This window comes from Methylocystis silviterrae, assembly GCF_013350005.1.
Lineage (GTDB): Bacteria > Pseudomonadota > Alphaproteobacteria > Rhizobiales > Beijerinckiaceae > Methylocystis > Methylocystis silviterrae.
Window position 1 is genome coordinate 1 of record NZ_JABVWW010000007.1, and the last position, 55,976, is coordinate 55,976.

Below are 55,976 nucleotides of genomic sequence, written 5' to 3' on the forward strand. Positions count from 1 at the left end.
CATGGCCGCCACGCGAAGCGAAACGCGATTTCGACCATCACACCTAGACGACCCCCGGACCCCCGAAGCACCCGTATTGCCCCAGTCTCTGGGAGGACCCGCGAAGGGCATGGCTCGGGGAATGGTCATGCCCTCGCCCTCTCTGCTTCGATCGATGCAACGAGGCGGGTGACGCGCGTTCATGCCGTGGCCTCGCATGTGCTCCACCTGAAAATCGCTCCACCTCCTGCTCTGCTCCACCCCTCCACCCCTATAGGGTGGTGGTGGAGCAGGTTTTGTGCTCCACTTGCTCAACCTTGCTCCGCTCCACTTGGACAGGTTGAGCGCCTTAAGCTAATCATTGGCCGGCGTCCCAACTTCGACGTATGTTTTGGTCCGGCGCGCTTCGTCCTTACCGTCGACTTCGACGAGGGTGCCGGTCGACTTCCAGACTTTCAGAAGCCCGATGATTTTTGCGCGGTGACGCTTGTCGCTGGCGTCCATCTTCATCGCCTTGGCGACGGCCTTGCCGACCCAGTCGGCCGCTTGAACGTTTGCGCGCCACCTGCCGTTAGCGACTTCGGTTTGAACGGCGCGAAGGTCGTGGACGGAAACCTGGTCTAACGGGTCTGGCCATTTCCATTTCGTCGCGACGCCAACATGGTCGTCAGGCCCGCCGCCGCCATTGCCGAGCGAAACGGAAACGAGATTGAACCATTCGGAGCTGTCCGAAGCTGGGGCCAAATTAGCCTTCCCGTCATCGGCGCGGAAATAAAGCTTCCTGTTCTCGACGCCGGCGGCGGCCGCTTCATCCTTCGTCATGACGTTGAGCACGCGCATATGTCGAACAGCGCCGTGAAGCGCCGAAGCGCCGCGGGCGTCTTCGGCTGTGACTTCTGCGCCGCCGTTCTTGCGCACGTGATGCACAAGGTCGATTGCGCAGCCGGTCACGTCGGCGATTTTCGCCCACTGTTTGACGACGGCGTCGATGGCGTTGTTGTCGTTTTCCGTGACGCGATGCGATGAAACGAACGGGTCGATGCGCATTACATCAATCCGCCTTTCGCGGATGGCGGCGATCACAGCGTCGACGGTAGGAACGGCGATTGTAAACCCGGCGCGCTCTATCTGCGCGATGACGATGGGCTGTTCGCGGCCGCTGTCGAGATACAGACGATCGCCAATATCTTCCGGCTTGACGCCGTAGAAGATGCAGGTCGCCGCGATGCGCCGTTCGAGCTCCTCGCGCGGGTCCTCGCCATTCCACACCCACACGCGCAGCGCGGCGTCGATGGCGACGCCGAGCAGGGGTCTCCCCGTCGTCATCGCCACGGCCTCGGCGTCTCCAAGCGTCGACTTGCCGACGCCGCCCGGCGCGACGGTTGCGCTGACAAATTTTCTGATCAGGCGGCGTCCGTAGAGCCATTGGCGTGTCGGGATCGTCGAAGGATCGCGCCAAACGAAGGGCGACGGAGCGATAATCAAAGCATTGTCCCGCTGGCCGCTGCCGTTCAATTCATGCCGGCGAAAGCGCGAGACGATCGAACCGTGAGGGGAAGCGTGCTCATTCATGCGGCGCGCTCCTTCCGCGCGCTCGCGAGCACGATGTCGTTTGCGTCTTTCAGCCCAGGCAGCGGCGCCCACACGTCGACGTCATGGCCCGCGGCAGCCCAGCGCGGCCCAGCGTCTCGCCAAGCGGACTGCGACGCGCCGGCGTCATTCTCGCCGCTGATGATGATTTGCCCCCAGTGAAATGGCGGCTCGAAAGTCCGGAACCGGCCGGCGCCGGCGAGCGCGACGCAGCCCTGAAACCCGAGCTTGCGCATGGCGAGCGCCGTTTCCACGCCTTCGGCGATCGTCGCGCTTCCGGCGTAAAAGCTCTCGAAAATCGAGCTGCAGAAAACGACGGCGTTTTGCATCGCGCCGAGCGACCGGCGCTCGACCTTGCGGCCGTGATGGTCGAGACGGATTCGCTGAACCGCGACGATCAATTCGGGATCGCGCAGAATTTGCGTCTCGACTTCGTCGAGTTCTCCAAGCCGCCCGCAGGCGCCCATGACGGCGCGCGCGTCGCGTAAGGCGCAGATCAGCGCCGGCGACCGGACAAGCTTGCCATCGTCGCGAAACGGGCAAGAAGAATGGAAGCGGAGCGTCAGTGCGAGCGCATCGTCGAGCACGTCCGACAATCCGCGCTCGTTCGCGAGATAATCCTCGCCAAGTGTGCCGCGGGGGTCTGTCGCCTCGAAAAACAGCGCGCGCGCCATGTCGCGCGTCCGCGTGTCTGGATCGTGCTGAATTGCCGGCGCTTGTCGCGAAGCGCGGTCGACGGGATCGCGGGCCAGGCCCAGCCGGCCGCGCACGTAATCTGCACAGTCGCGCCAGTCGTCGCCAGCGTGAGAGAATACGATAAAGCCGTCAGGCGCTTGCCAGGACAGACGCACGGCGAGACTGCGGTCGCGTCTGCTATGCCCTGGTCCGGGCGCCAAGACTTGTCCGTTGCTGACTTCGCCGCCAAGGGCGCGCGCGAGTTGATGAAGGTTCAAGACCGCACCTCCCGCATCATGCCGGCGAGTCCGATCAATGCCGCTTCCGCCCGTCCATCGTCTTTGACGCGCGCAAACAACTCAGCGTGGCCCGGCCATCGTCTAATGGCTTCCGAGCGGGCCGCGTCCTTCGCGCCATCCTTGCCCGGTGGGATGCCCGCGGCGCGTTTCCACACTGGCGGCGTCAGGAACGCCACAGGAAGCTCAATAGCGGCGCAAACGCCTTCGATGACGCCTTTGGACCGCCCGAAGGCAAAAGCCCCTGCAGGGCCTTCCTTGGGCCGCGCGCCGACGTATTCGACGAATGCCTGCGACGCCTGCCAACGGCGCACGATGTTTGCCAGTAGCGGCGCGTTCACGTTCGGACGATTGGCAGGGCCGTCGCGCAGGATCGGCATGTCGGCGACGTAGAGCAGCTCGCCAGCCGGCGAGAGCAGCGCCAGCGCGCCGCGCGCGCCTATGTCGATTCCGATGACGTTCATTGGCCGCCACCTTCGATAAGATCAAGAACTGCCCCCGCAATGCCTACGGGCGTTCCGTCGGCCTCGCGGGTAAATGCTGCGCGGATGGCCTCCGCAGGCGTCCCGAATTGCAGGGCGAGCGACAAAGCGACAGCAACGTCCTTGGCGTCGCAATCGAGCGGCGTAGCCCCCTTGGCTTGGCAATCGATGAAGATTTCAGCCAGTTTGCCATCGTGGAAGCGTGAGAAAGTCGTCACATAAGCCGCGCCGCGAAATTCAAAGCCGATGGTTTCGCCCGCTCGGCGGTTGGGGAGACGGCGGCGAGTCATTGGCCAGCCTCCGCAAAGAGCTTGCGCGCCTTGTCGATGACGCCGAGCATCAGGGCCTTATCGCCGCTCAACGAAGCATGTGGATGCTCTGCGTAGACCTCGCAGGTGTCCAACAGCGCTAGGATTTTCTCCGGCTTGTGATAGAGCCCGCCGTCATTCGGTCGCCGCGCGAGCAGCTCCTTTACCGGGAATTCAGGATCGGCGAGCGCCAGTCGCAGTGCGACAGGCAGCGATTGGAGGGCATGACGAGCCGCGTTCAACGCCTCAAGCGCTTGTTCGGTATCCTTGCGTTTGTCGATCGCTGTCATCGCCTGCCACCTCCCTCACTGAGGAGGAAGGCGAGCAACGACTCGATGTTGTCGCCCCTGGCGCCGGTCGCGTCGTCGACCCAGCGACCCGTTAGTCGATTGACGCGGAGCCCCGGCCATCTGCGAGCGAGCGCCGCCTTTGGTGGGAGTGATTTCCCTTGATTTTCGGGAGCGGATTTGGTTTTCTCAGAAGCGATCGCCTTGCCAGACTGCTCACTATTCCGAGCCCGGACGCCGCCCGCGTCCGGGTTCTTTGCTGTGTGGGCCATGCGTCATGCAGTCTGCGCGCCGGAGCTGCTAGTCTGCGGCTCGCCGAGCTTGCTCTGTGCCCAACGGTCGAGGTCTTCCATCTTGTAGACGACCACACGACCTGCGCGCTGGTAGACCGGGCCGAAGCCCGTTACGGCACCCTTGCATAACGTCTGATAGGCCCCGAAGCCGTATCGCGTCTGTAGATATTTCGCCGCCGCGCGTCGGCGAAGATAGCGCACGTCCATGCTCATTTGCGGAACATCCTTCGCTAGAAGGTTGCGGGTATTCCCGCAATCCGCCGTCCAATATGAGCAAATCTCAGCGCCTGTCGAAATGGGAATTTGGCGCGCCAATTTTATTTTGCGCCAATTACGCCGTTCGATTTTTTCTAGGCCCTTTTGGGCCTCTCTTCTCGTTTCCAGTCAACGCTTTGACCAATTCTATGGCGCGCTGGTATTTGACCTCGGGAAATTCATTGCGCACGGCGGCCGCTCCAATTTTTTGAGCAATGAAGCCGCCGTTCTTTTCCATCAAATCTCGAATCACAGCGAGCGCATCGTCATCGGTGGCGGGCTTTGACGTGGTGACGATAGACGGTGCTCCAAATTCTTCCGCTTCCGCGCTCGGTGGCGCGCGGAGCACGATTGAGCGCCACTCCGTCTCACCCGTTTCGATGTTGACAAGGTCGCCATTACGAAGATCGATATGCATGTCTGATCTTGCCCAACATTGTTGATCGATCGGCCGCCGCCCGCGCATGTCTCCATGGTAAATGCCGTCCGATGCAATGCGGCCATTCAACAGATGATATTTCAATTCGATTGCGTTAACTGAAGTGCGCGTCAAAAATTCTGGCGCGATCGCAACCCTGTCTCGCAATTTACTTATCAAAGACAAAATATAATGATCGAACGGCCCGCCGCCGCCAGGCGGCAATATTGGCGAGTCTGCGAACAAGTGAAGCATACCAACCGCATCTGCTAGAACGCCGTCATCCTGAGAGACATGGTATTGACGAATTAATCTCAGATTGCGCGGCTCATGCATCACGAACCGGCCAAATGCCTCTTTAAGCGCAACGCGGTCGACAATTTCGCCGACATTCGGCGCATAGAGCGTCGGGACGACTCGAACTTCCAACCATCGTTCGTTTGTGCCGGTATCGAGCAGTTCCGACGCTTCGAAGTCGGTCACCGTCAATCGATGAGACTTACCGATTGGCGCGAAAACCTTTTCGCCATTTCGCCGACCCCAAAGAGCGCAGTCCTGGTAGATCGCGGCGTCGTCATTCGAGCCGGTCGTCAATTCGATCCATCTGGCGATCGAATAGCTGGTCGTTTCGTTAAAGGGATAGTCGTCTAAATCTTCAAACCATGCTCTTCCAGAGAACACTCCCAGCGCCTTCGCCTTCAGATCTTCGACGTTTCGATCATCCATCCGCGTGCATCTCGCGAGCATCGAAATTGAGCGAAGGGAAAGCGAGCGATGCATTCTCGCCTTGTTGGGCCGTCGCCCTATCCCTGCGCAGCTCGTTACTTGGCGTTTCCTCGCGGTTTCTTCAACGGCACAACGTCGCCGCTCGCCTTCCCGTCCATCGCCGCGCTGATCGTCGCCCCGATCGCGTCCACGGCGCGCCGCAACGGTTCCTGATCGAGATGCGCGTAGCGCGCCGTCGTCTGCGGCTGTGAATGCCCGAGCAGCTTCCCAATGATCGGAAGGCCAAGCGACGCCCCTGCCCCAAAACTCGCGAAGCTATGGCGCAAGTCATGAAGTCGCACGCCTTCGAGCCCGGCAGCTGCGCAAACGGCCGCCCAAGGCTTCTTGAGGTCTGCCCGTGGCGCGCCGTCTTTTCCGCCGACGATGATATGCGGATTGTTCTCGATACGCGGCAGCCGCACCAGGACCGCCTGCGCGCCCGCCGAGAGATAGATCGGCTTCTTGCCCGACTTGCTGTCCGGCAAGAAGATGACGCCACGCTGTAAGTCCACTTGCGACCATTGGGCGTGCAATATCTCGCGCAGCCGAGCGCCGGTGAGGATTAAGAGCCTGATCGCTGCAACGGCGAAAGGATCAAGAATGCGTCGACGGTTTGATTCCCTCGGCGCGTGTTTCGCCCCCGGCTTCTTTTCGTCAATGGCCCATGGCAGCCCTTCGGTCTCGGCAAGCCGCAGGGCCTCGCCGATGCGCGCCAGCTCTTCGACCGTCAGGAACCGCTCGCGCGCTTGTTCGCGATAGCGCTCTACTCCCCGGACGGGGTTTGCGTCTGCGTCGACATGGCCCGTCTTAGCCGCATAAGCCCAAAGGCTTCCGAAGACGGCAAGCGCCTTGTTCGCCATGGTCGGCGTCTCGCGCAGCTCGGCGCGGAGCGCGGCGAGGTCCGCGCGCTTCAAATCGCGCATGATGTCCCGCCCGAGCCGCGGGCGGATATGAATGTCGACGATGCGCCGATATTCCGAGATGGTGTTCAGCTTCCGGAGCGGCTCGATATGTTCGGCGAGCCATTCATCGGCGATTGCATTGACGGTCAGCGCGGCGCGGCGCTCGCGCTTTTCGGCGGCCGGATCTTCGCCATGCGCGACGCGCCCCAGGACGCGCGCCGCCTCGGCGCGCGCTTGCTCAGGCGTCAGCGGGCCATGTGGGCCGATCTTGACGCGCTGCGAGCGCCCGTCGCGCCGGAACTGGCAGACGTAGGTCTTCTGGCCGGAGGCCAGCACATAGATGCCGAAGCCGAGCAGTGACGTGTCCCATAGAAACTGCTGCGGCGGGCCTGGCGGGCGCCATGTGAGCGCGTCGACCGTGCGTTTGCTGATTTTCTGGCGAGCCATCCCCCGACCGTCTCACGGCATGAAATATAAGCGCCATATAAGCGACTGAGATATATTCCAGGAATGTAAGAGAAAGCAAGAGACGGTTGACAGCCCCAGATTTTCAGCGCTTATATAATGATAGGAAGCCGGAGAAAGCGCAAAACGACGTTGTTTTTCTCATTCGTAATGAGGGGGTCGGGGGTTCGAATCCCTCAAGCGGCACCAATAAGCTGATTGAAAATAATAGATATTCATGGATAAGGCCCCATGTCTCTGAATGGCAAAATCTGCTTGGGGGGCTAATCGGGGGTAAAAAGTAGCTCTCAGGCGGCACCCCACACAATCCGTTTTCCGAATCACAGGTTTTGGTCGCGAAGGGCGTCGCGGCTTGCGAGCGGCCGTTCAAGTTGAACCGCTGCACGCCTGCGCTGACCGCACTGATCTTCTCATCTCAATTACGCGAAATCCAGTTATCAACTTCTCTCCTTGCTTCGTCCGGCGTATATCCATATTTCTGCTGAAGAATCCCTTCCAAACTTTCACGTTTGCCGTTGATCTGGACAAGCTCGTCATCCGTGAGACGGCCCCATTGCTCCTTGACCTTACCGGAAAATTGTTTCCAGCCGCCGGAGATGACATTCCAGTTGGTTATCGTCTGACGCACGGCAGGCTTTGGGGCTTGGGGAGTGTAGCCCGGCATACCCACAACATTTGGCGGCGCCCATTTCTGCGTATCGGAAACTTGCTGTTCGGCGAAACACGCCGTGCTGAAGCCAACTGCGGCACCGATCGTTAAAAGCGCGCCCCGAAATACATGCGTTAGCGACATAGGCTGTCCTCCCAATAATGAGCGCTCAGCAACCCAATGCTGACGAGGGTAGAACACCTTGGACTCTAGGATTGTTCCAAAACATGAAGTGAACATGGAGTAATCGTTACCCGCCCCCAACCGCCATCCCAGCGCCGGCGCCGGACGCACGCCGGATTGGCCGCGGTATCAATGGTGGCGATGGACATAGCCCACGTAAAAACATGCCATCATAACCTCGACGGTCGCGCGCGGGTCGCTATGTCCTTCAAAGATCAAAGGCGGCGCGCTCGGCGTATCGCAATCAAACACGAAATATCCGTCGGTGTCCGCGGTCGCGAACGGCGTAAAACCATATGCGCGGCACGCTCTACCGTGCCGCTCGTCCAACAATTTCGCAGCGCGAATAGCGAATGTGACCCGGTTGCTTTGACCTATGGCGGCAATCTCAGCCCACTCGCGCGTGTCCAAAGCCAAGGCGGCCGTATCCGCGCGAACATGATTTTTCTTATCGATCAGAACAATGCGCGTCTGAGTCACCCTCATCGGCAAAGAGAAACGCGCGATGTTAACACAAAACGGGGGTCGCGCCCACGGCGTTAACGATTTGGGGCGCGACTTTCGTTCTTGCGATGCAGCGCCCCCCTGCTCTGCCGCACCTGTGGGCCTTGGCGCCAATTTGTCGAGAGCACCGTTCTGGCGTCACCATCATCTCTACACGAGACGACCACCTTCGCTCTGATAACATTCGCTGCTTCGCTGACACATTTTTCAAAATGCGCGCTAGCAACGCCTTGGTGATTCTTATTAAGCAAATCGCATACGCACCGCTCGCAGAGCATTAGATACGCCAGGGTCAGCGGCGGAATGGAATCAATACTTTGTAAATTGGCAACCTCTTGCCATTCTCGTTCGAACAATCGGCACGCAAAACCTGGCAATGCTTCCGAAACAGATGACCGGAAGCGTTCGCGGAGCTTTCTCGCCGCTTCCTCAAAATACTCAACGGCTTCATGATTCGGCGGAAGCGAAACTGGACGCAGGTTCATAATACGCTCCCTTGTGGGGACATGACGCAATGCATTGCAGGACCGTCAGTTCGAAGCTCGCCGCAAGTCAGGCCACGAGCATCAATCGAAAAAAGGCCTCGCCTGTGAGGGCGAGGCCATGGGGAGGAGAAAAGGACCCCGTTCGATGCAGCCAATCTTGCTCTGTCTGCGCCTGTCCGTCAACGGTGCCGTTCTAAATTCTTTCTATTTTTCGCGTGCTTATCCGACTGGTAGCTGTGTGATAGCGCTTTAGAGCGTCAATCCTCTTTCGTGGCGCGGGGCGGCCTAAATGCTGCCTTCGTCATCCCCGATCGCAGTTTTTATTTCCAGCGCGGCGGCTTGGGCGGCCTCATTGAATGTCCGATCGGCGTCCACCTTGAAGGCCCGTCCATAACAGCCCGTGCGTTGTGACGGTGCGCGATGGCGATGACGCCGGAAATCGAGAGTCGTCCAAGAAGTCGAGCGCGCCGCCACTCGCTAAGTTTCTGTCCGGACGAGGTCTTCTGCCGTTGCCGCTCTTCGGATGACCTATCCCGCCAGCACTGGCTCCACCATTTTTTCCCCGCGTGGCCCTTTAGCTCAGCAGAAGCTCGTGAATAATTATTGTGCAGTCTGATGATTCAGTAGGCTCACATTGATCACGGAAGCGGCAGGCTTCCATTGATGCAGGGGAATGAAATGGACAAAAGCGGTATCCTCCGGCCAGCAACCCTGGCCTTTGCAATCGTCGCCGTTCTCAGCGCCTCGATTGCGCCGACTGCGGCCGCAAGCCGGTCGGCGCGAGCGCAAGCCCGCTATACTGACTATTACGCCCTGGCGCCCTCAGAGATGGATGCAGGCGCCGCCATGCACCACGTCGGCAACTGCTTCCAGACCAATAGCGCAGTCGAAGCCGCGCGAGGCATCCGCCATTGGACAGGCGCCTGCGCTGGAGGCCGTTGAATCGTTGCGGGACTCCTCTGCGGCACGCTTGGGATGGCCTTTCGATCGACTCAACCAAGTCTGCGACGCGTTGCGGCCAAAGCCGCTCACTGCCCCATCTCCTGCAGCGCCGTCAGCGACTCAGGCAACACCTGTCCGCCATCGATCACCAGCGTTTGGCCGGTGATATAGGCGGCTTCGTCGCTGGCGAAAAACAGCGCGGCGTAGGCGATGTCCTCGACGCTCCCGAGCCGGCGTTGGGGAATCGACGCCGTCATCTGCGCCAAATAGTCTTCACCGAGCGCGTCGAGTCCTTCGGTGCGCACATTGCCCGGCAGAACAGCGTTGATGGTGATTCCGAACGGCGTCAGCTCCAGCGCCGCCGTGCGCATGAAGCCGAGTTGCCCCGCCTTACTCGCCGCATAATGCGTCCAGCCGGGATAGCCGGTGATCGGGCCGGTGATGGAGGAGGTGAGCACGATCCGCCCCCGACCGCTGCGCGCCAGCGCAGGCACGCAGGCCCGCACGCTCAGAAAGGCGCCGGCAAGGTTGGTGGACAACACCTCGTTCCATTGCTCCAGCGTCATCTCCATCAGACGGGCAGCCGGAAAGACGCCGGCGTTGGCGCAGAGAATGTCGATGCCGCCCTGGCGCTCGAGCGCCGCGGCCGCCATCCGCTCGACATCGCCCGGATTGCCGACATCGGCGGCAAACCCGCTGGCGCGCCCCCCTTCCGCCCGAATCGCCGCCGCCGTCGCCTCGGCCTGCGCGAGGTCACGGCCAACCACCAGCACCTGCGCTCCCTTGGCTGCAAGAACACGCGCGACGCCACGGCCGATGCCCCGGCTGCCTCCGGTGACGATGACAGACCGTCCGGCGATTGAAGTGAGCATATGACGAGGCCTCTCTCGGCTTGCGAGGTTAGATGCTGCGCGGAGCTCCGCCCGGTCATTCCTTGTGGGAGGCGCCGCGCCTCCACTGAAAGAAATCAGTATTTCGCGACGACGGGCGCGGCGCCCCAGTTGAAGTGGTAGTTCAGGCCGACGCGGACGACATGACCGTCGAAGCGCGTGCGCGCTTGAGTGGCGTTAGCGAACAACAGGTTCGTGAGCTGCCAATCGGTGGTGATCGCGACGGGATAGGCGGCGGCGCCGAGATCGTAAAAGAGATATTCGATCTTGGCGCTCCATTGCGGCCAAAACATCCATTCCAGTCCGCCGCCGGCCGTCCAGCCGACCCGCGTTTGTGAAAATCGTCCCTGACTGGCGCCGAGCAACAAAAAGCCGGAGAAATCATTCGGCACGTGTTGGAAAAAACTCGTGGTGGACGTCGCCTGGCCGTAAGCGAGTCCGCCGGTCGCATAAGCAAGCAATGTCGGCGTTACGAGATAGCCGAGCCGACCGCGCACCGTGCCGAGAAAATCAAGCGACTTGCCGCTCGCAGCGCTCGTCAGCAGGTTGAGCCCCGGCGCTGGCGCGGGCGCGAGCGTCACGACGGCGGCGGAGCCGTTCGAGCCGGCGAGGCCCTGAATGTCCGTTTCTATTCCAGCGAGAAACGCGCCGTTGAATTGCAGATCATAGCCGAGTTGGCCGCCGCCGATGAAACCGGCGCCATTCGTCGAGACGCTGCCCGTCCCTGCGATGGCTGCAGCCGCCGCCCACGGGACATTGCCGGCGCCATTGATGAGAAAGGGCGCCGAAGCGAAGTTGGTTCCCGTGCTTGCGTTCCATGCGCCGCCCGCATTCAAACCGGCATGGAAGCCGGTCCACACTGGCGGCGGCGGCGGAAGATAGGCCGGCGGCGCCTTGAGGGAGGGAAAATCCGCGGCGATCGCCGATCCCGTTGCGAACGCCAGCGCCATAACAGCGCCTGTCAAGAATTTATGGACCATCATTGTCCTCGCCGTTACGAACTCCAGAAAGGCGGCAAATGAGCAAGCCGAGAGGCGTTTCGCAATTCGAACCTTTCGATTCGACCGCGCGTTTACGCCGTTTCGCGACGGATGTGCCTTTTCTGCAACAGCAATTTCTTTTGGAATTGGCCAGAGCGATTCCATTTGCTCTTGCCGCAGCGACCGCCGCGCGCCGCGTCGCAATCACCTGACCGCAACCGTCAATCCTGCCGTTTCAATCGTGTGGCGCGCAATCATCGCTTCCTCGTCGGTCGGCGTCACGAACACGGGGATGCGCGATTGGGGCGCCGAAATCACCGGGTCGTTGCGCGAATTGGCCGCCGTGTCGAGCGTCAGCCCCAGCCAGCCGAGGCCCTCGACCACGCCGGCCCGCACGCGCGGCGAATGCTCTCCAATTCCGGCCGTAAATACCAGCGCGTCGAATCCGCCGATCGCCGCCGCGAGCGCCGCGATCTCCATTTTGATGCGATGAATGAAATAGGCGATCGCGGCTTGGGCGCGGGGTTCTTGGGACGCCTCGAGCGTGCGCATGTCATGCGAGACTTCGGAGAGGCCAAGAAGACCCGAGCGTTCATAAAGGAGATGCGACAGCTCCCCGGGCGTCATGCCCTCGCTCTGGAGCAAATAAAGCAGCAGTCCGGGATCGATCTGTCCGCAGCGGGTGCCCATGGGCAGGCCTTCCAGCGCCGAGAAGCCCATGCTGGTGGCGATCGAACGCCCGCCCTTCATCGCGCAAAGCGACGCGCCATTGCCCAGATGCGCGACGATGACGCCGCCTTCGGCGTGAACCGGATCGATCGTGCGGAGGCGCCGGGAGATATATTCATACGACAACCCATGAAATCCGAAACGGCGCAACCCACGCTCGTAGTAGGAATAGGGAAGCGCATAGGCGTCGTCGACGAAGGCGTGTCCGCGATGGAAAGCCGTATCGAAACACGCGACCTGCGGCACGTGCGGAAAGGCTTCCTTGGCGCCTTCGATTCCGGCAAGATTATGCGGCTGGTGCAGCGGCGCGAGCGGAATGAGTTGGCGCAACTCCGCGAGCACTTCCGTATCCACGATGACCGGCGCGGCGAAGCGTAGCCCGCCATGCACGACGCGATGGCCGATCGCGCTCACCGCCACCGCCGGGTAAGCGTCCTCCATCCATTCGAAGATCGCTGCAATCGCCTGCCTGTGCGTGAGCTTGGCGGCGAGCGGCCTGTCGCTTGCGGCTCCATCGACAATGGCCGCGCGAAAGCGCGGCTTCGCGCCTAGCCCTTCGACCGCGCCAGAGACGATCAGCCGCGGCCAGTCGGCGTCCGCCGCAAACAGGGCGAATTTCACCGAAGACGACCCGGCGTTAAGCGTGACGACGCGATCGGCCATATCCCCTCACGCCTCCAGGACGCTACCAAACGCGGCGACGCTTCTCCGCTTCGAACGTCTTTCCAAGGTAGACCACGCGCTCCAGCCGCAGGTCGCCCTTGGGATGGAAGGCGTCCGGGCGCGGCTGCAACTCGCCGTTCTCGAATTCCAGGCCAAGCAGCGCATATGCGGCCGACAACATGCGGGCCGCCGCGCCGGTGTACCAGCTCCACCCGCCCCGCCCTTCATAGCCCTCGCCATTATAGACGTCGGCCGGCTGCTGATGCGGCGGCAACCCGTAGATGTCGGCGGCGGCAGGCGTCGCGAGCTTGGAGATTGGCGAGATCGCGAGCCATGTCTCAAAGGCCCTGCGAAACAGTTCGTCGGCGGCGCGCGAGTCGCCGTCCTGTTGCGCCTGCGCGGCGAGCTTGGCCAGCGCGTCGACGAACCAGGACACGCCATGCGAATACTGGCCGCCGTTTTCCCGCACGCCCGGCGGATATTCGGCGCTGCGCCCGGGATAGGGCTGCGAGTGCTCGTCAAAAGGCGGATGGACGAGCAATACCCGATCGCCGAGACCGAGAACGGCTAAGGCGTTCTCGATCGCCTCACGTCCACGCGCGGCGTCAACGGCGCGCGCCAGAGTCGGCCATGAGGACGTCATCGCGCTCATCGGCGCGACTTCCTCGCCATCATCGGCGTAGGCGCGGATGTAGCGGTCGCCGCGCCAACAATTCTCAAGCGCGGTCCGAAGCTTCGCGGCGCGTTCGCGATAGCGCTCGGCGCGGTCGGCGTCGCCCTTCGCCTCGAACAGCGGCGCAATGTCGAGGAGGATGCCGTGCAGGAAGAAGCCAAGCCAAACGCTCTCGCCGCGGCCTTCCTCGCCGACGAGATTCATGCCGTCGTCCCAGTCGCCCGATCCCATCAGCGGCAGGCCGTGCGCACCGAAACGGTCGAGCGTCCAGTCGATGCCGCGCGCGCAGTGTCCGAGCAGCGTGTCCTTGTCGCGCGACGTCAGCGGCACGGTGGCTTCGCCCTCCTGATCCTTGGGGACGGGACTTGCCTCGAGGAAGGTCTCGACCTCGTCGAGGATGGCGTAGTCTCCACTCCCGCGGACATAGCGAACCGTCACATACGGCAACCACAAGTGCGGATCCGACGCATGCGTGCGGTCCGCGAGGCCCGTGCCGCCGTTGGGCGCGCGATGCCACCATTTGCAGGCGTCGCCCTCGATATATTGATGCGCGGCGTGCAGTAGAATCTGAGCGCGGGCGCGCTCCGGCTCGAGATGGATGAGGGGGATCACGTCCTGCAGCTGGTCGCGATAGCCCGTGGCGCCGGAACGTTGTGAAGGACCCGTGCGTCCCCACAGGCGCGCGGCGAGCAATTGATACGGCAGCCAGTCGTTGACGAGGCGGTCGAACTCGGGACGATTGGTCTTGATGCGCAACACGGACAACTGATCGTCCCAAGCGCGCGCATTCGCCGCGAGTTCGGCATAGGCGTGGTCGGGATCGCGTGCATAATCGGCGAGCCGCTTGGCTTCTTCGATCGTCGTCGTCTGTCCGAGCGCCACGACGACGACCGCTTCTTCTCCCGCCGGCACGTCGATCGCGCCGCTGAACGCGGCGACTTTCCGTTCATGCGCGGGCGCGCCCGCGTCCGGATGGCCGTGCTCGACCATGTAAGGCAGGTAAGGGTCGCGGCTCTCATGCCCCAAGAAGCGGCGACGCGACGTCTCGGCGAATTCCGCCGGTATCGATGTCGTCACAAAGGCCCAGCCCTGCACGAAATTATTGCGAGGATTGCGGAAGTAGATCGAATGCACATTTTCGTCGATGATCGATTCCAGCACGCCGAGACTTTCGTTTGGCGTTTCCGCCAATACGATTTCCATTGACGGCGTGATCTGCAGCAGACGCTCATGGTCGGTCTTGTTGCGGATTTTTAGAATCTTGAACTCGATCGGCTGCGTGGGGCTGACGAATACCGTCATCTCGAGCTGAAGATGATCGCGCTCGGAACGATAGACGGCGACGCCCGGCGAAAACGTCACTTGATATTCCGCGTCGCGACGGCGCAGTGGAACGAAGGTCGGACTGTGCGCGTCGGTTCGGGCGAGATCATAGACGTAGATCCTTTGCCCGGCCGGCGCCATGCGCCCCTCGCCCATGCGAAACGGGGTGAAGCTGTTCAGTCGCGAATTGCCGTGAAAGGAAAAAATCTCGCCGTCATTCGTGAGCACTGCGCCCTGTCCGAAGGCGTTGGCGATGACGTGGCCGAAAGGACGCGGCGTGCCGGGCGCCAACGTGACGCTTTGGCCGTCTTGAGAAAAGGCGTAGCGCGGCTTCTTGGGCGGGGGCGGCAGGATGAGCCCGCGGCGGCGTGACAACGCCTTGTTCAGCGTCTCAGGCGCAACGGGGGCGATCCCCAGATGCCGTGCAATGGAATCCGTCGCGCGTCCCATGTCGCGCGCCCAGCCGTCGACCATGATCAGTTCCGTCGCGCCGGCGGCCGCGAGTTCGACTTCGACGCGCAGACTGGCGCAGGGCTCGAAGCCATAGAGCAGACCTTCGTCTTTCGGATCACGGGGCGCCGCTAGTCCAAGCAGGCTGTCCGGCGCATAGGTCGATCCCATTCCGTAGAAACGCGACTTCACATCCTCATAGCCGACGACGGAGATCTTCGCGTCAGCGCCGGCGCCGATGGCGTGAAAGCCGATCTCTGGGGACAGCCGGCGATCGGATTGGCGCCGCGCCCCGCCCTTGAGCAAACGGTTCTGAGCGAAAATCGCGTTCAGCGATCGAACGTACCAAGTGCCGATGTGAATCGCGTTATACGCGGCGTCGCGAAGCTCGACGCCGGTCTCGTTGAGCACCCATTCACGCAGCGACGCGAGCATCAATTTACGATGGCGTTGCTCGAGATTGACGATCTTCAGTCGGGTGATCTCGACCGCTTCGTCGGCGGCGAGCGAAACGCACGCTTCGATCGCGAATCCGTTGCGCTCCGCCATGAAGAAAAGACAGTTCTCGCCGGCGTCGGTGAGCGACGCCTGAGTGGCTCTGCAGCGCGTCGGCGCCTCGCCGATCGACCACAGCTCGCCGCCGTCTTCACGCAGAAAAAGGAAACGTCCGCGCGGGTGGGCATGATCGTCCGGGCGTCGCGTCAAGTCGATCGGAGGGCCGCCGCGCGCCACGCCTTCGATGCGGATGGCGCCCTGCCCGTCCTGAAACCACTCGCTGATCATCAGCCCGTTGGTCAGTTTCAACGGCCGCGAGCCCGGCACGCCGCCGGCGCCGGTAATGCCTTCAATCGTCACTTTCTGCGCGCGCGCAAGCCGTCCCAAAAGGAAAATGACAAGGGCGAAGGCGACAAGGCCGGCGTAGATCAGATATCCGCTGACCAGATAGGCATAGGACGGCGGCCGCGTCTGCGACATCTGCTCGGCGGCGCTCCACGCCTTGTCCCATTCGGCGCCGCGCGGGATGTAGAAGGGCAACAGCAGCGGCGCCCAAGTGCCAAACCGACGGATGCCTTCGGGGATCGCGCGGCTGGTTTGCGCCTTTCCAAGAAAGCGCGCGGCTTTCTCATCGGCGACGTCGCCGCCGACGAAGGACAGATTGACGAGCGTCGCGACGCGCAGGCCCATGTGGTCGAACCAGATCAGCACCCGCAGGGCGTCATAGGCGAGAAGCGCGGTGAAGATGTCGAGGCTCCAGGCGCGAAAATCCGAGTCCGGCAGGATGTAGCTCATCCAGCTCGCGACGCCGGTGCGGATGAGTCCATCCTGATTGTACCAGGCGGGGTCGGGCGAGGCCTTCAGGAAGGAATAGATCACCGGCGCCATCCACAGGCCCCAGCGCAAAACGCGCACGGCGTTTTCGATGAGCATGTCGAGGCCTTGCCAGCTCGCGAGTTGGCGAAGCGGCTGCAGGCTGCGCTGAACGAGCGCCGTAAGGAAGAAAAGATTGATCGAAAAGAGCGGCGCGGCGAACACCCATTGGATGACGCCCGAGAGCGACTCGTCGAACAGCAGCCTCACGCCGCCATCGACCCTGCCGAGATCCGTCGCGCCCCACTTCGAGAAGAGCGGTCGAATGACATATTCGGTGATGGGACGTCCGTCCGCGCCATAGTCGAGCGACGTGTAGGCGAAGAATTTCGCCGTGATGTTCTCGACCTGTCCCGCGTCGAGATACCAAGCGACGGCGCCGGCGACGAGCGCGCCGAGAAGCGCGCCCAGCGAATAGACGCGCCAACTGCGCAGATGCTGCCGGCGCCCTTGCGTCAGCGCCGCGAAATCGAACGCCGCATCGACGCCGGCATAGGCGAGCGCTCCCGCGGCCGCGCCGAAGAGAAACCGCCCGCTCCCACTCGCCTCGGGAAGCCCAATCATCAGGGCCAATCCGATGGCCGCGCCAGCGACCGCGCCGCGAAAATAGTTGGAGGGATGCAGATAGAGCTCTTCGACGCGCGCAAAGAAGGACGGAGTCGAATCGGTGCTCTCCACGATCGCGCGCGCGAGCGGAAAAAGCGCGGCGCCAATCAGCGCGCCGCCGATCGGGCCGGAGGCCGAAATGACGGCGACGGCGGGCGCAAAAGACACGACCAGTCCGACCGCGAGCAGCAGCGCCATGAACACGAAGCCATAGACGGCGCCCTTTTCGGCGCCGGTCCGCCAATCATGGAACACCACGACCTGCAGCGACGGCGTCGCACGCAAAAGGCCAGCCATCGCCTGGGTCACGAGATAGGTTTGGCCCCATAATCCTGCTTGCGCGAGCGCCGCCGCCACAGTCGCGACCACCGCCGTCACCGGATAGGGCAAATAAGGCGCGACGAAATACGAGACCGAGGTCGCGATATAGGGCGTCAGCGAGGCGACGAAGGCCGAGGCGAGCAGAATGCTATGCGGACGCCATTGTCGGGGCAGAAAACGACCGAGCGCAAGGGGGATGCCGACCACGATCGATTCGTTGAGCAGAAACAGGACCAGCGTATGCCCGACGATCTTTCTGAACGCCTCCGGAACGTCGAGGCCTAGGAGCAGCGCGCCGCCGATCTGGGCGACGGGTGGCGACCCGAGAGCGATCAACAGGCTGAACTGCAGCGGCAAAACGAAAAGCGCCGCACGCACCGCCATGCGCGAACGCGCCCTCAGCGTGACGACCCCGGCAAGGTAGAGAATGGTGGCGGTCGCCGCGCCCACCGGCGAGAGCCGGAACAGTTCGGCGAAGGTTTCCGGCGATCGCCACAACAGGCCGGCGCGGTCGCACAGCAGCGTAAAAGTCGCGACAGCGAGGAAATCCACGGCGAAATCGGCCGCTTGGCGCGCGCTTTCCGAGGAACGGCGCAGCACGAAAATCGTTGCCCCGGCGAAAAACCCGGCCACGATCGCGTGCTCGCCGCCGCCAGCCGCCTCCAGCGCCGCGAAGACCGCAAAGCCCATGCCGATCATGATGCGCTCGAACAATGCGCTGTTGATGTCCGATTCGCCGCGTTTGACGGCCATGGATTTCCTCCGCGCCTCTGTTGAATCCGGCTTTTTTAACGTTAATGGCCGGAATCAGCGGCTATCGTATGGAATCCCTTGCCGGAGGCGGGAGAAAAAGTCGACTCCCGCCTCCCTTCGTTGCGCTTGCGCTTCGCAGCGCCGCCGAGAGCCGCTATAGTCCACAACGCTTTAATGCCCCGGCCGCGCAGCGAGGGCCACAGCGAGTGGACGACATGGAAGAGCCCCTGCCCGCGCCGCCAGCCGACACGCGCGACGCCGACCCGCCCCACGCGTCCACAACGCCTGCGGAGCGTCTATCGCTTCTTGTCGAGCGCGAGCGCGTCGCCCGCAAGGGACCGGCGGGTTCTCTTGACGAGCGTATGGCCAGTCTCTCCGGCGCGCTGCGCCGCGCGCGCCTTGAGAACGCGGAGCGCTCCGCCGCCATTTTCGATTTGCGCGCCGCGGAAATCGCCCGGCTGGAAATGCTGGGCGAGGCTCTGTCGCCGGTTTTGGCGCAGGTGCCGCGCGATTGCGACATTTTCGACGTTGGCGTTGCGCCCGCGGAGCGACCGCGCCTGTTCATCGACCAGATCGGCTTTGTCGAGATGGATCGCGACAGGCGGACCTATCGCTTTCTCCAGGATACGCGCCATGGCCGGGTGACGCTTCGCGAGAGCGACAGCATCGACGACCTCGTCGAAGCAATCACCAGCTACATCGCGCATCGCCTGATCGAGCGCGAAAAGGCGCTGGCGGTCGATTACGCGAGCGGCGGCGCGGCGCAGGCGCTTGGCGTAAAGGTCGCCGCCGCGCGCGAGAGGGCGAACGCACGCGAAAGCGACAAATCCGTCTCCGGAAAAACGACTCGCGCAGCCGCGTTCATCGCCGAGTTTTTTGGCGCAACCGCTTTCTTCGCATTCTTGGCGGTCTTGGCGGCATGGATCTATCGCGCCTATCTCGCAGGCTAGATCACGCTCATTTGGGCGGAATCGCCCAAATGCAGCTAACGTGATCGATTCCCAAAGTTTAGAGCGCGCTCTATGCGAAAAACCGGTTCCCACTTTTTCGCGAGCCGCGCTCTAGGCTTTCATAGCTGAACGGACTCGAGCTCAACGACCTCGCCAGCGTCGTTCAGTCCACGCCTGCGCAGCGAAATCCTGACGCCGTCAGCTTCGCGCGCGATCTGGTAAAGATTATAGGCGGCGCCTGGAGAGTGCCCGCCCGGCCGCGCCGAAGCCGACGCGACGCCCACGACCGGCGTCGCGGCGCCGGGCCCTGGCAGACGGTGCAGACTGGGCTTGTGATTGTGCCCATGCAGAACGAGCTCAGCGCCATGACGCGCGATGACGCTTTCGAATTCCGCCGCGTCTTCGAGCCCGCGCAGCCGCCGGGCGCCGCCGACATGCGGCGGGTGGTGAAGGCAGACGACGCGCGCAAGTCCTTGCGCTTTCGCGTATTTCAGCAGATCCGCGAGCGCCGCCAGCTGAGTCGCCCCGAGCCGCCCGGAAGCGACGAAAGGCGCCGTCGGCACGCCGGTGTCGAGACCAATCAGCGCGACGCCGCCGCGCCGGCGCAAATAGGGAAAGCCCCTGCCTTCGATTTCGCCCGTCGTCCAAGGCGCGAAAACCTCGTGAACGAGATCGGTCACGCTCGCCACATAAGCGTCGTGATTTCCGGGCGTGAAGCTCACGTCGCCTGGGGCGCCCAGAGAAGCGAGCCAGTCTTTGGCGAGCGCGATTTCGCCGGGAAGTCCGATGTTGACGATGTCGCCGGTCATGACGACATGGTCGGGCGCCTGCGCTTTGATGTCCGCGACGATCTTGCCGAGCACGCCCATATCGTGCTGATCGCCCCGTTTATAAAGCCAGTTCACATAGCCCGTGACGCGCTTGCCAAGCAGCTCCGCGAGATTGGGCCGAGGAATTGGGCCGATATGCGCGTCGGAAAGATGGGCGAGCCGGAAGTTCAAGAATCCTCTCTGACGGCGGGGCGCGCCGCGCGCCGCTTTCCTCATCGGGATGGGTCAGCGACACTAGTGCTTTCGGGCGTCATTTGCCATAGTTTCGGGTGATCGGAGGCGGTTTTGACGAAGCCTGAAGAAGGACGCGCGGCGCCATCGGCGCGCTCGCGTTTTGCGTCGCGGTTGATCGCTTTGGGCGCACGCTTTCAGCGTCCGATGACCCTGGGCGTGCGCGGCCTCGTCCTCGACGCAAGAAACCGCGTGCTGCTGGTCCGGCACACTTATGTGGAGGGCTTTTACTTGCCGGGCGGCGGCGTCGAAAGCGGCGAAACTCTGGTCGATGCGCTCAAGCGCGAACTCCACGAGGAAGCCAACATCCTGCTGGACGAACCGCCCGAACTTTTCGGCATGTATTTCAATCGCCGCTTCTCTGTGCGGGACCATGTTGCGCTTTACGTCGCGCGCGCGTTCCGCATCACTGAGCCGCGCGCCCCTGATCGCGAAATCGCCGAGGCCGGTTTCTTCGCGCTCGACGCTCTGCCAGCGGATACGACCGCAGGAACGCGGGCGCGGCTGTCCGAGGCGCTGGAGAACACGCCTGTCTCACCTTATTGGTGAACGCGTGATGGAGCCGGCTCCGGCGCTCAAGGCGCGCAGATCACGCCAGCCATACGCGATGTCGGGGAGGACGACGCCCTCAACGTCCCACACGCCCTCGACGCCGACAGGCTCCGCGCCAAGCGCTTCATAAAAGCCGCGGGCCTTCGGCGAGTCGCGCAAGACCCAAACGGCGGCGCTCGCGCAGCCGGCGGAAATCAGATGCGCCGCGAGCCTCTCCATCAAGCGCCTGCCTAGTCCCCGGCGCTGTGCGCGCAGCAGCAGGTAAATCGACGCGATTTCGCCCTCGAAGCCAAGCGGAGCGAGCTTTGGATTGGACAGGCGACTGCAACGGGCGAAACCGACCGGAGTCTCGCCCTCGCAGGCGATGAACACAGCCTGAGCCCCTTCGCTCGAGCCGATCCGCTGCAGCCAGCGCCGCGTCCAATCATCGAGATCAATGGACGCCAGCGCCTCCGCGCGCATCACCCCAAGGTAGGTCTCCCGCCAGGCCTTGGCGTGGAGTTCGGCGATCGATCGGGCGTCCTCAATGCTTGCCCGGCGCAAGCAATACTCCGCCATTTGCCCCTCTCCGCCCATAGCGTCGCATGACGGCATGTCGCGGCGCAACGAGAGGTTTTGCCGCGCAGACGGCGCGTGATATGGCCTGCGCCCAGGGTCAAGCCACAATATGATCGATCTCGCCGTAAAATTTGCGCCGCTGACGGCCGCAGACGACGCGCATCTCGAAAAGCTCGACGAACGCGCGTTCGGTCCGGGCAGATATGCGCGTACGGCCTATCGCTTGCGCGAAGGCGTCGAGCCCGACCGCTCGCTGTCTTTTGTCGCGCGGATCGGGACGCTGCTTGTCGGCGCGAACCGCATGACGCCCATCCTCGTCGGGTCAACGCCCGCGCTTTTGCTTGGTCCGTTGACTGTCGAGCCGGCGTTTCGCCAGCAGCGCGTCGGCGAGACGCTCGTCAAATATTCGCTGGACGCGGCGCGCGACGCCGGACATGGGCTCGTCTTGCTCGTCGGCGACGAGGAATATTATGCGCGGCTGGGATTCGCGCCTGTGCCGCGGGGCAAAATCACGATGCCCGGTCCCGTGGACCCGGAGCGGCTGCTCTATTGCGAACTCCGCCCCGGCGCGCTTGCTGAGGCAAACGGCAGGATGCGGCGCGCATGATTTCGCGCGCGCAAAGCATCGTCGAGAAATATGATGCGCTCGTCGCGCACGGCGCGCTGGAGCGCGACGCGTCGCAGCGCGCGGCGATCGAGAAGCTTCAAGCGCTCGCCGACGCTCTCGCTGGCCGCAGGCCGAAAAGCGCCAGCGTGACGCAAGCGCTCCTTGCGACCTTTCGCCCTCGGGCGCAGCCGGCGCGTGGCCTCTATCTCTGGGGACCGGTCGGGCGCGGCAAAACCTTCTTGATGAACCTGTTCTTCGGCGCGCTTCCTGTCGAAAAGAAGCGTCGCGCGCATTTTCACGCCTTCATGGCGGACGTGCATGATCGGCTGCATCGCCTGCGTCAGAAGCCGCGTCGTGGCCGCGCCGATCCGGTGAGCTGCGTGGCGCAGGAAATCGCGCAGGAAACCCGGGTGCTCTGCTTTGACGAGTTCGCCGTGCACGACGTCGCGGACGCTTCGATCGTCGCACGGCTGTTTTCTTCACTGCTGGCGTCGGGCGTCGTCATTGTCGCGACGTCCAACGTCGAGCCTTCGCGGCTTTATGAAGGCGGCCGCAATCGCGATCTGTTCCTGCCCTTTATCGCCATGTTGCAGGAGCGAATGGACATCCTGCGTCTCGACGCGCCGAACGACTATCGGCAACGGCGCGAAGATCTCGGGCAGGTCTATTTCACGCCCGCCGACTCTCGTGCCAGATCAGCGATTGACGCGCTCTATGCGACGCTCGCCGGCGACGCGGGGGAAAGGCCTGCGACAATTGAAGTCAAGCGACGCCGCATCTCGATCCCGCAAACGGCGGGCCGCGTCGCGCGTCTAAGCTTCGCGGCGCTCTGCGGTCAACCGCTGTCAGCAGCGGATTATATAGCGATCGCTGAGAGATTCGACGCGGTGATCGTCGAAGACGTTCCGGCCTTGGCGCCAGAACAGCGGAACGAAGCGCGCCGCTTCATCACGCTGGTCGACGTTCTGTACGAGGCGCGCATCCTGCTGGTCGTTTCCGCCGCGGCGGAGCCTTCCGAACTCTACCGCGCGGACTACGGCGCCGAAGCCCGCGAATTCGAGCGCGCGGCGTCGCGCCTGATCGAAATGCGGGGCAAAGATTACATCGACGCCCGCGCTTCGCTCATGGCTTTGACATGCAGTCCTTGATGTCGCTTGCGCGTTTCATCAATTCGAACCGATCGGCGCAATAGCGTTCGAGATCCGGCCGCTTGGCTGGATCGGTCGCCGCGGAGCGAATGCCGACTGCCCCATCGAGCAGCTCTTTTTGCGCAGCATGGACCTGAGACGGCGGCAGTTGTCCCGAGCAGGCCTCATAGCGCTTGAGCAGCGCATCGCACTGCGGGACGCCGGTTGGATCAACCGCGAAAGCCGGCGTGGCGGCGAACAGGAAAACGAAAGCGAGACGATGCTTCACTGGCGCGGGATCTCCGGTTACGACCCGCGCCATATAGCATTTTGATCGGCCGTGAGGCGCCAAAAGACGAGAGCGGCGGGCCTTTCTTTGGACCCGCCGCCCCGAAGTCTCCAGCGCCTTCGTGTCTCGCGGACGCTGGAGCGTTCTTGCGTCGACGCCTACAACCCCGCCAGATAGCGGGTGGGATCGACGGGCGTCGAACCCTTGCGCAGTTCGAAGTGAAGCTGCGGCGAGCCGACATTGCCCGACTGGCCGGATTTGGCGATCGTCTGACCGCGCTTGACCTGATCGCCGCGCTTGACGTCGAGTTCGCCATTGTGGGCGTAGGCCGAAACGAAGCCGTTGGGATGCCGAATGAGCACGAGATTGCCGTAGCCCTTGAGCTCACTGCCGGCGTAGGCGACGACCCCGCCTTCGGCCGCCTTGACCTGCGTTCCCTCAGGCACCGCGATGTTGATTCCGTCGTTGCCGCCCGATGTGAAGCCCTGAATGATGCGGCCGCGGGCGGGCCAGCGAAACTCGGGCCGACCTTCGTCGGACGCCACCGCTTTCGCGTCATTCGCCGGGGGAATGGAGGCGGTCGCGGTCGCATCGACCTTACGGGCGCTGGGCGTTTCTTTCGGCGTTTCGGCGACAACGGGCTTGCTGCGCGCGTCCGCGATCTTGGACTCTGCTTCCGACGCCTCGGGAGAGGACGGCCCACGGGCGATCCGCTCGGTTTTGACGGCGCGCGCCGGCGTCGTGGCGGCGATGCGCGGCTCTGCCTTGACGAGCGTCTTCTCCGGTAAAGTCTTGGCTACCGCCTTCGACTTTTCGATCGGCTTCGCTTTCATCGGTTCGGCTTCGGTCTTGCGCACCGGCTTGGCGTCGGCCACGGACTTCGCCAGCGGCGCAGGCTTCGCGGCGATCGGCTTGGCCGCGGCCGGGACGCGCGTCGCCATGACGGGAGCGGCGCCGGCGCGATAGACCGGAATCACCAGACGCGAGCCCGGCTGAACCTGGGACGCGACGTTAAAACCATTGGCGCGCAGCAGCGCGTCGGGGGGCACGCCGTAGCGGGTGGCGAGCAATGCCGCGGTCTCGCCCTGGGCGACAACGATCGGCGTGCCGCCTTCGGCGCTCCAGTGGCCGCTGGCGCCGGCGGCTGCGACGCGCGTCGGCGACGGCTGCGCCGCTGGCGTAGAGGTCCGCGCCATGGAAGCGCCGCCGCTCTGAGCGGACGCGCTGGCCGAGGGGGCAGGCAATGGACGGGTTTCCACCGTCGTGGAGGGCGGGCTCTGCGCCGGCGCGTCGGCGATCGCGCCAACAGGCGCCCGGTCGACGCCGAGCGAGGCGGTCTTGGCCGATCCTGAGAAGGGGTCGGAGAAGGGATCGGAGAAGGTGTCGCCTCCGAAGCGGGAGGCGTCGGAGCAGCCGGCGACAAGGGCGGCGACGCCAACGGCCGCCAAGAACCGCACTGCGGCGCGGGAATAAGCAATATGATGCTTGGTAACCATGACGCGACCCACCCGAACGCAACATTGAACGGCTTTATGGGTAACAGCGCGGCGGTTAAGGAGCCGTTTAAGATGAACGCAAAGCGCGCGCGGCCGTGAAAATTTTCAGCATTCGGTCACGATGTTTTAGAGCGCCTGCGCCAGTCCGGGGATCGCCGGCCCCAGGCGACACGGGCCAAGATCGGTCTCCCGCAGTTCGCCGTCCTCATTGCGATCAAGCTTAATCAATCGTTCCTTCGCCCGCGCGCCGGCCTGCGCGTGCTCCCTTCGGGCGAAGAGCAACGCGCCGCCCGGCGTGAGCATCTGGATGAGCGCAGCAGGCGCGGCGTCGACCGAGGCCTGGACGATGATTCTATCGAAGCGTCCAAGCTCGTGAGGCGGATCGAGGCCGTCGGCGAAAATCGCCTTGGCGTTTGCGGCGCCGTGGGCGGCCAACCGGCGCGAGGCCTCGATGGCGAGCGTCTCGAAGCGTTCGAGGCTTACGACCTCGCTTGCGAGCTGCGCGAGCGCCGCCGCGCCATAGCCGGACCCCGCCCCGACCTCCAGCACCCGATGGCCGCGGCCGATTTTGAGCGCCTCGAGCCGTCTGGCAAGTTCGACCGGACGCGACATGGTCTGCCCGCAGCCGATCGGCAGCGAGAGATTGCGGTTCGCGAGATCGCGAAAGCGGTAGGGCGCGAACGCCTCCCGCGGGGTGGCCTCGATCGCGCGCAACACCGAGAGATCGCGCAGCCCCGCCTGACGCAAGGTCAGCAGCAGCGCCGCGCGCTCCTCAAATTGGCTGGCCTGACGCGCGCCGGCCTCCTCGGTCATTCCTTGCCCTCAAACGCCGCCGCGAGCCGCGTCACCGTCGGGTGATCGGTGAAATCCAGCTGCAGCGGGGTGATCGAGATTTTCTTTTCTTCGAGCGCCAGCAGGTCGGTGCCCTGCCCCGGCTTGAAGTCGCCGCGCTGGAAAGTGATCCAGTGATAGGGATTGCCGCGGCCGTCCTTGCGGTCCTCGATCCTCATAATGTCGCTGCTGCGCCGGCCCTGCATCGTGATCGCGACGCCGGCGACGTCCCGGGGCGCACAATGCGGAAAATTCACATTCATCAACACGTTCTTGGGAATGCCCGCAGCGAGCAGGCGGCGCACGACCTCAACGCCATGCGTCGCCGCGCATTCCCAATGGATCGTCCGGCGGTCTGCAAAAAAATCATAGACCTGGGAGAGCGCAATCGACGGAATGCCCAGAATCGTGCCCTCCATCGCCCCGGCGATGGTTCCGGAATAGGAGACGTCCTCGGCGACATTCTGGCCGCAGTTGACGCCGGAAATGAGAAGATCGGGCGGCTGATCGAGCATCAGCTTGCGCAGGCCCATGATGACGCAATCGGTCGGCGTTCCCTTGACGGCGAAATGACGCGGCGAAATCTCCCGCAACCGCAGCGGATCGTTGAGCGACAGCGAATGCGAAACGCCCGACTGCTCGAATTCCGGCGCGATGACGAAAATATCGTCGGTGAATGCGCGCGCGATCGCCTCCGCGATCGCGAGGCCGCGCGCGTGTATGCCGTCGTCATTGGTAATGAGAATGCGCATGCTTACAGCGGTTCGCCTGGAGTGGACGGGCGCCTGAGGAAGCCCGAGTTTCTTTGGACGATTCGACGCCGAACGTCCACAATGACCCTATATCGGCCCGCCTCATTCTCTGGAGGAATTTTGATGCGCTTACGACTTGCGCTTTTGCTCGCGGCGGCGATGAACGCCGCGCCCGGCTGCGCCGCCGCTTTTGAGGCCTATGTGGCGGCGGTGACGCCGCTGCGCGTGAGCCCGAGTTCGGATGCGCGGCCCGTCACGACCATGGCGGCGAACATTCCCTTCAACGTCCTGGGCTGCGGCCGCTGGTGTCAGGTGCAATATGGCGGGACCATGGGTTATGTCCCGGCGCCGCTGGTCATCCCCGGCGCGCCGCCGACCGCGCCCGGCTCCGGCCTGTTGGGGTTTTTGGCCGCTCCCGTGGCGCTGCCCCTCGCGGCGCGCGACCTGCTCAGCGACGGCTATGCGCCGCGCGCCGACTACGGCTATGGCTGGACGCCGATTTTTGGAACGTCGCCCGAGCCCTACTGCGAAGAACCGGCGAGACGCGGGCGCTGCGTCCACCGACGGCGCTCAGCCCGGGATGCGCGTCAGTCCGCCCATGTAAGGCCGAAGGACGCGCGGAACGTCGACTGAGCCGTCGGACTGCTGGTAATTTTCCAAGACCGCGACCATCGCGCGGCCGACGGCGACGCCGGAACCGTTCAGCGTATGAACGAAGCCGATTCCCTTATTCTTGCCCTTGCTCTCAGCGGGACGATAGCGCGCGTTCATGCGCCGCGCCTGGAAATCGCCGCAGACCGAGCATGAGGAAATCTCGCGATATTTCCCCTGCCCCGGCAGCCAGACTTCGAGGTCGTAGGTTTTTTGGCTCGCGAAGCCCATGTCGCCGGTGCAGAGCACGACCTTGCGATAGGGCAGTTCGAGAAGCTGCAAGACCTTCTCGGCGCAGGCGGTCATGCGCTCGTGCTCTTCCAGGGATTGCTCCGGCGTCGTGATCGAGACGAGTTCGACCTTGTAGAACTGGTGCTGGCGGATCATGCCGCGCGTGTCCTTGCCGGCGGCGCCGGCTTCGGCGCGAAAGCAATATGTGCCGGCGGTCAGGCGCATCGGAAGTTGCGCTTCGTCGAGGATGGATTCGCGCACGAGATTGGTGAGCGGCACTTCGGCCGTGGGGATGAGCCAGTATTCAGACGTAGGCACAATCTCTTCGGTGGTGGAGTCTGGCGGCGCAACGATCTGTCGTCCCGACGTCACTGAAAACTGATCATCCCGAAACTTCGGCAATTGCGCTGTGCCGAACATCGCATCGTCGCGCACCAAGAGCGGCGGGCTCACCTCCATATAGCCATGCTCGCTCGTATGCAGGTCGAGCATGAATTGCGCGAGCGCGCGCTCCAAGCGCGCCAGACCGCCCTTGTTGACGACGAAACGCGCGCCGGAAATTTTCGCCGCCGTTTCGAAATCCATCAGTCCGAGGCCTTCGCCGATTTCGAAATGCTCTTTCGGCGTGAAGTCGAATACGCGCGGCTCGCCCCAGCGCGCGACTTCGACATTGTCGTTCTCGTCGGCGCCGTCGGGGACTTCATCAAGCGGCGTGTTGGGAATGGCGGCAAGCGCGTTGTCGAGTTCGGCGATCGCATATCGCTCGGCTTCTTCGAGCGCCGGCCAGTTTTCCTTGATCCGCGCGACTTCCGCCTTGAGCGCTTCGGCCCTGGCGCTGTCGCCAGCCTTCATCGCCGCGCCGATCTCTTTCGAGGCCGCATTGCGCCGCTCCTGCGCGCGCTGCAATTCGCCGATCGCCGCGCGCCGCGCATCGTCAAAGGCGAGCAGCTGCGTTGAGATCGGCTCCAGCCCGCGCCGCGCGCGGCCGCGGTCGAAAATGTCAGCGTTCTCGCGAATCCATTTGATGTCGTACATGATGCTCGAGCAGTGTTGAATGAAGCGATAAGAAGCCGTCATGGCCGGGCTTGTCCCGGCCATCCACGCCAAGACATTGCGGCAAACAAGTAAGTGCAAGCGACCCGAACCACGTGGATGCCCGGCCCAAGGCCGGGCATGACGCCGCTGAATCAGACTGCTTTCTCTGCTTCCTCCTCGCGCCCCACAACGTCAAGTGGCCGCTTTACTCGCGCGACCGCCGCTTGGGCTGCCGGGACAAGCCCGGCCATGACGGCGGGGGCTTTGTCGAGGGCGCCTTTCTCTCGCGGGCAGGTAACAGGGTCAAGCGGCGAGATGTCGCCTATGAGCCGCCGCTCGCCGCTGCTTGGGCGGCGGCCCGCTTCTTCTCGACCATGCGCACGGCGTAAATCGACGCTTCGTAGAGCAGCACGCCTGGGACAGCGAGCGCGAGCTGCGAGAACACGTCCGGCGGCGTCAAAACCGCCGCGACGATGAAGACGAGCACGACGGCGTAACGCCGCTTCTCTTTGAGAAACTCCGACGTCACGATGCCGACCTGACCGAGCAGCGTCAAAACCACCGGCAATTGAAACACGATGCCGAAGGCGAGCACGAGCGTCATGATCAGCGAAAGATATTCGGAGACGCGCGGCAGCAGTTCGATCTGCGCCTTGCCCGGTTCATTCGCTTGCTGCATCCCCATGAAGAAACGCAACAGATTGGGCATCACCAGAAAATAGACGACGAGCGCGCCGAAGGCGAAGAAGATCGGCGTCGCGAAAAGATAGGGCCGGAACGCCCTACGCTCATGCTTGTAGAGCCCGGGCGCGACGAAGGCGTAGATCTGCGAAAGCACGATCGGGCAGGAGAAAAACGCCGCCATAAACAGCGCGACCTTGATCTGGGTGAAGAAATATTCCTGCGGCGCCGTGTAGATCAGCCGCGCCTCGGGGCCTGCGACCTGCGTGTAGGGAACGAGAAGCAGATTGTAGATATCCTTGGCGAAGAAGAAGGAGAGCACGAACATCGCTAGAAAGGCGAGCAGCGCCTTGATCAGGCGCTCGCGCAATTCCATCAGATGTTCGATCAACGGCGCCTTGCTGGCCTCGATTTCGGCTTCGTCGGCCTCGTTCATGTGGCGGCCTTCTTCGGCGAATCCGGAGGGAGACCAGAATCCTCATCCTGAAGAGCGGCCGAAGGCTGCGTCTCGGAGGATGCGATTGGCGCGTCCTCATCCTTCGACGGCTTTTCGTCGCCTCTGATTGCGCCGGTGATCTGCTTGCGCGCTTCGGCCATCGGATCGAAAGCGCCGTCGAGCTTCACGCTCTCTTTTACGGCGTCCCTCATCTCGCCGACCTCCTTGCGCAGATCATCGAGCTCGGCCTCGCGCATCGCCTCCATGAATTGTCCCTGAAATTCCGCGGCCATGCGGCGCATTTTTCCGGAAAACTGCCCAAGCGAGCGCAAAACGCGCGGCAAATCCTTCGAGGGAATCGCAATAAGCGCGACGATGGCGATGACGATGAGCTTGCCGGGTTCGAGATCGAACATATCGTTACCTGCTCTCACCCCCACCCCAACCCTCCCCCGCTCAGCGGGAGAGGGAGCAGGAGCCGCTTTTTATCCGCGTGGCACGCTGCTCGTAAGGGTCCCCTCTCTCCCGATAGCGGGGGAGGGACAGGGAGGGGCGCTAGACCTTCTTGCTGTCCGCCTTGTCGCTCTCCAGAGCGCGGCGCTCGCTGGCCTGGCCTTCGAGCGGCTTTTTAGCGTCATCGGCCGCCTCGTCTTCCGACATGCCCTTCTTGAAGGCCTTGATGCCCTTGGCCACGTCACCCATCACGTCGGAAATCTTGAACTTGCCGCCAAAAAGAATGAAGACGACCGCGCCGACAATGATCCAATGCCAGATCGACAGACCGCCCATGGCGCGCATCCTTCCTAACGAGAAAACCGGGACGACCGGCGTTTGCCCGGAAACTATGCGCCCCTCGCCATAAAAACAAGGACGCGGCGCGCAGATGCACGCTGCGGACATCCTTAAGGGACGTAGAAATTTCCTGTCGCTTGACTGCGCCGCTCGGCGGAGCCGTCAAAGCTCCTCGTCGTCGGCGGCCTCAGGCGTTTCCGGCGCCTCGGGCTCGTCCGGAAACTCCATTTCGAGCAGCTCCGGCGCCTCATCCTCGAGCGGCTCCTCATCCTCGCGCAACGCGGCGTCATCCGAGGGTTGCGGCACGCCGAAGCCCTTCGGCAGCCGGCCATCGAACAGGCCAGCGCCCTTGAGTTCGTCGAGCCCCGGCAGATCGCCGATCTGCTCAAGCCCGAAATGCATCAGGAAAGCGTCGGTCGTGCCATAGGTGATCGGCCTGCCCGGCGCTTTGCGGCGGCCGCGCAGCCTGATCCAGCCGGTGTCGAGCAGCACGTCGAGCGTGCCCTTGGAAATGGCGACGCCGCGAATCTCTTCGATCTCGGCGCGAGTCGTCGGCTGGTGATAGGCGATGATCGCGAGCGTCTCCAGCGCGGCGCGGGAGAGCTTTTTCTCCTCGACCTGCTCGCGTGCGAGGATCCAGTTGAGGTCGGCGGCGGTGCGGAAAAACCACTTCTTGCCGACGCGGGTGAGATTAACGCCGCGGCCCGCATAATGGGCGCGCAGCCGCTCCAGGACGCGCTCGAGATCGGCGCCCTCCTCGATGCGGCGCGCCATTTCCGCTTCATCAAGCGGCTCGGCGGAGGCGAAAAGCAGCGCCTCGATGATGCGCTCCGCTTCGCGCAGCCGAGCCTCGTGACGCGCAAGCTCGTCGTCGCTGTTCACGTCAAAGAGTTCGATCTTCTCCGCAGCCTGCGCCACCGGATGCCTCCTATAGTTCCGGGGCTAAGACGCGCCCGCAGTCTCTTCCGCTTCGTCGGGCGCCCGCCGCCGCACCCAAAGCGGCGCGAAGTGCCGGTCCTGACGGATGTCGAATCGCCCCTCCCGCACCATTTCGAGCGAAGCGGTGAAGGCCGAGGCGCGCACAGTGCGCGCCGTCTGCATGTCCACACAGTAATGCAGCAAAAAATCGTCGAGCACGGTCCATTCCGTCGCGACGCCGACGAGCCGTTCGAGGGCTTCGCGCGCTTCGGCCAGAGACCACACCGCGCGCTGCCGCATCACCACCCGCGACGTCGCGGTCTTCTGGCGCTGCCGGGCGTAAGCCGAGAGAAGATCGTAGAGGCTGGCCTGAAATTTGGGATGCGAGATCGTCTCAACGCCTTCAGGGCCGCCGCGCAGAAACATATCGCGCCCCAGCCGCGCGCGCTCGGTGAGCCTGTCGGCGGCGCGCCGAATGAGCTCGAGCCTGCGCAGGCGATCCGCGAGCGCGGCGGCGAGATCTGACGCGGACGGCTCGTCGCCTTTCGGCGGATCCGGCAACAGCAGACGCGACTTCAGGAAGGCGAGCCAGGCCGCCATCACCAGATAGTCGGCGGCGAGTTCGAGGCGCACGCGCCGCGCCGCCTCGATGAAGGCGAGATACTGCTCGGCGAGCGCGAGGATCGAAATGCGGGCGAGGTCGACCTTCTGCCGGCGCGCAAGCTCGAGCAGCAAATCGAGCGGCCCTTCGAATCCGTCGACGTCGACGAGAAAGGCCTCTTCGGCGTCGCCGCGGGGCTCGTCCAGCTCGAAGGTCAGTTCCTGGGCCATTCCCGAATTGCGCCTGTTTCCTTTACGAATCGGCGTGGCCGAGCGTTCCGGCGCGAGAGTGGCCCCGATGGCCCGCTATCGCAAGCGCTGCCTGTGCTTTGGGAGCGCCGGTCCACAGGAGAGAACCGCTATCGAAAGGGGTCGAGGATCTGCAGATTGTCGATCGACCCGCTCGCGTTTTTCCGCCTCAGTCGGATCACGGCTGATCGAGTAGAGCAGAATATTGGTGTCCAGAAAGCCGGTCACCTCTTTGGTTGCCCGATATGCGCCTCTCATGAACGTTCTGGCGCAAGAGCCGGTCTGAAGCGCGAAATTGCTGGATTTGCGCGCGGAGTTCCCGCTCCTGGCGTTTCAGCCGGTCGAACTCCGTTTCTTCCGAAGCGAATTCAATGAGGAAACGGCGAACGACGGCCGACACAGAAGTATCGTCCTGCGCCGCTCTGATCCGCGCGCGCCGATAAAGTTCGTCGTCAAGTGATACTGTGATGTTTTTCATATTATCACGGTAGACTTAGTGCGCCTGTGCGCAAGAATTCACGCCACCGCCCGCATCGCCGCGTCGAACTCGCGCGTCGCCTCCGCGACATCGAAGGGTTCGAGGGGCCGCCGCACACATTCGAGCGCCTTTTCGGCGCGCGCGAGCGCCGCGCCCTCAAGCGGCGGCGCGCCTTCGGCGACCGGCCGCGCTTCCGCTAGATCCCCGTTGCAGTGCAGCACGATATCGCATCCGGCGCCGATCGCGTTCTCGGCGCGCTGGCGAAAGCCCCCCGAAAGCGCCTTCATCGAAAGGTCGTCGGTCATGAGGAGACCATCAAAGCCGATATGGCCGCGGACGATGTCGCCGATCACCGACTTTGACAGTGTTCCAGGCGCAGTTGGATCTATCGCCGTGTAGACAACATGGGCGCTCATCGCCATCGGCAGATCGGCGTTCGCCTTGAACGGCGCAAAATCGATAAGCTCCAGGTCCTCGCGGCTCGCCTTGACCACCGGCAGCTCCAAATGGCTGTCGGCGCGGGCGCGCCCATGCCCGGGAATGTGCTTCATCACCGGCGCGACGCCGCCCGCCATCAACCCTTCGGCGGCTGCGCGGCCGATCGCGGCGACGCGCGCCGGATCGCGGCTATAGGCGCGATCGCCGATGATGCTGTGGGAATCCTCGGCGGGCGCATCGAGCACCGGCAGGCAGTCGACGTCGACGCCGACTGACCGCAGATCACGGGCGATGAGCCGGGCGCCGAGCCACGCGAGTCGCTCGGCCTGCGCGGCGTTGGCGGCCGCCAGCTCAAAGCGCGCGGCGGCCGGATAGGCGCGCCAGTGCGGCGGACCCAGACGCTGCACGCGACCGCCCTCCTGATCAACCAGAACAGGCGCATGGCGGCCAAGAGCGTCCCGAATTTCTGCGGTCAGCCGCCTGATCTGCTCGGGCGCGTCGACATTGCGGCGAAAGAGGATCACGCCCCACGGCGCGGCGTCGCGCAGGAACGCGCGCTCGTCATCCTCAAGCGTTGGTCCCTTCAATCCACAGATGAAGGCGCGCATGTCGTCCCGTCAGTTGCCCGCGACGAAGCAGGAGCCGCCGGTCGCCTTCACCTTGCTGCAGATCGCGTTCGCGGACTCCTTGCTGATGGCCCCGACGCGCACGCGGTAGACGGTCCTGTCATTCACGGTCGCCATTTTGAAGGTCGGCTTCAGGCCGCCAAGCTGTGAGCGATATTTGCTGACGACGGTCTTCAGCAGTTCGCGGGCGTCGGCCTCGCTGTCCGCCGCGCCGAACTGCACGGCGAAGCCGCCTTTGCTCGGAGGCGTCGCTTGATCGTAGTCCGCGTCCGGCGCTCCGGCTCCCGGAGACTCGTCTACTGCGGCGACTTTCGGCGCCGCCGGTTTCGGCTTGGCGATTCGCGGGGGCGTCGCCGTTGGCTTCGCCTGCGTCGGCGGCGTCGCGGTCGCCGCGCCGATGGCGCCAGGGACGGCTGGATGCGCCGCCGTCTCGGCGGCAGGCCTGCTCGCCATGGCGACGGCCGTCGGCAGAGCGCCATCTTCCACCCGGCTGCCGTCCGGCCGCACGGTGACGGTTTTCACTCTCCTTGGCGCGGCCGTAGCGGGAGCCGGAGGCTCATGCGGCAAATTAACAGGCCCGTCGCCGAGCTGCACCGCATGCGGCGTAACGGATGGATCCACCGCCTGTTCCTGATTGGTGACAAGCTTCTGAACCGGCGCCTGCTCCCTGCGGTCCAGAACGACAGCGGCGCTGGCGTCAGGCGCCGAAGTTTCGGCCTCAACGCTTGGCTTGACCTTCACCGGTCCTTCCGGCGCGACGATGGTCGCGATCTCGCGTGAGCCATTGGAGCCGCTGCGATGCCAGAAAGCGAAGCCGATGCTCAGAACGGCGACGAGCGAAATCGCGACGACGGCGTGCCACGGCCGGAACCAGGACCGCCAGCCGTGAGAATCCTCATAATATTCATCGCTCTGGCCATAATCGAGATATTGCGAATCATCGCTCCAGCCGGCCTCGGCCTCCTGATACGCGGACTCGTATCCGGCCCCTTGCTGCGGGCTATAGCCCGGCGGCAAATCGCGATAGTCGGGATCAACCGGATAGGCAGGCTCCAAAGGCTGCTCCATCGACGGCTCTGGATAATAGGGCGGTTCAGCCGCCACTGGCGGCGCGGCGTCATATGATCCCCGCAGTTGAGCGGCTTGAACGCGAGCGTCGCGCGCCTCCGCGAGAATTTGGCTGTAAGGATCCGGGGCGGCGCGGTCCCCGCCGTGGACCAGCCGCGCGAGTTCGCTGAGCGGATCGTCGGCTCGGGGGGCGCGTTCGGACCCACGCAGCCGCCGCTCGAATTCGCCGAGATCGATCGCCGGGCCTCTAACGGATGTCTCGCGCATAATGCACCTCGCTCGTTGATTCCTGGGGGGCGCGAAGCAAATTGATATGCGCGTCCTACGCCTGGCCGTGGCCGCTCAAGGCGTCGATTAGCGCATCTCGTCGGGGGCGCTCACGCCGAGCAGCCTTAAGCCTGACCCCAGGACGATCGTTAAAGAGCTAACCAACGCAACCCGAGCGATGGTTAACTCTCTCTCTTCAGACTTAACAAAGCGTAAGTGCGGCTGATCTTTGCCGCGATTCCAATGCGAATGGAACACGCTCGACAGTTCATGCAGATAAAAGGCCACCCGGTGCGGCTCATGCGCGGCCGCCGCCGCCTCGATCACCCGCGGATACTGGGCAATCATCTTGGCCAAAGCAAGTTCGCCCTCATCCGCCAAAAGCGCCAGATTCGCCTCGGCTAGGCTTTGGGCCGAGAGGCCCATATCGGGAAAAGCGGCGAGAGCCTGGCGCAGCGCCGACTTTCCCCGCGCATGGGCGTATTGGACGTAAAAGACCGGGTTGTCCTTCGATTGCTCGATGACTTTGGCAAGGTCGAAGTCGAGCGGCGCGTCATTCTTGCGATAGAGCATCATGAATCGCACGGCGTCGACGCCGACCTCGTCGACGACCTCTCGCAAAGTGACGAAGTCCCCGGCCCGCTTCGACATTTTGACCGGTTCGCCGGCGCGCATCAGCTTGACGAGCTGGCAAAGCTTGACGTCGAGCGTCACGCGCTTGTCCGAGAGCGCGGCGACCGCCGCCGTCATGCGCTTGACATAGCCGCCGTGATCCGCGCCCCAGACGTCGACAAGCGTGTCGAATCCGCGATCGATCTTATCCTTATGATAGGCGATATCCGCTGCGAAATAGGTCGGCGAGCCGTCGGATTTCTTCAAGGCGCGGTCGACATCGTCGCCAAAGAGCGTCGATCTGAACAGCGTCTGCTCGCGATCCTCCCAGTCGTCGGGCAATTGCCCTTTTGGCGGAGGCAAGCGGCCCTCATAGACGAGGCCTTTGGCTCGAAGCCAGTCGATGGCGGCGTCGATCGCCGAGACGCCGTCCTTTTTTGCATGCAAGGCCCGCTCGGAAAAGAACGTCTCATGCGTGATGTTCAAGGCGGCAAGATCGCCGCGGATCATCTCCATCATGGCGTCGATGGCGGCGGCGCGAACGATTGGCAGCCACAGGCTCTCCGCCTCGCTGGCGAGCGCCTCGCCATGCGCTTTGGCGAGCGCCGCGCCGACGGGTTTCAGATAGTCGCCCGGGTAGAGCCCCTCGGGGATCGTGATCGCCTCGCCCAGAGCCTCGCGGCAGCGGAGAAAAACGGAGCGCGCCAGGACGTCGACCTGGGCGCCGGCGTCATTGATGTAATATTCGCGCGTCACCTCGCAGCCCGAAAAGGCCAAGAGATTTGCGAGCGCGTCGCCGAAGACGGCGCCCCGGCCGTGGCCGACATGCATCGGCCCCGTCGGATTGGCCGACACATATTCGACATTCACCTTGCCCTGCAGAGCGCTCGACCGACTCTTGGCGACGCGGCCGAAATTCTGCGGATCGCGCAACACGGCGCGTAGAACGTCAGCGAAAATCTTCGGCTTGAGGCGGATATTGATGAAGCCCGGTCCGGCGACTTCGGCGCCGGCGACGCCCGGCGACTGCGCAAGGGCGTAGCCGATTTCGACGGCCAGTTCGCGCGGCGAGGCGAAATGCGGCTTCGCCTCCCTGGCGAAGACCATGGCCGCGTTCGACGCGAGATCGCCCAGCGCTGCGTCCTTTGGCGGCTCGACGACGAAGCGCGCGTGATCGAGACTGGGCAGCCGGCCGTCGGCCGCGATGCGATCGAGAATGGCGGCGATGCGAGCGTGAAAGTCGTCGAAAATGTTCATGGAGGTCCGGGCGCTTAAGGTCGGCCGCCCGTTTAACAGCTTGAGCCGGGGAAATCACCCCGTCCGCAGGCTCGACGAGCGGAGGCTCTTATGGTCAACCCGCGCCCCCAAACACCCGCTTCACTTCGTTCAGCGCATAGCGGTCGGTCATGCCGGCGATATAATCGGCGACCACGACCGCACGATCCGCGTCCTGCAGCGCTACGGCCTGAGCCGCCCATTCCGCCGGCATCAGCTCGGGGTTCTCAAAAAAGGCCGGAAACAGCCGCGAAATCGCGTCGCGCGCGCGCTCCCAGACGCCCATGACCTTCTCGTGCCGATACATGTTGTCGAAGAGAAAGGCCTTGATGTCGCGCTCGGCTTCGGCCATCGGCGGCGAGAGGCGGACAAAGGCTTCGCTCGCCCGCCGCGCGTCATCGGCGCTCGCCGGCGAAACGCGCGCCAAACGCCGCAGCGATTCGCCGATCGAATCCTCGACGAAGGCGGTGATGACGCGGCGCACCAGCTCATGAATGACGCGCGGCCGTTCGAGGCCGGGATGTTCGTCGCGGACATGCGCGAGCACTCCTGCGATGAAGGGCGTGCGCGCGATGTCGTCGAGCGAAAACAGTTCGGCGCGCAGGCCGTCGTCGATGTCATGGCCGATATAGGCGATATCGTCGGCTTGAGCCGCGGCCTGCGCCTCGACGCTGGCGAATGTCGAGAGATCCAGCGGAAAAATTGCGTTGAAGGCCGCGATGTAGCGCGACAGTGGACGAATACCCGCCACGCCAGCCACGGGCTCCTCATCCTGAGGAGCCGCCCGCAAGTCGGATTTACCCGACTTGCGAATTTGAATGTCGATCTCGGGGAAGCCCGAGATCGAAGGCAGCGTCTCGAAGGACGAGGAGCCGGCGGGCGCGATCCCTTCCCTCGTCCTTCGAGACGCGGGCTTCGCCCGCTCCTCAGGATGAGGGAAGGGATGCTCATCGCGTGCGCCGGGCAGCAGCGGCCCATTGTGCTTGACGATGCCTTCGAGCGTCTCCCAGGTCAGATCGAGACCGTCGTAGCGTGCGTAACGGCGCTCCAGCAGCGTCACGACGCGCAGCGCCTGAGCATTGTGATCGAACCCGCCAAAGGGCGCCATGCAGGCCTCAAGCGCGCCCTCGCCGGCGTGGCCGAACGGCGTATGGCCGAGGTCATGGGCGAGCGCGACGGCTTCCGCGAGATCCTCATCGACGCGCAGCGCGCGGGCGAGCGCGCGGGCGATCTGCCCGACCTCGATCGTATGGGTGAGCCGGGTACGAAAATGATCGCCGTCGAGCGGCACGAAGACCTGCGTCTTGTGCGCGAGCCGGCGAAAGGCGGTGCAGTGGATGATTCGGTCGCGATCCCGCTGGAATTCGCTCCGCGTCGGCGATGGCGCCTCCGCGTAGAGCCGGCCGCGCGAGCGCGCGGCGTCGCTGGCGTATGCCGCAAGAGGGCCACGAACCGCCATATGCGCGCCTTTCATTGAAACGCCTCAGGTTTGGACCTATCTTGCAACAGGAGCATATCCCGCAAACCGCCTGGCTTGGCGCAGAATGGGATGTGCCGAAATTAAAATTTCGGGCGAGTTTCTTCGATCGGGCGTTCCGCCCGCAGTAACTCGCGACGGCCCGCGCAGGCAAGTGACGGAGAAACGGATGACGACGGCGGCAAGCGATATCGCGCTCACCGATCAGGCGGCGCGGCGCATACACGCGATCCTCGCCAATGAGTCGCCCGGCGCGGTGTTTCGCGTTTCAGTCGAGGGCGGCGGCTGCTCGGGCTTCCAATATCATTTCGCCGTGGAGTCCGCCCCGGGCGCGGAGGATGCGCTCCTTGAGCACGCCGGCGCCCGGGTCGCGATCGACCCCGCGTCCATTGGCTTTCTCGTCGGCGCCAGAATCGACTTTGTCGACGATCTGATGGGACAGTCCTTCCGTGTCGTTAATCCCAACGCCGTCTCCTCCTGCGGCTGCGGCACCAGCTTTTCAGTCTGACGCCACAGCCGCAGTTGCAGGCGTGCGTCACCTTGCTGCGGGGTCATTCTGCGGCGAGCGCTCGGCGCCATCTTGGGAGTTTCAACCTTGGACGCGCTCTTTATCGGCCATGCCTATATCGACGTCACCATGCGCGCCCCGCGCATGCCTTTGGGCGACCAGAAGGCGTTAGCGCACGACTATGCGGTGAGTTTCGGCGGCAACGCCGTCACCGCCGGCTTCGCCTGCGCCAAGCTCGGCCATCCCGTCGATCTCTTGACCACGCTCGCGCCCGACTGGCTCGGCCACATGTTCATGGATATGGCCCATACCTATGGGATCGATGTCCATCCGCGACGGGTGGCGCGCTCGTCGCTGTCCTTCATCTGGCCCAATGACGGCAAGCGGGCGATCCTGCGCGCGCGCGACGACACGTATCTGCAGGGCGTTCCGCGCCTCGACATTTCGGAAACGCGACTTCTGCATCTCGACGGGCATATGGCCGACGCGGCGCTCCATTACGCGAAGGCGGCTCGGGCGCGCGGCGCTCTCGTCTCGCTTGACGGCGGCGCGCTGCGACCCTGCATCGAGGAGCTGACGGGTTACGTCGACGTCGCGGTGGTGGCCGAAAAGCTCTGCGAGCAAATGTCCTTGTCGGAGCTCGACATGCTTGGCTGGCTGAAATCCAAGGGCTGCCGGATCGGCGGGGTGACGACCGGCGAAAAGGGCATGTTGTGGTACGATGAGGAGGGCGAGATTTCGCAGATGGCCTCGCTCGCCGTGCCGCACGAGGTCATCGTCGATACGTCGGGCGCCGGCGACGTCTTCCACGGCGCCTATTGCGCCTCCTATCTTGCGCGGCCGGACGCGCCCTGGCGCGAACACTTTGAATTCGCCCGCGCGGCGTCGGCGCATAAAATCCAGCATCTCGGCAATGAGGCGGGACTGCCCTCGCCCGACGACGTCGCCGCGGCGCTCGCGGCCTTTGCGCCGGCGGACGCGCTCAGCCCGGTTTGAGCACATCCGTCGCGGCGACCCCAAGCCGCCCACGCGACGCCGACATTTATGCACGACGGAGTCGCCGAGGCGGGCTTGGCAAACCGCCGCCCGCCTTGTATACGCGGGACCGCATTCCCCGATAGCTCAGCTGGTAGAGCACGCGACTGTTAATCGCTAGGTCGTAGGTTCGAGTCCTACTCGGGGAGCCAGAAGACCCTCCGCAGACCTCCGCCAGCCTTTGTTTCGTCCCTGAAAATTGTGGGTTAGGCGCGAATATCCTTCGCTAAGCTCCGCCGAGGTGAGCCAACCGGTTCGGTGAAATGCGCTCGGCCAGCGGCTCGCATGACGTGAAGTGACGCCGGAGCTTAAAAAAACTCGGTCGTCGCCGGCGCAAAGGCATTGGCTCGGCCGCGGCCGCCAACTATTGATGAGGACCCTTTTGCAGAGAGAAACAGGGAGGTTCGCATGGCGTGCTTTAAGAACGCTGGGTTGGTATTTGGCCTGATGGTCGGCTTTGCTCTCACTGCTCAAGCAGCGAGAGCCCAAAATCCTATTTCAGAGCTTGCCTCTGGAGTGAATCGCGTCGGGGCCGAGGCGGGCCTGGCAGTTACGAACGTGCTGAACAACGTGACGGGAAAGACTACGGCTATGCCTGTCACCCCTTCACCGGCTCCGGCGATGGCGAGGTCGGCTGGTGTCGTCCATCATCATCACCACCATCATCATAATCTTCACCATCATCATCATCACCATCACTTGTGAATCGGGCGGCGGGGTTCTCAGCTCCGCCAGTTCGATGCAGGAAATCCGCCTTACCGGTTAGGCGCGGCATGACGCGAATGGCGTCCCCGCCCTAGGCTCTGCCCTGCGCATCCGCAGGGCTTGGTCCTGATGCGCAGGCCTGGCGCCCGGCTTCGGCTTCCGGCGGACAGCAGAGCCGCTTCCAAAACTTCATTTTTTCGAAGGCGAGCGCCTGCCCGGCATCGTGGCGTCGCGCCCGTCCCAGCGATGGAGCCGCCTCACGGGCTGATTTCAACGCGCTCCTGCGCTTCGTCCACCCGGAGATGGCGGCAACAACTGTTTTTGGATGCGGTGGTCGGACAGCAAGCACATCCTTCGACGGCGAATTCAATTGGTTCGTGCAAGCGACATGAGTTGCCATTTGCTGGAGCAAGACGATGTTTGCAGTATTGAGCCTGAGTTCGTCGGGCGTTGAAAATCCGAGAGGGCCCGATGATGGCCATTCTGAACAGAAAAACTCTAGGGGCGGCGCAGCTCGTGGCGGGAACCGCTCTGCTTGTGCTGATCGGCCCCCCGTCCGCCGAACGCGGGCCAAGCGCCGCTTGGGCTATGGAAGCGAGGTATGACGAGCCGCAACAGATCGCGCGCCGTGAGACTTCTCGCTATCGCGGTCTCCACCGCCCATCCTCCGAGGAGGAAGCCGGAGACGCTTCGTCCGCGAGCAGCAGCGGGGCTCTGGCGGCGGCGCTGGCCTCCTGCGAAAAGGACTCGAGTGGAACGGCAGGCTTAACGTTGCCAGGCGCCAAGGGCGCGATCAGATTGGACAGCTGCTATCGCGGGCGCGAGCAATTCGTTTGCAGCCTTAATACGCTCTTGGATGAGGCCAAAAAGCTCAACAGCGATTTCGGACACATCATCGAGGCTAAATATCCCGCGGTCGGCAGCGTCGATGCGATCTGTCGTATCAGACCCGACGCGCTTTCGGCGGATTTGACAAAGGCGGGCACTTTCGCCGCGAGATTTAAGGACTTGAGGATCGAATACGACCGGCGCATCAGCTGCGCCATGAAAGTCGAGCAGAATTTGAAACAGGTGAATCTGGGCGATATGCCCCACTCGGCGGACATATTGAAATCGATGAACGACACGCTTGAGGCTGACTTGAAGGATGTCGCGGCCACAAGACAACAGATTTTCGATCTCAACGAGAAAATGCAGGCCTCGCAGAAAGCCATCGTGACGATCGAAAAGCTTCGTCCAACGATGTGTCTCTCGACATCGGCGCCAAAACCCGCGGAGAGCGCTGAAAAACCTGTCAGCGGAGGCCAGTAGGCGCCGACGCCCCAGTTGGTTTTTAGAAGGTAGACGACTTGGCCGGCTTGGAGACACGCCGGCCTAATCCCCACATCGTAGCTCCCCTTCCGATCGGCGTTCCTTCGCGACTGATCGTCTGTCCGGTCGTGGGCGCGCCGTCGTCGAGTTGAGGAGCGACCAGACGCTTCATCATGGCGGCGTCCGGGTATATCGACTCGTTTCTTGAGATGCTCCCATCGACCAGGGATTTCGAGGCGAGGACGCCGTTGGCTACGCCAATGAAATTCGTATTGCGGGCTGCGATTTCAGGCTGCAGCAGAAAGTCGATGAATTTGTATGCTTCTTCGACATGTGGAGCGTCCGTCGGTATGACGAGATTGTCGAGTCGAATGGGAGCGCCCTCGCGGGGGATGAAAAAGTCGATCTCGACGAATTCCTCCACCATGCCGGCTGTGTAGCGGGCGCGCAGGCTATCCATGGAAAAGCCGACCGCGACGCAGACGTCGCCGTTGACCAGCGCGTTGACATAGTCGCGAGAGTCGAGGCGTTTCACGTCGCGCCGCAGGGCGGCCAAAAGCTCGGCGGCGCGCATGCCGTCCGTGCGTCGATCCAAGCCCGGCGAAAGTCGCCAGTTGGACCACAGATATTGCAGCGCCGCAGCAGACAAATCCTCAGGACTGTCCAGTATTCCCACTCCGCAGGACGAAAGTTTCTTCAAGTTCTTCTGCTTGAAAAGCAGGCCCCATGAGTCGAACGAGAAATCCGCCGACGGCTGGGCCTTGCCCATGAGTTCCCTGGCCTTTCCGACGTCGTAGGCGATCCCCATCGCAAACCACGCATAATTGACGGCGTGTTCGTTCCCGGGGTCATAGGTGGCAAGGCGCTCCATAATCTCTGGCCAAAGATTGACGGCGTTTGGAAGCTTGCGCTTGTCGAGCTTCTGATAGAGGCCCCTCGCGATCTGCTTTCGCAACACACGGCTCGAAACGATCACGACGTCAAAAGCGCGGTTCCCAGGCTGAAGCGTTGTTTCTAAGCTCTCGTCCGAACTGTAGCTTTCGTATGTCACCTGGATGCCGGTCGTCCTGGTGAAATCTGTCAGCACACGGGGATCGACGTAGTCGCCCCAGCCTAAAACGTTGACAATCCTTTCTTGGCCGATTGCGGGAAGGACGCAGCAAGAGAACGACAACGCGACGCTGCTCAGCGCGACCCTAAGGACGCTTGTGGGACTCATCTGGGAACGCTCTGATCTCTCTGTCGAGAACCCCATGGCGGGCGTCTTGGAATATCTATGCGCCTCTGCAATCGCGGCAATCCGCAAACGGAATATCCACGGCATGCGAGCTAAAGCGCGGACGGCAACCCGCCAAAGCGAAATCGGAAAAGACCTGGATGACGATCGTCGGACGTGATCTTCTTATCACTGCGCGAGAAGCGCCCTAAGACGAGCGCGCCAAGGAGGAATGAGTGCAGGCGCCGGAACTCGCCGTATCGCAATGGTTCAATACGCCAGCGCCGATCACGCTCGCGGGCTTGCGCGGGCGCGTGGTCATGCTGCACGCCTTTCAAATGCTGTGTCCCGGTTGCGTCGCGCATGGCACGCCGCAAGCGCAGCGCGCGCATGCGCTGTTCCGCGACTCCGGCCTCGCCGTCATCGGCCTGCATACCGTGTTCGAACATCACGCGGCGATGACGCCCGTGTCGCTCGAAGCCTTCATCCACGAATATCGGCTGACATTTCCCATCGGCGTCGATCAGCCCGCAGAGAACGGGCCGATTCCCGTCACCATGGCGCGCTATGAAATGCGCGGAACGCCAACAGCGATCCTGATCGGCCGCGACGGGCGCATTCGCCATCATGGATTTGGACAAGAGGACGACATGGCGCTTGGCGCCATCATCGGAACGCTGCTCGCGGAGCCCGCGCCCGCCTAGATCCTATTCGGCGCGCCGTTCAATCTCTTCCATATCGGCGTCGGTCAGTCCGAAATGATGGCCGATCTCATGCACGAGCACATGGGTGACGATCGCTTCGAGCGTGTCTTCGCTATCGGCCCAATAGTCGAGTATCGGCCGTCGATAGAGCCAGATCATATTCGGCTGCTCGCCCGTCTCGGAAAGATGCGCCCCCTGCGTGAGGCCACGCCCGCGAAACAGACCCAGAAGATCGAATTCGCTCTCGCATTGCATGTCGTCGAGCGTTTCATCGTCAGGGAAATCCTCGACGCGGACGACGAGGCCCTCGCACAGGCGCGTGAAGCGTTGCGGCAGAGCGGCGTAGGCCGCATCCGCCAGCGCTTCCATATCGGCAAGCGTCGGCGCTCTTAGCCGTCTCCAATCCTGTTCAGTCATCGTCAGATCATCGCAGGCGATATGCCGCGACCGCTAGGAACAATCGGCGCCGCGCGGTGTTAGGCAGGATCACCATCATAGGAGCTCACTCATGAATAAGCTGTTGATCGCGGCGCTTGCGCTTGGCGCTTTCGGTTTCGCGCAATCCGCAGTGTCGGCGCCCACTGCTTCTCATGCGCCGGGCATGGTCCAGACCGACGACGGCTTCGTGCAGAACGCACGCGATCGTACCGGGGACTGGAAGGAGAATCGTGGTTATCATCGCGGCTGGGATCACAACCGACGCGGCTTTTGGGGCCGTCAAAACCGCTTCTGGCGCGACGACAACTGGCGCGGCGGGCAAAAGCGCGACTGGAACAAGAACGACAACCGCGGGCGCGACCGAGACTAAGCGATAGCGGCGCAACTCAAGGACTTTGAAGCTTAGGGCGTCCGCAATTGCGGGCGCCCTTTTGTTGCGCTCTCCAGTGAAAGCCACTGCACAAATCGAGCCTTCCGGCTCCCTTACGCCTCGGAACCCTGAACTGAGTAACCCTTTCCTCGCTGTCCCGTCATCGTCAGCCGCGACGCCGCCGCGAACCCGCGCGCCGATGCAGGAACATTCAGCGCCCTGCAATGTTCAGGCAAGAGCATAAGAGGAGGAGAACCCATGAATAGACTGCTGATCGCGGCGTTTGCGCTTGGCGCCTTTGGACTAACGCAGTCCGAAGTTTTAGCTCGCCCATCCTCTCCCGTGCGCCTCACGCAGACCGACCATCGTCTTATGCAGAGGGCAGATGACCGTGATCAGGACATGCGAGAAGAGCGGGGCGACTATTGGGGTCGTGGTGGCGATCGCATGTGGCGCGATACGCGTCCCTGGAGCGACGAAGAATGGCGTAGGAACCCGAATTTGGATGATAACGTTCCGGACAACAATCCCACCGACAACGACTGACGCTATTGCGCAGTTGGAACTAAGCGCCAGCAGGCAAGTTGCCGGCGCCTTGTCGCTTATCGCCAGCCGCGAACGTCAACCAAGCGTCCAGCGATTGCCGCTGCCGCCGCCATCGCCGGCGAAACGAGATGCGTGCGGCCCTTGAAGCCCTGTCGCCCCTCGAAATTGCGATTGGACGTCGACGCGCAGCGTTCGCCCGGCGCTAAACGGTCGGGATTCATCGCCAGACACATGGAGCAGCCCGGCTCCCGCCATTCGAAGCCGGCGGCGGTAAAGATCTTGTCGAGACCCTCCGCTTCCGCCTGCGCCTTTACGAGACCCGATCCCGGCACAACCATCGCGTTGATGCGATCGGCGACGCTCTTTCCCTCGACCATCTTCGCGGCCGCGCGCAGATCTTCGATACGGCCGTTGGTGCAGGAGCCGATGAACACGCGGTCGATCTCGATGTCGGTGATGCGTTCGCCGCCCCTCAGACCCATATAGTCGAGCGCGCGTTCGATGGCGGCGCGCTTTTGCGGGCTCTTCGCGCTGTCGGGCGTGGGCACGAATCCGTCGATCGTCGCCACGTCTTCTGGCGACGTGCCCCAGGTCACGATCGGCGGCAGATTGCTGGCGTCGAGCCTGACGATCTTATCGAAATGCGCGCCCTCGTCAGTGTACAGCGTCTCCCAATATTTGCGCGCCATGTCGAACGCTTCGCCCTTTGGACCTTTTGGGCGATCCTTCAGATAAGCGAAAGTCTTCTCATCCGGCGCAATGAGCCCAGCGCGGGCGCCGCCTTCGATCGACATGTTGCAGACGGTCATGCGGCCTTCCATCGATAGGTCGCGGATCGCCTCGCCTGCATATTCGATGACGTGTCCGGTGCCGCCGGCGGTGCCGATCTTGCCGATGATCGCGAGGATGATGTCTTTCGCGGTGGCGCCGTCGGCGAGCTTGCCGTCGACCTGCACCAGCATATTGGCCGCCTTCTTCTGGATCAGCGTCTGGGTTGCGAGCACATGCTCGACTTCCGACGTGCCTATGCCATGCGCGAGCGCGCCAAAGGCGCCGTGAGTCGAGGTATGACTGTCGCCGCAGACGATCGTCATGCCGGGCAGAGTGAAACCCTGCTCCGGGCCGACAATATGCACGACGCCTTGGCGCCGGTCGTGCTCGTCGTAATATTCGACGCCGAATTCCTTGGCGTTGAGCGCGAGCTGTTCCACCTGCGCCCTGCTCTCGGAATCTTCAATCGGCAAAGAGCGATCGGTCGTCGGCACATTATGATCGACGACGGCGAGGGTCTTTTGCGGGGCGCGCACCGACCTGCCCATCATGCGCAAGCCTTCGAAGGCCTGCGGACTCGTCACTTCATGCACGAGGTGGCGATCGATATAGAGCAGGGACGCGCCATCCTCCTGGCGCTCGACCACATGGTCGTCCCAGATCTTGTCGTAAACGGTGCGGGGCGCGGCTTTGGACATTTATCTCTTCCTCTTGCCGGCGTGTCGCATCCGGCTCGCTGGTTTGATCGCCTCATCCTGAGGAGCGGCGCGGGCCGCATCTCGAAGGACAAGGAAATCACTGGCGGCGCCCTCGTGCTTCGAGAGCACCCCGGCTTCCTCAGCATGAGGCCGACCGCAATTGGCCGACTCTCATCGTCTCCCTTGAATTGAGGCTGTTCTACCCGTAACGCAAGCTGCATGGAAGAGAGTTCAAGGCGCAGCCCTCCCCGAGCCCATAAGCGATGAGCCTGCCCTCCCCAGAGCTTCCTGCGCCGCTTTCGGCGGCGATCGAGGCGAGGCTTGAGGGCCGCGCACAAGGCATGCTGCGCGACAGAGCCCGACAGCTGTCGGAACGCTATCGGTCACGCAAACCGACAATCGAAACCATCCGCGACGAGGCGGACGTCCTGGCCTATGCGGCGACGCGCATGCCCGCAACCTACGCCGCCATCGTGAGGGCGCTAGGACGGCTCGACGAGGAGCGCCCCGAATTTGCGCCAAAGCGGGTGCTCGACGTTGGCTGCGGTCTTGGCGCGGGCTCCTACGCCGCGGCGACCGTATGGCCGAGCATCGCCGAGATTGCGCTCATTGACCGCAGCGCGCTCTTCCTGAACCTCGCGACCGGTCTGATGCAGGAAAGCGGCGTCGCTGCAGCAGTTGAAGCGAGCTTGGCCGATTTCACCAAGCCGCAAGCGGGTGAAGCCGCCCCGTTCGACCTCGTCGTCGTCGGCTACGCGCTCACTGAAATCGCCAAATCCGACCTCCCCGTCGTCATCGATCAGCTTTGGTCGCGCACAAGCGGCGCGCTCGTCATCGTCGAGCCGGGCACGCCTCGCGACCATGCCCGGCTGATGATCGTCCGCAGCCGACTGATCGCGCTCGGCGCGAATATTCTCGCGCCCTGCCCGCACCAGGCGCCCTGCCCTTTGCCGGCGAACGACTGGTGCCATTTCTCGGTCCGGCTGCCCCGGCGGCGCGCGCACAAATTGGTCAAAGGCGCCGACGCGCCCTTCGAGGACGAGAAGTTCGCCTATCTCGTCGCGGGGCGGACCGGCGGGACGCCGCCATGGGCGCGCGTCATCGCTCCGCCTCGCGTCAGCAAGGCCGGAATTTCCCTAAGGCTCTGCGCTGATAAAGCATTCCAAGAGACATTCATTCCCAAGCGCGACAAGGCGCGCTACGAAAAGATCAGGACAAAAGACTGGGGCGATCCGCTGCATGCCCCGGCGGAGGAAATTTGATGAAACAGCCACGTCCGAGGGTCGCGCCCTATCTGACCGTCAGCCCCGCCGCCGCAGCCATCGCTTTTTACACCGGCGCCTTCGGCGCCCAGCAGCGGGCCCTCATGCCGTCGGTCGACGGGCTGCGCATCGCCCACTGCGAACTGCTGATCAACGGCGGCTCGGTGATGCTCGCCGACATCTTTCCGGAAATTGGCCAGACCCGCGTGCCCCTGCCCGGCGAGCACGTGACCGTCTCCATCAGCCTCGAATACGACAAGGCGCAGGACGTCGACGACATCTGCGCGCGCGCCACCAAGCTCGGCGGCAAGGTCGAAACGGCCCCGACCAATTCTTTCTGGGGGACGCGCTACGCCTCCTTGCGCGACCCATTCGGCCACCGCTGGATTCTCAACGCGCCGCTGGAGACCTAAAAAAAGCCGCCCGAAACCGGGCGGCTGCGGACGGCGGCATGTATCCGAAAACGGTCGTTATTTGCCTGCGGACGCCTTCGGCTTGGTGTCGATGCGCTCGGCGATGCGGGCGGACTTGCCGCGGCGGTCGCGCAGATAATAGAGCTTGGCGCGGCGCACCTTGCCGCGGCGCACAAGCTTGATCGAGTCGATCAGCGGCCCATGGATCGGGAAGACGCGCTCGACGCCCTCGCCATAGGAAATCTTACGGACGGTGAAGCTCTCGTTGAGCCCGCCGCCCTGGCGGGAGATGACGACGCCTTCATAAGCCTGAATGCGCGCGCGCTCGCCTTCCTTCACCTTGACGTTGACGATCACCGTATCTCCCGGCCGAAACTCGGGGATTTTTTTGCCCTCGATAAGCTTGGCGGCATGTTCCGCCTCGAGCTGCTCGATAATGTTCATAACGAAAACTCCTGCCGTTTCGTCTTAGCCGTTGGGGCCGACGAGCGTTTCGGAACGCTGTTCTAGTTGAGTCCCGGTCCATAACTGAAAGGCGGCGCTTTGTCGACCCGTTGGGGTCGGCAGAAACGGTCAATCTTGGGCAATGCGCCAGCAGCGATCGTCACAGATATTCCCCCAACTGGCCTTATATAGTGGCCCCGGGGGCGCTGGCGTTTCAAGCGACGAGGGAGAGACGCGACATGACCCAGCAGGAAGAGCGGCGCAACAAAAGCGCGCAACCCGCCGAAGCGGCGGCCGAAGTTGGCGCGGAAGGACGGCGGCGGCTGGAAGATTTCACCGAAGCACGCACCGAGATCTGGGACTGTCTGCAGGACGCCAACCGCGTCTTAATGGAACGCATGCAGCAGGAAGCGGCGTTGACGGCGGAGCTTGCCTCAAAGCTCACGGCGTCTCGCTCCATATCCGAGACCACGACGGTTCTACAGGATTGGACGAGCAAACATATCGAGATGACGACGGAGGACACGCGCCGCCTGTTCACCGACGCTCAGCAAATGCTCAATGCAAGCACGCGCTTTTGGTCGAATACCGCGCAAACCGGAAGCCCTGAAACGGCCGGACGGTTTTCGTCCTAGCGACTACGAAGCGGACGCCCTCTGCGGCTTCCGCTTCCTTCGCGCCGCCATCCGCGATTTTCATCCTTCCGGAAGGATCTTTGACTGCGTCTCGCTACGGAGTCTCAATCGGCGCATCGGATTTTTGTAATTTGTTGCACCGGACGGAACTCAGGATGCTTCCGACGATCAGCTCCAGATGTTCTCTGTGGCAGAAGACCGTGTCTGCCAAAAAGACAGATGGCAAATACCGCATATGTTTGGTTTTCGCTGCAATAAAACTGCGGACCATGTTTTCGTCTGTGCTCGCGAGTTGCGATGCGAGCGATTCATTTTCCCACACGCCGATTTCGTCCAGCTCGAATACAAGACCTCTATATGGATTGTCGTAGATTGATAACGGGCTCAACGGAACCTTAAAAAAGCTCCGCACCCCTTGAGATAAAGGAGGCGCCTGCCGAATGGATATGGCGAAACCGCTAGCTCGTTCAGATATATCAAAAGATGCCATAATTTCGTAGTCATAGCTTTCCATTGAATATCTCACGACAAAAACATCTTGAGCTTCACGCCTGCATAGACAAGTAGAGATGCCTCTGCGGCTTCCTACGTACAGGTAGTTAATTCCAACTAAATAATAGTAAATAACTAAACATGCTACGTATATTAGCAAAATAACTCCCGCTAAAACTGCCAACTCAAGTCGTCCTCCCCCTGAAAAGGCAAGAAGCCCCCAAAAGCCAGTCACAGTGAACAGAAAAATATTGGGCCACCGGAAGGCATAAAGCTTGGCGTTCGCTCGAGCCGCCCAGAGCGGCTCGATATCAGCGCCGTCGCAAGTTTCAGTGGGCCGCATCTGAGCCTTCCGCTTAATCATCTGAAATCGGGACCCTCAGGGGCTTCTGCTTTATCCCATGCTCTCGTCTTCGCGATCGAGCGTGAAGCCGACCTTCAGCACCACCTGATAATCGCTCACCGCGCCCTTATTGATATTGCCGCGAATCTGCACGACTTCGAACCACCGCAAGTTGCGCAGGGTTTCGCCGGCGCGCTTGAGCGCTGCGGCCACAGCGTCCTCGACGCTGTCTGGCGACGAGCCGACGAGTTCGACGACCTTATAGACATGACCTTCCATATGAAGCTCCCTCAATTCAGCTGTCGAATGGTTTGCCTGCAATAGGTAGCGCGGACTTCGCCGCCGACAGCGACGTTACTTCAATCGGTCGCCGAAGAGAAACTCCATCGCGCGATCGAGCCTGATATGCGGCAGCGGCGCCGGCTTCTGGTCGGCGCCCAGCATCGCGGCTGGCGGCCTGAATTTGAGAAAGCGGAAGTCGGCCTCTTCATCGGAAACGGCCAGCGCCTCGCCTTTAAACACGTCGCGCGGATCCGCCGGCAACTCGCCAGGGAAAATGGCGCCTTCCGCCACGCCGTCGAAAGTTTCGTGGCCAATGCGCTCCCCGGCGACAGGCGTGCCGACAATCGCCGAAAGCTTGTCGCCCTCATGCCGCACCATCGCTTCGCGGGTGGCGCGCACGGCGGCGAGCGCGATCACGTCGATCGAGGCGCCTACCCCCTCAGCGCGCTCTATGGCGCGGGCGGTCAGGTGACGCAGGATCGCTTCGAGCCGGTCATGGCTCGTGTGATGCAGATGGTCGGCCTTCGTCGCCGCGAAGAGGATGCGGTCGATCTTTGGGCGAAAGATCGTGGAGAACAGATTGGCGCGGCCGGTGCGAAAAGCCGTAAGCACGCCGGTCAGCGCCGTCTCCAGGTCGCGCACCGCCTCAGGGCCGGAATTCAGCGCCGCAAGCGCGTCGACGAGCACGATCTGCCGATCGAGCCGCGCGAAATGATCCCGAAAGAACGGCCGCACAACCTGCGACTTGTAGGCCTCGTATCGGCGCTCCATTTCGCGCCCAAGGCTGCGATAGGGCAACTCCTCGCTCTCTGACACGGGAAGCGGCGCGAATGTCAGCGCCGGCGATCCTTCGAGATCGCCCGGCATCAGAAACCGACCCGGCGGCAGGCTCGAGAGCGCGAAACGCTCGGAGCGCGCCAGACGCAGATATTGGGTGAAGGTCTGCGCCAGCTTCTGCGCGGTTTCTTCGTCGTAGCGGGCCTTGACGTCCGTCTGCGCGGTCAGGCCCCGCCACTCGCTCGCGATCATCGCCCGCGCGGAGGCGCTCGCGGCGTCAAGCGTCTCGTGAGACCATTGCGCGTAGGATTTGCCAAGGAGCGGCAGATCGAGCAGCCATTCACCGGGATAATCGACGATATCGATGTCGAGTCGCGTCGGACCCTGGCCGAAGCCTTTGCGCAGCGACCAGCCCTTCGAGCGATATTCCAGCGTCACCCGCAGTTCGGAGATCCGCCGCGTCGACTGCGGCCAATGCCGATCTAGCCCGGTGAGCGCCGCGAGATGCTCCTCGTATGCGAAGCGCGGGACGCTGTAATCTGGCTGCGGATCGAGATGCGCCGACATAATGCGGCCTTCGGCGAGCGCGCGAAACACCGGGAGCTGAGTTTTGCTTTCGCCGCCTTTTTCCGGGCGCGCCGATATCGCCCGCGTCAAATGGTGCACGAGCGCGGTGATGAAGACCGTCTTGCCGGAGCGCGACAGGCCGGTGACGCCAAGCCGCAGGCGCCCGCCCGCGAGAAAGTCGGCGACGCTCTCGGTGGCGATGCGCGTTTCGAACAGCAGATCGGATAATTGCGACAAGGGCGCTCCGGGTCCGCCGACCTATAGCATCACGTCGCGTCCCTACAAGAGACGCTGGTGAGAACATGTCGCGCTGCAAACCAAGGTGAAGGCTGGCCAGAACGATTCCGCGCCGGATGGGAGTGGAGACGAGCTCCTACCGCGGCGCGGCGCACATCATCACCGCTTCGACATCGGCACGTAGTCGCGCTGCTTCTCGCCCGTATAGAGCTGACGCGGACGACCGATGCGCGAACCCTGATCCTCGATCATCTCCTTCCACTGGGCGATCCAGCCGACGGTGCGCGCGACCGCGAACAACACGGTGAACATCGCCGTCGGGAAATTCATCGCCTTGAGCGTGATGCCAGAATAGAAGTCGATGTTGGGATAGAGTTGTTTCTCGATGAAATAATCATCGTGCAACGCGATGCGCTCGAGTTCCAGCGCGACGTCGAGCAGATCGTCCTTGACGCCGAGTTCGTTCAACACTTCGCGCGTCGTGCGCTGCATGATCTTGGCGCGCGGATCATAGTTCTTATAAACGCGATGGCCAAAGCCCATGAGACGGAACGGATCGTTCTTGTCCTTGGCGCGCGCGATGAACTGCGGAATGCGATCCGGCGTGCCGATTTCGGCGAGCATTTTCAGCACCGCTTCATTGGCGCCGCCATGCGCCGGCCCCCACAGCGAGGCGATGCCCGCCGCGATGCAGGCGAAAGGATTCGCCCCAGACGAGCCGGACAGTCGAACGGTCGAGGTCGACGCGTTCTGTTCGTGATCGGCGTGCAGGATGAAGATCCGGTCGAGCGCGCGCGACAGCACCGGATTGACTTTATATTCCTCGCAGGGAACCGCGAAGCACATGCGCAGGAAGTTCGATGTGTAGTCGAGATCGTTCTTTGGATAAACGAACGGCTGGCCGATCGAATATTTATAGGCCATCGCCGCGAGCGTCGGGATCTTCGCGATCATGCGCGTCGAGGCCACCATGCGCTGGGTGGGATCGGCGATGTTGGTCGAGTCGTGGTAGAACGCCGAGAGCGCGCCGACGGAAGCGACCATCACCGCCATCGGATGCGCGTCGCGGCGGAACCCTTGGAAGAATCGCGCCATCTGCTCATGCACCATTGTGTGGCGCGTGATCCGATAGTCGAAATTCGCCTTCTCGGCGGCGGACGGCAATTCTCCATAGAGCAGCAGGTAGCAGGTTTCGAGAAAGTCGCCATGTTCGGCGAGCTGTTCAATCGGATAGCCGCGATAGAGCAGAACGCCGGCTTCGCCGTCGATAAATGTGATCTTCGATTCGCATGACGCAGTCGCGGTGAATCCCGGATCGAAGGTGAACATGCCGGTTTCGGCGTAGAGATTGCGGATGTCCGCAACGGACGGCCCCAGCGTGCCATCCTTGATCGGCAAATCGACCGATCCGTCGCCGACTGTGAAGATAGCATTCTTCTCCGGCATACCCACTCCCCTCTCAACCGCCCCGCGCTCGCAACGAGCCGGTTCGCGGCGCGACGCGCGCGAACGCTATGCATGAATTGCGTCACATTCGCGATGTCGTCGCTTTCACGCGCACGCCGATGCGTTGCATTCGGTTTGTTGTGCGGCGCAAAAAGCTATATCAACCGCAAAGGCTGTCAAGCGCGCCACGCGTTTCGCGCGTAGAGATGACATGTCCCGCAGTGGCGCGGAAAACGGCGCGGCGCCGAAAATCGCATCAGCGATTTTTTACGGCGCCAACGCCGCTGCGATGCGATGGGTTACCTTGCGGCAGCCTGATCGGAAATTCTCGCAAGACTTTCCTCGCGCCCCAAAATTTCCAGCACGTCGAATATGCCAGGCGACGTTGCGCGGCCGGTGAGCGCCGCGCGCAAGGGCTGCGCGAGATCGCCGAGTTTGACGCCAAGCGCTGTCGCGAGATCGCGCACGACCGCTTCTGTCGTTGCGGCCGTCCAGTTCGGCAGAGCTTCGAGCTTCTCGACAAGCGTCGCAAGCCGCGCGCGCGCGTCCGCCGAAAGCAGCTGCGCCGCCTTTGCGTCGAGCGACAGCGGACGCTGCGCAAAGAGAAAGCCCGCGCCGTCGAGAAGCTCGTTCAAGGTCTTCGCGCGCGCCTTCAGGCCCGGCAAGGCGGCGCGCAGTTGCGCGCGCGTTCGCTCATCGAGCGCTTGCGCGATGGCGCCGCCGCCTTCGAGATAGGGAAGCGTCGCGACGAGCAAGTCCAACAGCTCGTCATCATCGCTATCGCGCAGATAATGTCCGTTCATATTTTCGAGCTTGGCGAAATCGAAACGCGCAGGCGAGCGATGCACTTGCGCGAGATCGAACGACTCGACCATCTCCGGCGTCGTGAAGAACTCCTTGTCGCCCTGCGACCACCCCAATCGAACGAGATAGTTGCGCAGCGCGGCCGGCAGATAGCCCATCGCGCGGTAGGCGTCGACGCCGAGCGCACCGTGGCGTTTCGAAAGCTTGGCGCCGTCCGGTCCGTGAATCAGCGGAATATGGGCGAAGGCCGGGACGGTCCAACCCATCGCTTGATAGATGTGCGTCTGTCGCGCTGCATTGGTGAGATGATCGTCGCCGCGAATGATCTGCGTGACGCCCATGTCGTGATCGTCGACGACGACCGCAAGCATGTAGGTTGGCGCGCCGTCCGAGCGCAGCAGAATGAAATCGTCAAGATCCTTGTTCTGGAAGACGACGCGTCCCTGCACGGCGTCATCGACGATCGTCTCGCCGTCCTGGGGCGCCTTGATGCGCACGACATAGGGCGCGCCGGCGGGCGCCTCGGAGGGGTCGCGATCGCGCCAGCGGCCGTCATAGCGCCAGGGGCGCTTTTCCGCCTTAGCCTTCTCGCGCATCTCCTCGAGCTCCTGCGCCGTGGCGTAGCAGCGATAGGCGTGTCCCTGCGCCAGCAGCTCTTCGGCGACTTCGGCATGGCGCGCGGCGCGCGCGGACTGGTAGACGATGTCGCCATCCCATTCGAGGCCGAGCCACTGCAGGCCATCGATGATGGCCTCGATCGCCGCTTGCGTGGAGCGCTCGCGGTCGGTGTCTTCGATACGCAACATCATCCGGCCGCCGTGCTTCTTGGCGTAAAGCCAGTTGAACAGCGCCGTGCGCGCCCCGCCGATGTGCAGAAAGCCGGTGGGCGACGGAGCGAAGCGGGTGACGACCTGAGACATGAGCGCCGCGAATTCCTTGGTTTTGGGTCGGCCCGTCTAGCACGGGACACGCGAGGCGAACATAGTTCGTCACGATGATGGTTTAACCAAAGCGTGAACATAGGGCTTGCGGAACGCAGTGAGAACCGATATCGTTCTGTTCATGATTTGTTTAGGTTATCGAGCCAGAAGCTGCGGCTCAGCCAAAATCAACGATTCGGCTTGCGGGGCGGTGCGGCGATGCTGACCAAGAAACAAAACGATCTATTGCGCTTCATCCATGAACGTCTGAAGGAGTCGGGCGTGCCGCCGTCCTTCGACGAGATGAAGGACGCGCTCGACCTGCGGTCGAAGTCGGGGATTCATCGGCTGATTCTCGCGCTCGAGGAACGCGGCTTCATCCGCCGCCTGCCCAATCGCGCCCGCGCGCTCGAAGTTCTGCGGCTACCCGAATCGTCCACGCCGCGTACCGCCGGCGGGCGCAACGGCAAGTTCTCGCCGTCCGTCATCGAGGGGAATCTCGGGCGCGTCCGGCCGCTCAGCGAACGTTTCGAGGACGAAGGCGAACGTCAGGTCGCCATTCCGGTCATGGGACGCATCGCCGCCGGCACGCCGATCTCCGCCATCCAGAACCGCAGCCACACCATCAGCCTGCCGCCCGACCTCCTCACGAGCGGCGAGCACTTCGCGCTCGAAGTGCGCGGCGATTCGATGATCGAAGCCGGAATCCTCGACGGCGATACGGTCGTCATCCGCAAGCAGGACAGCGCCGACACCGGCGA

At 63.0% G+C, this 55,976-nt stretch carries 58 protein-coding genes and 1 tRNA gene (1 of these 59 running past the window's edge); 17 read left to right on the forward strand and 42 right to left on the reverse strand.

The window, feature by feature from the left end; genetic code table 11:
- Positions 1–333: 333 nt before the first annotated feature.
- The 16 genes from HUN39_RS09665 to HUN39_RS09740 all read right to left on the reverse strand — a co-directional run bounded on the left by HUN39_RS09665 (position 334) and on the right by HUN39_RS09740 (position 18,234).
- Complete coding sequence (locus HUN39_RS09665; protein WP_175094316.1) at positions 334–1,551, reverse strand: AAA family ATPase; 1,218 nt, start codon at positions 1,549–1,551, stop codon at positions 334–336.
- Positions 1,548–2,522: a DUF7146 domain-containing protein gene (locus HUN39_RS09670; RefSeq protein ID WP_175094317.1), complete on the reverse strand. Its 975-nt coding sequence runs from the start codon at positions 2,520–2,522 to the stop codon at positions 1,548–1,550. Before HUN39_RS09670 ends, HUN39_RS09665 begins: the two co-directional genes overlap by 4 nt.
- Positions 2,519–3,004, reverse strand: coding sequence for a RuvC family protein (locus HUN39_RS09675; protein WP_175094319.1), 486 nt, complete (start codon positions 3,002–3,004; stop codon positions 2,519–2,521). Before HUN39_RS09675 ends, HUN39_RS09670 begins: the two co-directional genes overlap by 4 nt.
- Positions 3,001–3,312, reverse strand: coding sequence for a hypothetical protein (locus HUN39_RS09680; RefSeq protein WP_175094321.1), 312 nt, complete (start codon positions 3,310–3,312; stop codon positions 3,001–3,003). Before HUN39_RS09680 ends, HUN39_RS09675 begins: the two co-directional genes overlap by 4 nt.
- Positions 3,309–3,620 carry a hypothetical protein gene (locus tag HUN39_RS09685; protein ID WP_175094323.1) on the reverse strand — a complete coding sequence of 104 codons (312 nt, stop codon included), beginning with the start codon at positions 3,618–3,620 and terminating at the stop codon, positions 3,309–3,311. Before HUN39_RS09685 ends, HUN39_RS09680 begins: the two co-directional genes overlap by 4 nt.
- A gap of 272 nt (positions 3,621–3,892) precedes the next feature.
- Positions 3,893–4,123 carry a hypothetical protein gene (locus HUN39_RS09690; protein ID WP_175094324.1) on the reverse strand — a complete coding sequence of 77 codons (231 nt, stop codon included), beginning with the start codon at positions 4,121–4,123 and terminating at the stop codon, positions 3,893–3,895.
- A gap of 118 nt (positions 4,124–4,241) precedes the next feature.
- Entirely contained in the window at positions 4,242–5,309 is a 1,068-nt protein-coding gene (locus HUN39_RS09695) for a hypothetical protein (RefSeq protein ID WP_175094326.1), read from the reverse strand.
- 95 nt (positions 5,310–5,404) lie between these two features.
- The gene (locus HUN39_RS09700) at positions 5,405–6,697 is read right to left on the reverse strand and encodes a site-specific integrase (protein ID WP_175094328.1); all 1,293 of its coding nucleotides are present in this window, start codon (positions 6,695–6,697) and stop codon (positions 5,405–5,407) included.
- 433 nt (positions 6,698–7,130) lie between these two features.
- On the reverse strand, positions 7,131–7,331 hold the full coding sequence (locus HUN39_RS09705; protein WP_332310750.1) for a CsbD family protein: 201 nt from the start codon (positions 7,329–7,331) through the stop codon (positions 7,131–7,133).
- A gap of 345 nt (positions 7,332–7,676) precedes the next feature.
- Positions 7,677–8,027, reverse strand: coding sequence for a hypothetical protein (locus HUN39_RS09710; RefSeq protein WP_175094329.1), 351 nt, complete (start codon positions 8,025–8,027; stop codon positions 7,677–7,679).
- A gap of 59 nt (positions 8,028–8,086) precedes the next feature.
- The gene (locus HUN39_RS09715) at positions 8,087–8,536 is read right to left on the reverse strand and encodes a hypothetical protein (protein WP_175094331.1); all 450 of its coding nucleotides are present in this window, start codon (positions 8,534–8,536) and stop codon (positions 8,087–8,089) included.
- Between the two features lie 822 nt (positions 8,537–9,358).
- Positions 9,359–9,568, reverse strand: coding sequence for a hypothetical protein (locus tag HUN39_RS09720; RefSeq protein WP_175094333.1), 210 nt, complete (start codon positions 9,566–9,568; stop codon positions 9,359–9,361).
- Complete coding sequence (gene fabG, locus HUN39_RS09725) at positions 9,565–10,350, reverse strand: 3-oxoacyl-ACP reductase FabG (protein ID WP_175094335.1); 786 nt, start codon at positions 10,348–10,350, stop codon at positions 9,565–9,567. The genes HUN39_RS09720 and fabG overlap by 4 nt, the downstream gene beginning before the upstream one ends.
- A 95-nt stretch (positions 10,351–10,445) precedes the next feature.
- Entirely contained in the window at positions 10,446–11,318 is an 873-nt protein-coding gene (locus HUN39_RS09730; RefSeq protein WP_232366024.1) for an outer membrane protein, read from the reverse strand.
- A gap of 234 nt (positions 11,319–11,552) precedes the next feature.
- Positions 11,553–12,740, reverse strand: a complete 1,188-nt coding sequence (locus HUN39_RS09735; protein ID WP_175094338.1) for an acetate/propionate family kinase — start codon at positions 12,738–12,740, stop codon at positions 11,553–11,555.
- Between the two features lie 22 nt (positions 12,741–12,762).
- Entirely contained in the window at positions 12,763–18,234 is a 5,472-nt protein-coding gene (locus HUN39_RS09740; protein ID WP_175094339.1) for a GH36-type glycosyl hydrolase domain-containing protein, read from the reverse strand.
- A 215-nt stretch (positions 18,235–18,449) separates the two neighbouring features.
- Here HUN39_RS09740 and HUN39_RS09745 point away from each other — a divergent pair, with 215 nt between their 5' ends.
- Entirely contained in the window at positions 18,450–19,184 is a 735-nt protein-coding gene (locus HUN39_RS09745; RefSeq protein ID WP_175094341.1) for a hypothetical protein, read from the forward strand.
- Between the two features lie 119 nt (positions 19,185–19,303).
- Here HUN39_RS09745 and HUN39_RS09750 read toward each other — a convergent pair whose 3' ends face one another.
- The gene (locus tag HUN39_RS09750; protein ID WP_175094342.1) at positions 19,304–20,185 is read right to left on the reverse strand and encodes a metallophosphoesterase family protein; all 882 of its coding nucleotides are present in this window, start codon (positions 20,183–20,185) and stop codon (positions 19,304–19,306) included.
- A gap of 114 nt (positions 20,186–20,299) precedes the next feature.
- Between HUN39_RS09750 and HUN39_RS09755 the strand changes: the two genes are divergently transcribed.
- Complete coding sequence (locus HUN39_RS09755) at positions 20,300–20,794, forward strand: NUDIX domain-containing protein (RefSeq protein ID WP_232366025.1); 495 nt, start codon at positions 20,300–20,302, stop codon at positions 20,792–20,794.
- Here the strand turns inward: HUN39_RS09755 and HUN39_RS09760 are convergent.
- Positions 20,780–21,355, reverse strand: a complete 576-nt coding sequence (locus tag HUN39_RS09760; RefSeq protein ID WP_175094343.1) for a GNAT family N-acetyltransferase — start codon at positions 21,353–21,355, stop codon at positions 20,780–20,782. The genes HUN39_RS09755 and HUN39_RS09760 overlap by 15 nt on opposite strands.
- A gap of 109 nt (positions 21,356–21,464) precedes the next feature.
- Here HUN39_RS09760 and HUN39_RS09765 point away from each other — a divergent pair, with 109 nt between their 5' ends.
- A complete protein-coding gene (locus HUN39_RS09765) occupies positions 21,465–21,962 on the forward strand; it encodes a GNAT family N-acetyltransferase (RefSeq protein WP_175094344.1) in 498 nt (165 codons plus the stop codon).
- A complete protein-coding gene (gene zapE, locus HUN39_RS09770; RefSeq protein WP_175094345.1) occupies positions 21,959–23,110 on the forward strand; it encodes a cell division protein ZapE in 1,152 nt (383 codons plus the stop codon). The genes HUN39_RS09765 and zapE overlap by 4 nt, the downstream gene beginning before the upstream one ends.
- Here zapE and HUN39_RS09775 read toward each other — a convergent pair.
- From HUN39_RS09775 to surE, 4 genes are all read right to left on the reverse strand, one after another.
- On the reverse strand, positions 23,085–23,411 hold the full coding sequence (locus HUN39_RS09775; protein ID WP_210266924.1) for a hypothetical protein: 327 nt from the start codon (positions 23,409–23,411) through the stop codon (positions 23,085–23,087). The genes zapE and HUN39_RS09775 overlap by 26 nt on opposite strands.
- A 125-nt stretch (positions 23,412–23,536) precedes the next feature.
- A complete protein-coding gene (locus HUN39_RS09780) occupies positions 23,537–24,874 on the reverse strand; it encodes a M23 family metallopeptidase (protein ID WP_175094347.1) in 1,338 nt (445 codons plus the stop codon).
- A gap of 126 nt (positions 24,875–25,000) precedes the next feature.
- Entirely contained in the window at positions 25,001–25,687 is a 687-nt protein-coding gene (locus HUN39_RS09785; RefSeq protein WP_175094348.1) for a protein-L-isoaspartate O-methyltransferase family protein, read from the reverse strand.
- Positions 25,684–26,457, reverse strand: a complete 774-nt coding sequence (gene surE / locus HUN39_RS09790) for a 5'/3'-nucleotidase SurE (RefSeq protein WP_175094349.1) — start codon at positions 26,455–26,457, stop codon at positions 25,684–25,686. The genes HUN39_RS09785 and surE overlap by 4 nt, the downstream gene beginning before the upstream one ends.
- Before the next feature lie 123 nt (positions 26,458–26,580).
- On the opposite strand from surE, the gene HUN39_RS09795 reads away from it, so the two are divergent.
- A complete protein-coding gene (locus tag HUN39_RS09795; RefSeq protein WP_175094350.1) occupies positions 26,581–27,090 on the forward strand; it encodes an SH3 domain-containing protein in 510 nt (169 codons plus the stop codon).
- Here HUN39_RS09795 and serS read toward each other — a convergent pair.
- The 11 genes from serS to dgt all read right to left on the reverse strand — a co-directional run bounded on the left by serS (position 27,028) and on the right by dgt (position 38,273).
- Entirely contained in the window at positions 27,028–28,374 is a 1,347-nt protein-coding gene (gene serS, locus HUN39_RS09800) for a serine--tRNA ligase (protein ID WP_175094499.1), read from the reverse strand. The two genes, HUN39_RS09795 and serS, sit on opposite strands and share 63 nt — an antisense overlap.
- A gap of 322 nt (positions 28,375–28,696) precedes the next feature.
- A complete protein-coding gene (tatC, locus tag HUN39_RS09805) occupies positions 28,697–29,491 on the reverse strand; it encodes a twin-arginine translocase subunit TatC (protein WP_175094351.1) in 795 nt (264 codons plus the stop codon).
- A complete protein-coding gene (locus HUN39_RS09810) occupies positions 29,488–29,907 on the reverse strand; it encodes a Sec-independent protein translocase family protein (RefSeq protein WP_175094352.1) in 420 nt (139 codons plus the stop codon). The genes tatC and HUN39_RS09810 overlap by 4 nt, the downstream gene beginning before the upstream one ends.
- A gap of 139 nt (positions 29,908–30,046) precedes the next feature.
- Positions 30,047–30,280: a twin-arginine translocase TatA/TatE family subunit gene (locus HUN39_RS09815; protein WP_175094353.1), complete on the reverse strand. Its 234-nt coding sequence runs from the start codon at positions 30,278–30,280 to the stop codon at positions 30,047–30,049.
- A 165-nt stretch (positions 30,281–30,445) separates the two neighbouring features.
- A complete protein-coding gene (gene scpB / locus HUN39_RS09820; RefSeq protein WP_175094354.1) occupies positions 30,446–31,201 on the reverse strand; it encodes an SMC-Scp complex subunit ScpB in 756 nt (251 codons plus the stop codon).
- A gap of 24 nt (positions 31,202–31,225) precedes the next feature.
- Complete coding sequence (locus tag HUN39_RS09825) at positions 31,226–32,032, reverse strand: segregation and condensation protein A (protein ID WP_175094355.1); 807 nt, start codon at positions 32,030–32,032, stop codon at positions 31,226–31,228.
- A 196-nt stretch (positions 32,033–32,228) separates the two neighbouring features.
- Complete coding sequence (locus tag HUN39_RS09830) at positions 32,229–32,528, reverse strand: hypothetical protein (protein ID WP_232366026.1); 300 nt, start codon at positions 32,526–32,528, stop codon at positions 32,229–32,231.
- Positions 32,529–32,566: 38 nt separating this feature from the next.
- Positions 32,567–33,574: a beta-N-acetylhexosaminidase gene (gene nagZ, locus HUN39_RS09835; RefSeq protein WP_175094356.1), complete on the reverse strand. Its 1,008-nt coding sequence runs from the start codon at positions 33,572–33,574 to the stop codon at positions 32,567–32,569.
- A gap of 9 nt (positions 33,575–33,583) precedes the next feature.
- Entirely contained in the window at positions 33,584–34,927 is a 1,344-nt protein-coding gene (locus tag HUN39_RS09840) for an SPOR domain-containing protein (protein WP_175094357.1), read from the reverse strand.
- Positions 34,928–35,014: 87 nt separating this feature from the next.
- Positions 35,015–36,796 carry an arginine--tRNA ligase gene (gene argS / locus HUN39_RS09845; protein WP_175094358.1) on the reverse strand — a complete coding sequence of 594 codons (1,782 nt, stop codon included), beginning with the start codon at positions 36,794–36,796 and terminating at the stop codon, positions 35,015–35,017.
- A 94-nt stretch (positions 36,797–36,890) separates the two neighbouring features.
- Complete coding sequence (gene dgt / locus HUN39_RS09850) at positions 36,891–38,273, reverse strand: dGTP triphosphohydrolase (protein WP_175094500.1); 1,383 nt, start codon at positions 38,271–38,273, stop codon at positions 36,891–36,893.
- A gap of 187 nt (positions 38,274–38,460) precedes the next feature.
- Between dgt and HUN39_RS09855 the strand changes: the two genes are divergently transcribed.
- The 5 genes from HUN39_RS09855 (at position 38,461) to HUN39_RS09870 (ending at position 41,850) form a co-directional block, all read left to right on the forward strand.
- Entirely contained in the window at positions 38,461–38,799 is a 339-nt protein-coding gene (locus tag HUN39_RS09855) for a HesB/IscA family protein (protein WP_175094359.1), read from the forward strand.
- Positions 38,800–38,886: 87 nt separating this feature from the next.
- Positions 38,887–39,795 carry a sugar kinase gene (locus HUN39_RS09860; protein WP_175094360.1) on the forward strand — a complete coding sequence of 303 codons (909 nt, stop codon included), beginning with the start codon at positions 38,887–38,889 and terminating at the stop codon, positions 39,793–39,795.
- 115 nt (positions 39,796–39,910) lie between these two features.
- A tRNA-Asn gene (locus HUN39_RS09865) sits at positions 39,911–39,986 on the forward strand.
- Between the two features lie 485 nt (positions 39,987–40,471).
- A complete protein-coding gene (locus HUN39_RS19500) occupies positions 40,472–40,600 on the forward strand; it encodes a hypothetical protein (RefSeq protein ID WP_269750325.1) in 129 nt (42 codons plus the stop codon).
- Between the two features lie 410 nt (positions 40,601–41,010).
- On the forward strand, positions 41,011–41,850 hold the full coding sequence (locus HUN39_RS09870; protein ID WP_175094361.1) for a hypothetical protein: 840 nt from the start codon (positions 41,011–41,013) through the stop codon (positions 41,848–41,850).
- Positions 41,851–41,872: 22 nt separating this feature from the next.
- On the opposite strand, the gene HUN39_RS09875 is transcribed toward HUN39_RS09870, so the two are convergent.
- Positions 41,873–42,937: an extracellular solute-binding protein gene (locus HUN39_RS09875; protein ID WP_332310746.1), complete on the reverse strand. Its 1,065-nt coding sequence runs from the start codon at positions 42,935–42,937 to the stop codon at positions 41,873–41,875.
- Between the two features lie 365 nt (positions 42,938–43,302).
- Here HUN39_RS09875 and HUN39_RS09880 point away from each other — a divergent pair, with 365 nt between their 5' ends.
- Positions 43,303–43,770, forward strand: a complete 468-nt coding sequence (locus tag HUN39_RS09880) for a redoxin domain-containing protein (protein ID WP_175094363.1) — start codon at positions 43,303–43,305, stop codon at positions 43,768–43,770.
- Between the two features lie 3 nt (positions 43,771–43,773).
- On the opposite strand, the gene HUN39_RS09885 is transcribed toward HUN39_RS09880, so the two are convergent.
- Positions 43,774–44,187, reverse strand: a complete 414-nt coding sequence (locus tag HUN39_RS09885; protein WP_175094364.1) for a metallopeptidase family protein — start codon at positions 44,185–44,187, stop codon at positions 43,774–43,776.
- Positions 44,188–44,278: 91 nt separating this feature from the next.
- Here HUN39_RS09885 and HUN39_RS09890 point away from each other — a divergent pair, with 91 nt between their 5' ends.
- Positions 44,279–44,578, forward strand: a complete 300-nt coding sequence (locus tag HUN39_RS09890) for a hypothetical protein (RefSeq protein ID WP_175094365.1) — start codon at positions 44,279–44,281, stop codon at positions 44,576–44,578.
- Between the two features lie 258 nt (positions 44,579–44,836).
- On the forward strand, positions 44,837–45,124 hold the full coding sequence (locus HUN39_RS09895; protein WP_175094366.1) for a hypothetical protein: 288 nt from the start codon (positions 44,837–44,839) through the stop codon (positions 45,122–45,124).
- Between the two features lie 56 nt (positions 45,125–45,180).
- Here HUN39_RS09895 and leuC read toward each other — a convergent pair whose 3' ends face one another.
- Positions 45,181–46,593 carry a 3-isopropylmalate dehydratase large subunit gene (gene leuC, locus HUN39_RS09900; protein WP_175094367.1) on the reverse strand — a complete coding sequence of 471 codons (1,413 nt, stop codon included), beginning with the start codon at positions 46,591–46,593 and terminating at the stop codon, positions 45,181–45,183.
- Positions 46,594–46,856: 263 nt separating this feature from the next.
- On the opposite strand from leuC, the gene HUN39_RS09905 reads away from it, so the two are divergent.
- Positions 46,857–47,855 (forward strand): small ribosomal subunit Rsm22 family protein, encoded by a 999-nt coding sequence (locus HUN39_RS09905; protein ID WP_175094368.1) that lies wholly within the window; start codon positions 46,857–46,859, stop codon positions 47,853–47,855.
- The gene (locus HUN39_RS09910; protein ID WP_175094369.1) at positions 47,855–48,268 is read left to right on the forward strand and encodes a VOC family protein; all 414 of its coding nucleotides are present in this window, start codon (positions 47,855–47,857) and stop codon (positions 48,266–48,268) included. The genes HUN39_RS09905 and HUN39_RS09910 overlap by 1 nt, the downstream gene beginning before the upstream one ends.
- Before the next feature lie 57 nt (positions 48,269–48,325).
- Here HUN39_RS09910 and rplS read toward each other — a convergent pair whose 3' ends face one another.
- Entirely contained in the window at positions 48,326–48,712 is a 387-nt protein-coding gene (rplS, locus tag HUN39_RS09915; RefSeq protein ID WP_175094370.1) for a 50S ribosomal protein L19, read from the reverse strand.
- A 239-nt stretch (positions 48,713–48,951) separates the two neighbouring features.
- Between rplS and HUN39_RS09920 the strand changes: the two genes are divergently transcribed.
- The gene (locus HUN39_RS09920; protein WP_175094371.1) at positions 48,952–49,347 is read left to right on the forward strand and encodes a hypothetical protein; all 396 of its coding nucleotides are present in this window, start codon (positions 48,952–48,954) and stop codon (positions 49,345–49,347) included.
- Between the two features lie 94 nt (positions 49,348–49,441).
- On the opposite strand, the gene HUN39_RS09925 is transcribed toward HUN39_RS09920, so the two are convergent.
- The 5 genes from HUN39_RS09925 to gltX form a co-directional block, all read right to left on the reverse strand.
- Entirely contained in the window at positions 49,442–50,182 is a 741-nt protein-coding gene (locus HUN39_RS09925) for a hypothetical protein (RefSeq protein ID WP_175094372.1), read from the reverse strand.
- A 51-nt stretch (positions 50,183–50,233) separates the two neighbouring features.
- Positions 50,234–50,461: a dodecin gene (locus HUN39_RS09930; protein WP_175094373.1), complete on the reverse strand. Its 228-nt coding sequence runs from the start codon at positions 50,459–50,461 to the stop codon at positions 50,234–50,236.
- Between the two features lie 75 nt (positions 50,462–50,536).
- Positions 50,537–52,045 carry a YcjX family GTP-binding protein gene (locus HUN39_RS09935; RefSeq protein WP_175094374.1) on the reverse strand — a complete coding sequence of 503 codons (1,509 nt, stop codon included), beginning with the start codon at positions 52,043–52,045 and terminating at the stop codon, positions 50,537–50,539.
- 159 nt (positions 52,046–52,204) lie between these two features.
- Complete coding sequence (locus HUN39_RS09940; RefSeq protein WP_123177624.1) at positions 52,205–53,491, reverse strand: citrate synthase; 1,287 nt, start codon at positions 53,489–53,491, stop codon at positions 52,205–52,207.
- 299 nt (positions 53,492–53,790) lie between these two features.
- Positions 53,791–55,215 carry a glutamate--tRNA ligase gene (gene gltX, locus HUN39_RS09945; protein ID WP_175094375.1) on the reverse strand — a complete coding sequence of 475 codons (1,425 nt, stop codon included), beginning with the start codon at positions 55,213–55,215 and terminating at the stop codon, positions 53,791–53,793.
- 219 nt (positions 55,216–55,434) lie between these two features.
- On the opposite strand from gltX, the gene lexA reads away from it, so the two are divergent.
- On the forward strand, positions 55,435–55,976 hold the 5' portion of the coding sequence (gene lexA / locus HUN39_RS09950; protein WP_175094376.1) for a transcriptional repressor LexA. It continues 169 nt past the right edge of the window; the window shows 542 of its 711 coding nt (coding positions 1–542); its start codon is at positions 55,435–55,437; its stop codon lies off the right edge, out of view.

Excerpts from the sequence above, each read along its gene's own strand:
- HUN39_RS09665 (WP_175094316.1), bottom strand. The coding sequence starts at position 1,551 with ATGAATGAGCACGCTTCCCCTCACGGTTCGATCGTCTCGCGCTTTCGC.
- HUN39_RS09675 (WP_175094319.1), bottom strand. The coding sequence starts at position 3,004 with ATGAACGTCATCGGAATCGACATAGGCGCGCGCGGCGCGCTGGCGCTG.
- HUN39_RS09680 (WP_175094321.1), bottom strand. The coding sequence starts at position 3,312 with ATGACTCGCCGCCGTCTCCCCAACCGCCGAGCGGGCGAAACCATCGGC.
- HUN39_RS09685 (WP_175094323.1), bottom strand. The coding sequence starts at position 3,620 with ATGACAGCGATCGACAAACGCAAGGATACCGAACAAGCGCTTGAGGCG.
- HUN39_RS09690 (WP_175094324.1), bottom strand. The coding sequence starts at position 4,123 with ATGAGCATGGACGTGCGCTATCTTCGCCGACGCGCGGCGGCGAAATAT.
- HUN39_RS09695 (WP_175094326.1), bottom strand. The coding sequence starts at position 5,309 with ATGGATGATCGAAACGTCGAAGATCTGAAGGCGAAGGCGCTGGGAGTG.
- HUN39_RS09700 (WP_175094328.1), bottom strand. The coding sequence starts at position 6,697 with ATGGCTCGCCAGAAAATCAGCAAACGCACGGTCGACGCGCTCACATGG.
- HUN39_RS09715 (WP_175094331.1), bottom strand. The coding sequence starts at position 8,536 with ATGAACCTGCGTCCAGTTTCGCTTCCGCCGAATCATGAAGCCGTTGAG.
- fabG (WP_175094335.1), bottom strand. The coding sequence starts at position 10,350 with ATGCTCACTTCAATCGCCGGACGGTCTGTCATCGTCACCGGAGGCAGC.
- HUN39_RS09730 (WP_232366024.1), bottom strand. The coding sequence starts at position 11,318 with ATGGCGCTGGCGTTCGCAACGGGATCGGCGATCGCCGCGGATTTTCCC.
- HUN39_RS09735 (WP_175094338.1), bottom strand. The coding sequence starts at position 12,740 with ATGGCCGATCGCGTCGTCACGCTTAACGCCGGGTCGTCTTCGGTGAAA.
- HUN39_RS09740 (WP_175094339.1), bottom strand. The coding sequence starts at position 18,234 with ATGGCCGTCAAACGCGGCGAATCGGACATCAACAGCGCATTGTTCGAG.
- HUN39_RS09745 (WP_175094341.1), top strand. The coding sequence starts at position 18,450 with ATGGAAGAGCCCCTGCCCGCGCCGCCAGCCGACACGCGCGACGCCGAC.
- HUN39_RS09760 (WP_175094343.1), bottom strand. The coding sequence starts at position 21,355 with ATGGCGGAGTATTGCTTGCGCCGGGCAAGCATTGAGGACGCCCGATCG.
- HUN39_RS09765 (WP_175094344.1), top strand. The coding sequence starts at position 21,465 with ATGATCGATCTCGCCGTAAAATTTGCGCCGCTGACGGCCGCAGACGAC.
- zapE (WP_175094345.1), top strand. The coding sequence starts at position 21,959 with ATGATTTCGCGCGCGCAAAGCATCGTCGAGAAATATGATGCGCTCGTC.
- HUN39_RS09775 (WP_210266924.1), bottom strand. The coding sequence starts at position 23,411 with ATGGCGCGGGTCGTAACCGGAGATCCCGCGCCAGTGAAGCATCGTCTC.
- HUN39_RS09780 (WP_175094347.1), bottom strand. The coding sequence starts at position 24,874 with ATGGTTACCAAGCATCATATTGCTTATTCCCGCGCCGCAGTGCGGTTC.
- HUN39_RS09785 (WP_175094348.1), bottom strand. The coding sequence starts at position 25,687 with ATGACCGAGGAGGCCGGCGCGCGTCAGGCCAGCCAATTTGAGGAGCGC.
- surE (WP_175094349.1), bottom strand. The coding sequence starts at position 26,457 with ATGCGCATTCTCATTACCAATGACGACGGCATACACGCGCGCGGCCTC.
- HUN39_RS09795 (WP_175094350.1), top strand. The coding sequence starts at position 26,581 with ATGCGCTTACGACTTGCGCTTTTGCTCGCGGCGGCGATGAACGCCGCG.
- serS (WP_175094499.1), bottom strand. The coding sequence starts at position 28,374 with ATGTACGACATCAAATGGATTCGCGAGAACGCTGACATTTTCGACCGC.
- tatC (WP_175094351.1), bottom strand. The coding sequence starts at position 29,491 with ATGAACGAGGCCGACGAAGCCGAAATCGAGGCCAGCAAGGCGCCGTTG.
- HUN39_RS09810 (WP_175094352.1), bottom strand. The coding sequence starts at position 29,907 with ATGTTCGATCTCGAACCCGGCAAGCTCATCGTCATCGCCATCGTCGCG.
- HUN39_RS09815 (WP_175094353.1), bottom strand. The coding sequence starts at position 30,280 with ATGGGCGGTCTGTCGATCTGGCATTGGATCATTGTCGGCGCGGTCGTC.
- HUN39_RS09825 (WP_175094355.1), bottom strand. The coding sequence starts at position 32,032 with ATGGCCCAGGAACTGACCTTCGAGCTGGACGAGCCCCGCGGCGACGCC.
- HUN39_RS09830 (WP_232366026.1), bottom strand. The coding sequence starts at position 32,528 with ATGAAAAACATCACAGTATCACTTGACGACGAACTTTATCGGCGCGCG.
- nagZ (WP_175094356.1), bottom strand. The coding sequence starts at position 33,574 with ATGCGCGCCTTCATCTGTGGATTGAAGGGACCAACGCTTGAGGATGAC.
- HUN39_RS09840 (WP_175094357.1), bottom strand. The coding sequence starts at position 34,927 with ATGCGCGAGACATCCGTTAGAGGCCCGGCGATCGATCTCGGCGAATTC.
- argS (WP_175094358.1), bottom strand. The coding sequence starts at position 36,796 with ATGAACATTTTCGACGACTTTCACGCTCGCATCGCCGCCATTCTCGAT.
- dgt (WP_175094500.1), bottom strand. The coding sequence starts at position 38,273 with ATGGCGGTTCGTGGCCCTCTTGCGGCATACGCCAGCGACGCCGCGCGC.
- HUN39_RS09855 (WP_175094359.1), top strand. The coding sequence starts at position 38,461 with ATGACGACGGCGGCAAGCGATATCGCGCTCACCGATCAGGCGGCGCGG.
- HUN39_RS09870 (WP_175094361.1), top strand. The coding sequence starts at position 41,011 with ATGATGGCCATTCTGAACAGAAAAACTCTAGGGGCGGCGCAGCTCGTG.
- HUN39_RS09885 (WP_175094364.1), bottom strand. The coding sequence starts at position 44,187 with ATGACTGAACAGGATTGGAGACGGCTAAGAGCGCCGACGCTTGCCGAT.
- HUN39_RS09890 (WP_175094365.1), top strand. The coding sequence starts at position 44,279 with ATGAATAAGCTGTTGATCGCGGCGCTTGCGCTTGGCGCTTTCGGTTTC.
- HUN39_RS09895 (WP_175094366.1), top strand. The coding sequence starts at position 44,837 with ATGAATAGACTGCTGATCGCGGCGTTTGCGCTTGGCGCCTTTGGACTA.
- leuC (WP_175094367.1), bottom strand. The coding sequence starts at position 46,593 with ATGTCCAAAGCCGCGCCCCGCACCGTTTACGACAAGATCTGGGACGAC.
- HUN39_RS09905 (WP_175094368.1), top strand. The coding sequence starts at position 46,857 with ATGAGCCTGCCCTCCCCAGAGCTTCCTGCGCCGCTTTCGGCGGCGATC.
- HUN39_RS09910 (WP_175094369.1), top strand. The coding sequence starts at position 47,855 with ATGAAACAGCCACGTCCGAGGGTCGCGCCCTATCTGACCGTCAGCCCC.
- rplS (WP_175094370.1), bottom strand. The coding sequence starts at position 48,712 with ATGAACATTATCGAGCAGCTCGAGGCGGAACATGCCGCCAAGCTTATC.
- HUN39_RS09920 (WP_175094371.1), top strand. The coding sequence starts at position 48,952 with ATGACCCAGCAGGAAGAGCGGCGCAACAAAAGCGCGCAACCCGCCGAA.
- HUN39_RS09925 (WP_175094372.1), bottom strand. The coding sequence starts at position 50,182 with ATGCGGCCCACTGAAACTTGCGACGGCGCTGATATCGAGCCGCTCTGG.
- HUN39_RS09930 (WP_175094373.1), bottom strand. The coding sequence starts at position 50,461 with ATGGAAGGTCATGTCTATAAGGTCGTCGAACTCGTCGGCTCGTCGCCA.
- HUN39_RS09940 (WP_123177624.1), bottom strand. The coding sequence starts at position 53,491 with ATGCCGGAGAAGAATGCTATCTTCACAGTCGGCGACGGATCGGTCGAT.
- gltX (WP_175094375.1), bottom strand. The coding sequence starts at position 55,215 with ATGTCTCAGGTCGTCACCCGCTTCGCTCCGTCGCCCACCGGCTTTCTG.